General features: G+C 44.3%; 48 protein-coding genes and 2 pseudogenes (1 of these 50 running past the window's edge). 15 read left to right on the top strand and 35 right to left on the bottom strand.

Annotated elements, in window-relative coordinates; all coding sequences use genetic code 11:
- Positions 1-29, top strand: the final stretch of a protein-coding gene (locus tag ACWXW9_RS25000) for an MFS transporter (RefSeq protein ID WP_494931621.1). It extends 1,492 nt beyond the left edge of the window; only the last 29 of its 1,521 coding nucleotides appear in the window; its start codon lies off the left edge, out of view; the stop codon is at positions 27-29.
- Between the two features lie 223 nt (positions 30-252).
- Positions 253-699, top strand: coding sequence for a hypothetical protein (locus ACWXW9_RS24995; RefSeq protein WP_494931620.1), 447 nt, complete (start codon positions 253-255; stop codon positions 697-699).
- A 103-nt stretch (positions 700-802) separates the two neighbouring features.
- On the opposite strand, the gene padC is transcribed toward ACWXW9_RS24995, so the two are convergent.
- Positions 803-1,294 (bottom strand): phenolic acid decarboxylase, encoded by a 492-nt coding sequence (padC, locus tag ACWXW9_RS24990; RefSeq protein ID WP_494931619.1) that lies wholly within the window; start codon positions 1,292-1,294, stop codon positions 803-805.
- A gap of 167 nt (positions 1,295-1,461) precedes the next feature.
- Between padC and ACWXW9_RS24985 the strand changes: the two genes are divergently transcribed.
- Positions 1,462-2,010 carry a PadR family transcriptional regulator gene (locus tag ACWXW9_RS24985; protein WP_494931618.1) on the top strand — a complete coding sequence of 183 codons (549 nt, stop codon included), beginning with the start codon at positions 1,462-1,464 and terminating at the stop codon, positions 2,008-2,010.
- Between the two features lie 96 nt (positions 2,011-2,106).
- Here ACWXW9_RS24985 and ACWXW9_RS24980 read toward each other — a convergent pair whose 3' ends face one another.
- Genes ACWXW9_RS24980 through ACWXW9_RS24970 form a run of 3 tightly spaced genes read right to left on the bottom strand, consistent with a single transcriptional unit; the run spans position 2,107 to position 6,134 of the window.
- Entirely contained in the window at positions 2,107-3,309 is a 1,203-nt protein-coding gene (locus ACWXW9_RS24980; RefSeq protein ID WP_494931617.1) for a Ger(x)C family spore germination protein, read from the bottom strand.
- Complete coding sequence (locus ACWXW9_RS24975) at positions 3,306-4,394, bottom strand: GerAB/ArcD/ProY family transporter (RefSeq protein WP_494931616.1); 1,089 nt, start codon at positions 4,392-4,394, stop codon at positions 3,306-3,308. Before ACWXW9_RS24975 ends, ACWXW9_RS24980 begins: the two co-directional genes overlap by 4 nt.
- A gap of 30 nt (positions 4,395-4,424) precedes the next feature.
- On the bottom strand, positions 4,425-6,134 hold the full coding sequence (locus tag ACWXW9_RS24970; protein WP_494931615.1) for a spore germination protein: 1,710 nt from the start codon (positions 6,132-6,134) through the stop codon (positions 4,425-4,427).
- 313 nt (positions 6,135-6,447) lie between these two features.
- On the opposite strand from ACWXW9_RS24970, the gene ACWXW9_RS24965 reads away from it, so the two are divergent.
- Both ACWXW9_RS24965 and ACWXW9_RS24960 read left to right on the top strand, forming a co-directional pair.
- Positions 6,448-6,789 carry a phage tail protein gene (locus tag ACWXW9_RS24965; protein WP_494931614.1) on the top strand — a complete coding sequence of 114 codons (342 nt, stop codon included), beginning with the start codon at positions 6,448-6,450 and terminating at the stop codon, positions 6,787-6,789.
- A 47-nt stretch (positions 6,790-6,836) separates the two neighbouring features.
- Positions 6,837-10,736, top strand: a complete 3,900-nt coding sequence (locus ACWXW9_RS24960) for an immunoglobulin-like domain-containing protein (RefSeq protein WP_494931613.1) — start codon at positions 6,837-6,839, stop codon at positions 10,734-10,736.
- Positions 10,737-10,859: 123 nt separating this feature from the next.
- Here ACWXW9_RS24960 and ACWXW9_RS24955 read toward each other — a convergent pair whose 3' ends face one another.
- On the bottom strand, positions 10,860-11,168 hold the full coding sequence (locus ACWXW9_RS24955) for a hypothetical protein (protein ID WP_494931612.1): 309 nt from the start codon (positions 11,166-11,168) through the stop codon (positions 10,860-10,862).
- A gap of 47 nt (positions 11,169-11,215) precedes the next feature.
- Between ACWXW9_RS24955 and ACWXW9_RS24950 the strand changes: the two genes are divergently transcribed.
- Positions 11,216-12,523 (top strand): exosporium glycoprotein BclB-related protein, encoded by a 1,308-nt coding sequence (locus ACWXW9_RS24950; protein WP_494931611.1) that lies wholly within the window; start codon positions 11,216-11,218, stop codon positions 12,521-12,523.
- Positions 12,524-12,580: 57 nt separating this feature from the next.
- On the opposite strand, the gene nirD is transcribed toward ACWXW9_RS24950, so the two are convergent.
- On the bottom strand, positions 12,581-12,901 hold the full coding sequence (nirD, locus tag ACWXW9_RS24945) for a nitrite reductase small subunit NirD (RefSeq protein WP_404581175.1): 321 nt from the start codon (positions 12,899-12,901) through the stop codon (positions 12,581-12,583).
- Positions 12,902-12,942: 41 nt separating this feature from the next.
- The gene (gene nirB, locus ACWXW9_RS24940) at positions 12,943-15,372 is read right to left on the bottom strand and encodes a nitrite reductase large subunit NirB (protein ID WP_494931610.1); all 2,430 of its coding nucleotides are present in this window, start codon (positions 15,370-15,372) and stop codon (positions 12,943-12,945) included.
- A 303-nt stretch (positions 15,373-15,675) separates the two neighbouring features.
- Here nirB and ACWXW9_RS24935 point away from each other — a divergent pair, with 303 nt between their 5' ends.
- Entirely contained in the window at positions 15,676-16,536 is an 861-nt protein-coding gene (locus ACWXW9_RS24935; RefSeq protein ID WP_494931609.1) for a Gfo/Idh/MocA family oxidoreductase, read from the top strand.
- Positions 16,537-16,556: 20 nt separating this feature from the next.
- The gene (locus tag ACWXW9_RS24930) at positions 16,557-17,540 is read left to right on the top strand and encodes a Gfo/Idh/MocA family protein (protein WP_494931608.1); all 984 of its coding nucleotides are present in this window, start codon (positions 16,557-16,559) and stop codon (positions 17,538-17,540) included.
- An 8-nt stretch (positions 17,541-17,548) separates the two neighbouring features.
- Here the strand turns inward: ACWXW9_RS24930 and ACWXW9_RS24925 are convergent, their stop codons facing one another.
- The 6 genes from ACWXW9_RS24925 to rpe all read right to left on the bottom strand — a co-directional run bounded on the left by ACWXW9_RS24925 (position 17,549) and on the right by rpe (position 23,297).
- Positions 17,549-18,334 (bottom strand): MurR/RpiR family transcriptional regulator, encoded by a 786-nt coding sequence (locus ACWXW9_RS24925; protein ID WP_494931607.1) that lies wholly within the window; start codon positions 18,332-18,334, stop codon positions 17,549-17,551.
- A 165-nt stretch (positions 18,335-18,499) separates the two neighbouring features.
- Entirely contained in the window at positions 18,500-19,171 is a 672-nt protein-coding gene (locus ACWXW9_RS24920; RefSeq protein WP_494931606.1) for a DUF4867 family protein, read from the bottom strand.
- Complete coding sequence (locus tag ACWXW9_RS24915; protein WP_494931605.1) at positions 19,168-21,027, bottom strand: beta-glucoside-specific PTS transporter subunit IIABC; 1,860 nt, start codon at positions 21,025-21,027, stop codon at positions 19,168-19,170. The genes ACWXW9_RS24920 and ACWXW9_RS24915 overlap by 4 nt, the downstream gene beginning before the upstream one ends.
- Before the next feature lie 139 nt (positions 21,028-21,166).
- Entirely contained in the window at positions 21,167-22,126 is a 960-nt protein-coding gene (locus tag ACWXW9_RS24910) for a DUF7916 family protein (RefSeq protein ID WP_494931604.1), read from the bottom strand.
- Positions 22,127-22,171: 45 nt separating this feature from the next.
- Positions 22,172-22,621 carry a ribose 5-phosphate isomerase B gene (gene rpiB, locus ACWXW9_RS24905; RefSeq protein WP_494931603.1) on the bottom strand — a complete coding sequence of 150 codons (450 nt, stop codon included), beginning with the start codon at positions 22,619-22,621 and terminating at the stop codon, positions 22,172-22,174.
- 19 nt (positions 22,622-22,640) lie between these two features.
- On the bottom strand, positions 22,641-23,297 hold the full coding sequence (gene rpe / locus ACWXW9_RS24900; protein ID WP_494931602.1) for a ribulose-phosphate 3-epimerase: 657 nt from the start codon (positions 23,295-23,297) through the stop codon (positions 22,641-22,643).
- Between the two features lie 363 nt (positions 23,298-23,660).
- On the opposite strand from rpe, the gene ACWXW9_RS24895 reads away from it, so the two are divergent.
- From ACWXW9_RS24895 to ACWXW9_RS24880, 4 genes and pseudogenes are all read left to right on the top strand, one after another.
- The gene (locus ACWXW9_RS24895; RefSeq protein ID WP_494931601.1) at positions 23,661-25,331 is read left to right on the top strand and encodes a spore germination protein; all 1,671 of its coding nucleotides are present in this window, start codon (positions 23,661-23,663) and stop codon (positions 25,329-25,331) included.
- 24 nt (positions 25,332-25,355) lie between these two features.
- Complete coding sequence (locus ACWXW9_RS24890; RefSeq protein WP_494931600.1) at positions 25,356-26,459, top strand: GerAB/ArcD/ProY family transporter; 1,104 nt, start codon at positions 25,356-25,358, stop codon at positions 26,457-26,459.
- Positions 26,452-27,645 (top strand): Ger(x)C family spore germination protein, encoded by a 1,194-nt coding sequence (locus tag ACWXW9_RS24885; RefSeq protein WP_494931599.1) that lies wholly within the window; start codon positions 26,452-26,454, stop codon positions 27,643-27,645. The genes ACWXW9_RS24890 and ACWXW9_RS24885 overlap by 8 nt, the downstream gene beginning before the upstream one ends.
- A gap of 43 nt (positions 27,646-27,688) precedes the next feature.
- Positions 27,689-27,903, top strand: a pseudogene (locus ACWXW9_RS24880) (glycoside hydrolase family 5 protein); the annotation flags it as partial.
- Between the two features lie 65 nt (positions 27,904-27,968).
- Here ACWXW9_RS24880 and ACWXW9_RS24875 read toward each other — a convergent pair.
- The 3 genes from ACWXW9_RS24875 to ACWXW9_RS24865 form a co-directional block, all read right to left on the bottom strand.
- Positions 27,969-30,323, bottom strand: coding sequence for a glycoside hydrolase family 2 TIM barrel-domain containing protein (locus ACWXW9_RS24875; RefSeq protein ID WP_494931648.1), 2,355 nt, complete (start codon positions 30,321-30,323; stop codon positions 27,969-27,971).
- Positions 30,324-30,403: 80 nt separating this feature from the next.
- Entirely contained in the window at positions 30,404-31,198 is a 795-nt protein-coding gene (locus ACWXW9_RS24870; RefSeq protein WP_494931598.1) for a Nif3-like dinuclear metal center hexameric protein, read from the bottom strand.
- 126 nt (positions 31,199-31,324) lie between these two features.
- On the bottom strand, positions 31,325-31,888 hold the full coding sequence (locus tag ACWXW9_RS24865; RefSeq protein WP_483872634.1) for a 5' nucleotidase, NT5C type: 564 nt from the start codon (positions 31,886-31,888) through the stop codon (positions 31,325-31,327).
- A gap of 436 nt (positions 31,889-32,324) precedes the next feature.
- Here ACWXW9_RS24865 and ACWXW9_RS24860 point away from each other — a divergent pair, with 436 nt between their 5' ends.
- Positions 32,325-33,308 (top strand): glycoside hydrolase family 5 protein, encoded by a 984-nt coding sequence (locus ACWXW9_RS24860; protein ID WP_494931597.1) that lies wholly within the window; start codon positions 32,325-32,327, stop codon positions 33,306-33,308.
- Between the two features lie 113 nt (positions 33,309-33,421).
- Here the strand turns inward: ACWXW9_RS24860 and ACWXW9_RS24855 are convergent, their stop codons facing one another.
- Genes ACWXW9_RS24855 through ACWXW9_RS24845 form a run of 3 tightly spaced genes read right to left on the bottom strand, consistent with a single transcriptional unit; the run spans position 33,422 to position 40,430 of the window.
- On the bottom strand, positions 33,422-35,779 hold the full coding sequence (locus ACWXW9_RS24855; RefSeq protein ID WP_494931596.1) for a beta-galactosidase: 2,358 nt from the start codon (positions 35,777-35,779) through the stop codon (positions 33,422-33,424).
- Between the two features lie 21 nt (positions 35,780-35,800).
- On the bottom strand, positions 35,801-37,087 hold the full coding sequence (locus ACWXW9_RS24850) for a cellulase-like family protein (RefSeq protein ID WP_494931595.1): 1,287 nt from the start codon (positions 37,085-37,087) through the stop codon (positions 35,801-35,803).
- Entirely contained in the window at positions 37,080-40,430 is a 3,351-nt protein-coding gene (locus ACWXW9_RS24845; protein WP_494931594.1) for a DUF5107 domain-containing protein, read from the bottom strand. The genes ACWXW9_RS24850 and ACWXW9_RS24845 overlap by 8 nt, the downstream gene beginning before the upstream one ends.
- A gap of 136 nt (positions 40,431-40,566) precedes the next feature.
- Here ACWXW9_RS24845 and ACWXW9_RS24840 point away from each other — a divergent pair, with 136 nt between their 5' ends.
- Entirely contained in the window at positions 40,567-41,448 is an 882-nt protein-coding gene (locus ACWXW9_RS24840; RefSeq protein WP_494931593.1) for a helix-turn-helix domain-containing protein, read from the top strand.
- Between the two features lie 223 nt (positions 41,449-41,671).
- Here the strand turns inward: ACWXW9_RS24840 and ACWXW9_RS24835 are convergent, their stop codons facing one another.
- Both ACWXW9_RS24835 and ACWXW9_RS24830 read right to left on the bottom strand, forming a co-directional pair.
- The gene (locus ACWXW9_RS24835; RefSeq protein WP_494931592.1) at positions 41,672-43,258 is read right to left on the bottom strand and encodes a sensor domain-containing diguanylate cyclase; all 1,587 of its coding nucleotides are present in this window, start codon (positions 43,256-43,258) and stop codon (positions 41,672-41,674) included.
- Positions 43,259-43,734: 476 nt separating this feature from the next.
- A complete protein-coding gene (locus tag ACWXW9_RS24830) occupies positions 43,735-45,168 on the bottom strand; it encodes a glycoside hydrolase family 1 protein (RefSeq protein ID WP_494931591.1) in 1,434 nt (477 codons plus the stop codon).
- A gap of 113 nt (positions 45,169-45,281) precedes the next feature.
- Here ACWXW9_RS24830 and ACWXW9_RS24825 point away from each other — a divergent pair, with 113 nt between their 5' ends.
- Positions 45,282-46,181 carry a helix-turn-helix transcriptional regulator gene (locus tag ACWXW9_RS24825; protein WP_494931590.1) on the top strand — a complete coding sequence of 300 codons (900 nt, stop codon included), beginning with the start codon at positions 45,282-45,284 and terminating at the stop codon, positions 46,179-46,181.
- A gap of 247 nt (positions 46,182-46,428) precedes the next feature.
- Here ACWXW9_RS24825 and ACWXW9_RS24820 read toward each other — a convergent pair whose 3' ends face one another.
- The 14 genes and pseudogenes from ACWXW9_RS24820 to ACWXW9_RS24755 all read right to left on the bottom strand — a co-directional run.
- On the bottom strand, positions 46,429-46,614 hold the full coding sequence (locus tag ACWXW9_RS24820) for a hypothetical protein (RefSeq protein WP_494931589.1): 186 nt from the start codon (positions 46,612-46,614) through the stop codon (positions 46,429-46,431).
- 18 nt (positions 46,615-46,632) lie between these two features.
- On the bottom strand, positions 46,633-47,673 hold the full coding sequence (locus ACWXW9_RS24815) for an NADH:flavin oxidoreductase (RefSeq protein ID WP_494931588.1): 1,041 nt from the start codon (positions 47,671-47,673) through the stop codon (positions 46,633-46,635).
- A gap of 210 nt (positions 47,674-47,883) precedes the next feature.
- Positions 47,884-48,459 (bottom strand): TetR/AcrR family transcriptional regulator, encoded by a 576-nt coding sequence (locus ACWXW9_RS24810; protein WP_494931587.1) that lies wholly within the window; start codon positions 48,457-48,459, stop codon positions 47,884-47,886.
- A gap of 364 nt (positions 48,460-48,823) precedes the next feature.
- On the bottom strand, positions 48,824-49,402 hold the full coding sequence (locus tag ACWXW9_RS24805; protein WP_494931586.1) for a TetR/AcrR family transcriptional regulator: 579 nt from the start codon (positions 49,400-49,402) through the stop codon (positions 48,824-48,826).
- A gap of 129 nt (positions 49,403-49,531) precedes the next feature.
- Positions 49,532-50,530, bottom strand: coding sequence for an NADP-dependent oxidoreductase (locus ACWXW9_RS24800; protein WP_494931585.1), 999 nt, complete (start codon positions 50,528-50,530; stop codon positions 49,532-49,534).
- Positions 50,531-50,717: 187 nt separating this feature from the next.
- Positions 50,718-51,779 (bottom strand): alkene reductase, encoded by a 1,062-nt coding sequence (locus tag ACWXW9_RS24795; protein WP_494931584.1) that lies wholly within the window; start codon positions 51,777-51,779, stop codon positions 50,718-50,720.
- Between the two features lie 49 nt (positions 51,780-51,828).
- On the bottom strand, positions 51,829-52,581 hold the full coding sequence (locus ACWXW9_RS24790; RefSeq protein WP_494931583.1) for an SDR family NAD(P)-dependent oxidoreductase: 753 nt from the start codon (positions 52,579-52,581) through the stop codon (positions 51,829-51,831).
- Positions 52,582-52,884: 303 nt separating this feature from the next.
- Positions 52,885-53,457 (bottom strand): TetR/AcrR family transcriptional regulator, encoded by a 573-nt coding sequence (locus ACWXW9_RS24785; RefSeq protein WP_494931582.1) that lies wholly within the window; start codon positions 53,455-53,457, stop codon positions 52,885-52,887.
- 141 nt (positions 53,458-53,598) lie between these two features.
- Complete coding sequence (locus ACWXW9_RS24780) at positions 53,599-54,636, bottom strand: aldo/keto reductase (protein ID WP_494931581.1); 1,038 nt, start codon at positions 54,634-54,636, stop codon at positions 53,599-53,601.
- A gap of 244 nt (positions 54,637-54,880) precedes the next feature.
- Positions 54,881-55,591 carry an SDR family oxidoreductase gene (locus ACWXW9_RS24775; protein ID WP_494931580.1) on the bottom strand — a complete coding sequence of 237 codons (711 nt, stop codon included), beginning with the start codon at positions 55,589-55,591 and terminating at the stop codon, positions 54,881-54,883.
- Between the two features lie 192 nt (positions 55,592-55,783).
- Entirely contained in the window at positions 55,784-55,963 is a 180-nt protein-coding gene (locus ACWXW9_RS24770) for a hypothetical protein (protein WP_494931579.1), read from the bottom strand.
- Between the two features lie 31 nt (positions 55,964-55,994).
- Positions 55,995-56,123 (bottom strand): hypothetical protein, encoded by a 129-nt coding sequence (locus tag ACWXW9_RS24765; RefSeq protein ID WP_494931578.1) that lies wholly within the window; start codon positions 56,121-56,123, stop codon positions 55,995-55,997.
- A pseudogene (locus tag ACWXW9_RS24760) lies at positions 56,113-56,902 on the bottom strand (ArsB/NhaD family transporter); the annotation flags it as partial. The gene ACWXW9_RS24765 and the pseudogene ACWXW9_RS24760, both read right to left, overlap by 11 nt.
- Before the next feature lie 519 nt (positions 56,903-57,421).
- The coding region (locus ACWXW9_RS24755; protein WP_494931577.1) for an IS3 family transposase at positions 57,422-57,671 on the bottom strand (250 nt) is incomplete at its 5' end.

The following is a 57,671-nucleotide window of genomic DNA, read 5'->3' as shown; positions in this document are numbered from 1 at the left end:
TTATGATTTTTAGACCTAAGAGAGCATAAAGACAATCCCGGGGATATCCGGGGTTCTCTTTTTTTCAATATAAAGGACTATCGGCAAGATAATAAAAGAAACGGATGCAAGTATCCGCTTTCATGAGTATTAAAAGTCGGTTTTCGTTACTCATCCTCATTTTAAGCCCTTGTTTGTGATTTACATTACATCCGCTGTGACGTATGATTCTCCCATCCCTATTTACGGTGAATCGAAGGAGGCCATTCTAGCATGAGCATGATGCTCGCCCAGCCCAAAACGTCCAAAGCAACCCAATTACGCATTGGTTCCATGGCAATCATTCAGTACGATTATCGGCAGTTTCCAGACTCTAAACATGATCAACACCGCTGCTGTGGCTTGCTCACCATGTCGTGTAACGATGCTCAAGGCCGGGCAGAATATGAGCTGCCTGAAATCAAAGGAAGCTTCGACCTCGTCCGATGGGCTTCCGTGTTCACCTTGCTCAAGGATCTATCCTTTACCGAGGCTCACCAATATATTCAGCACCACGCTGACAACTGGGGACATGTCAAAGCAGAGCTGGCTCTGTCCGCCTTATCCGACCTGACCACCCACGTGAACCTGCAAAGTCTCTCTCCTGCAACGCCCATCGTAAAACCACGGATTAGCCGTTCTTATCTGATCGAGCATGGTCTGGTCTACTATTCATTCTAAATCCCGCTCACAGTTTAATCCCTACCCTCTCTCCAATCAGCACAAAAAAGCCTGAGACTGCTTATCACAGACCCAGGCTTTACAACCATCAGCAAATGTTTGATTATGCTTGCAGCTTACCTGCACGAATATCGTCTGTCATACCTGCGTATGGCGCTTGAGAAATCAATTTTTCGTTGTTTACACCCGCATTTTCAATGAATGTAATATCTGCAAATTCAGGGACAACATATTTAGGATAGGTTTCATATTTTTCACGTGATTCTTCCATCAGCGGAATAAAATCGTTCTGATAGCGTACAGTGATTTCGGGATGCTCATGAACCCATTTAGGGAAGAAAATAATGCCGTGCATCCGTTTTTCCTCTGGCATAAAGTTCAGGGAAACGTCCGTACCTGTCGGTTCAGTCCACGATACTTTGTACACATTCTGCACCAGCTTCACCAGGTTAACCTTCTGGTCACGAACCCAACGTCCGCCTACCATGCCGCTATGAATGCGATAGTCGATGGTATCTTTATTTTTAATATATATTTCGTATTCCCAACCATTCTCGTAGGTGTAGATCATGTGACTGCCGATAAACTTGTCCATCTTGCATCCTTCTTTCTGTATTATGAGTTTTCATGAATTTGAACATCATGCTGAAAATAATAAGTATTGAATTTTAAACATGTAAACTTAAACATGTTTTTGATTACATATAAATTGTAGCACTGTGGTATACTAATGTCAAATACCGCATTGCGAGGAGAGCTACGTTGAAACGTACATTAAAATATGCCATTCTGGGCCTAATTCACAAAGAAGAAATGAGCGGCTACGACATTACGAGTCAATTCAAGAAGGAGATCGGGCAATTTTGGAGCGCCAAGCACAGTCAGATTTATCCTGAGCTCAAAAGGCTGACCGAAGAGGAGCTAATCGAATATCGCACCTCCATTACAGGAGCCAAGCTGGAAAAGAAGCTGTACTGCATCACGCCCAAGGGTACCCGGGAGCTGACCGAATGGCTACTGAGTCCCAAAGATTTACCAGAAACGGAAAAGGATGAGTTTATGCTTATGCTGTATTTTTCAGCAGCCATCTCCAAGGAAGAGAACAAGCGATTGTTCGAGGATCAGATTGCCAAACGTAAAGAAAAGCTGGAGTATTTATACGAAAGTAAGACCGCACTCCGACTGCTGGACGAAAACCTTCAATCTCCCGGCTCTGAACAATTCGGACATTATCTGGTGCTGAGTCGTGCTATCAATCGGGAGGAAAGCTATGTTTCGTGGCTGGAATATACGCTGTTGCTGTTTGATTAGGCTTCAATATGAAAAAGTGATATGAAATATAAAAAAACCTTCAACACCACGTAGATGGTGTTGAAGGTTTTTTGGTAACCATTCCAAATGATGCTTTTAGTCTGCCGTAGTATTGGAAGACGCGTAATCCTCAATTTCGATATCTGTGCTGAAGCGTACTGGAATGGCACTAAAGGTCTTGTCCCAATCTTTTTTGATCTTGCGCCACGCTTCGGGATGCTGAATCCGCAGTGCTTCTCCGAAGTTTCCAACATCCACCTGTAACTTTTGCATTTTCGCCAACGTTTTTTCGGCTATTGTATTGGCTTCTTCCTGCAAGATGTTCTCTTCTCGTGAGAGTAGATTTTTTTTTGAAAAATCCTGACCCGGATTGAGGTTTTCCGAAATACGCCCTGTCGCTCTCATGTGAACGTGAAAAGAGATGTCGTTGCCATGAACCGTAGCCTTGGTATGGCTTTTGACAGAATCGATCTCATACACGATACTTTTCCCGGTTTTAGGGTCCTTGCTTTTCAGGGTACCTCCATCCACTTCACCTTTCAACCACATCAGACCTTCTACCTCAGACTCGTTTAGAAGACCGATGTATTTTTGCGTCTTCCCCTGAATGACTCCCGCACCTGCAAGCTTGACTTCTTTCTCCCCGGTAATCACATTGGGCAATAAAAAACTGCTGTGGGCTTTCATCGGCCCAATGACTTTAACCAGAGACACGGGCTTGATCATACGTGCATTCCGTTTACGGTTGACAAAGACATCTTTCAATATAAAGGCGGGTGTCTCTCCGGGGACTTTTTCCTCAAGCGCATCACCTGCTTTTTCTGTACTAATTAGCAGTTGAACGCTCGGCCTAATATCATTATCCCCCGCAAAAAAGTCCAGCAGCTCGTACATAGGAAGCTTTTGTAGCAGACTGGAACTGATAATGATCGTCTTCAAGTGAAACCCGATGGCAGGACGATTGGAACGTAATGAAACTTCACGCAGCATTTCAAGCAGAGAATCCCCCGTTTCAGTCATGTTGTAAAAGGTTTTATTTTGTGCAGGGGCACCTCCAGAGCCTTTACCTCTTTCAGGGAGCAGAAATTGAAAGGTTGCTTTAATGGAATTTTTCTTCGGATAGTATCCTCCTTTCCGTTCAATATACGTTTCCTGCGGAGATATTTGTCCTACATCCAGTGCAATGCCCGTCTCCAGATTCAGATCCTCCACAGGTCTACTGCTCCAACACCCCGTCAGCATACAGCATGTCAGAAGGATTGCTATTCCGAAAAAAACGATGCGGAAATTCTTCATCATCGGAGTCTCCTCCAGCGTGAAATAAGCAGTAGCAGCAAGGGTAACAATCCATATAAAAGGATAGCCGCGTCACCGATCATCGTGCCTAACGAAAACACCTCGTTAATATTTTTGGGAATTCGGGAGATGACGTAAACAATCGGGAGTACAATAAACAGTATTTTGGTATACGATGTATTAAAAATTTGTGAGAGGCCAAGCGCACCACAGTACAAGCCAATGCTGAACGTAGCAAAAATCTGCATGATCCAGATGGACAGTAACAGGGACTCAAAGCGTTCAAATACGAGATAATCCACTTCAAAGCTGCGAGCCAAGTCCAGAAATGGCCACGTCCGAGTTACCACACCTTCCACCGAAAAAGCACCGATACACATGACCACAGCCGTCGTATAAAACAGCACCGTGATCCCGAATCCCCAACCAATCACCTTGATTGCTTTCTTAGGCTTTTCCATACAACAAATAATGATGAGCAGGCACTCACTACCTGTAAACGTCAGACTTGTAGACTTTATGGCTTTGATGACAGGCATGACCCCCTCCGACAATACGGGGCGCAAATTGTTCAGTTCAAAAATATTTAAGCTCAGCAGGCAGATGATCAAAAAGATAAACGCTGTAATGGGTAAAATAATCTGGCACACTTTACCTATCGCTCCTATACGGCCCATGCACAGATATAGCGACACCCACATAAACGGTGCTGAAATAGCCCATGCGGGCGTTCCCTCAAGCAGAAAAAACGATGTTACTTCTTCCACAGAGCGAATTTCAAATGCACACAAGGCTACAAAATAAATCACGACTAGCATACCGATAGTTTTGCCGATCGCTTTCCCCGTAATCTGCTGTACATACTGGTAAAAGGTTTTTTGGGGAAAGGTCTGACTTAACTTCACGATAATCCAGCCAGCCAGAAAAGCTATGCATCCTCCCAAGATCACGGAGATCCATGCATCAGGAGTCTTGGAAGCCTTAACTGCCACCCGAGGAAGCGTAAGCAGACCTGCTGCCATGGTAAAGCCGACAAGAATCCCTGTCGTCTGTAACGTTGTAAGTTTATCCTCCCCCAGTTTTTTCATATCGTTGTGGCTCCCTCCTTTCCTACATAACTAGCCTTTCCGCTTGGGTTGTTTGGGATTTAGCAGACGGGGTCTGCGTTTCATAAAATGTAACGGCGCCCGAATCATGTAATCCTTCCAGTCCCTCAACGAACGCGGAGATGTCAAACTAAGATAAGACAATCCAAAGCTTTTTAACTTAGCCATATGGATAACCAACAGCAGGAAAAACAGAATTACGCCATACAAACCGAAAATGGCTGCAACAAACATCCCCGCAAAGCGAAGCATACGCATCGAAATCCCGGAACTGTACACAGGTGTGGCAAACGAAGAAATCGCCGTAACTGCCACAACAATGACTAAAATGGGACTTACAATTCCGGCATTAACCGCAGCCTGTCCAATAATCAAACCGCCGACAATACCCATAGCAGGCCCAATAGGTTTGGGCAGACGCAATCCTGCTTCACGCAGAATTTCAATGGAGGTTTCCATAATCAGCGCCTCGATCAATGTAGAGAAGGGTACACCTTGTCTTGCGCTGACGATAGAAATGACCAGCATGGTGGGAATAAGCCCGGGATGAAACGAGATAAAGGAAATATAGAGAGCAGGCGCGAACAGGGAGATAGCAGTTGCCATAAAACGCAGCAACCGAATCAGGGAACCCGATAGCCATCGCTCATAGTAATCCTCAGGCGACTGGAGCATCATATCGTAGGTTACAGGCATTAGAAGGGCGAAAGGAGTACCATCCAGCAGCACAGCTACACGTCCCTCCAACAGAGCAGCCATCACCCTGTCAGGTCTCTCCGTATTTTGAATTTGCATAAAAGGACTGAGAAAATTGTCCTCAATGAGCTGCTCTACATAGCCTGACTCCATGACTTCATCCACATCAATGGTTTTGATCCGTCGTTTGACCTCCTCTACCAGCTCAGAATTAGCAATGTCCCTGAAATAGACAACCATGAGCTGCTTTTGCACCCTCTTGCCGACTTTGAAGGAATGCATGGCCAGTTCGGTACTTTCTCCGTGTCTGCGCAATAAGGCTGTATTATCGCTGAGTACCTCTGTGAAGCCAATCCGTGGACCTCGCAATACCGATTCTGATAATGGTTCCTCCACTCCGCGAGTTTTACCCTTGGATGAACCCAGAATAAGTACACCTGAAGTACCCTCGATCAAGAGTACGATAGAGCCGAACAAAACCTTCTGCAAAGAATATTTCACATCCTGCGTATGCTCTGTCTCTACTACAAGCATAACTTGACGGATAACCATATCCCGGAATGCATCGCCTTGCGGTATTTCTTCCTCTTGGTCTGAGCTTCCCCAATCCAGCAGTGGCTTGATTATATTTTGGTCCATGCTGGTCTTGTCCGTTAAGCCATCTACACAAAACAGACTTACCCTGGCCTGTAAATGATCCAGAAAAATAGACTTTTCATTAACATCCGCCATATCCGTTATGGCTTGTCTCATCTTCGTTACATTCGCCTCATAATCCTCAGAATAGCTTTCGTCCTCATTCTTACTAACATTCGGACCTTTGCTTTCAGAAGGATCGCGAGCATCTTCCTCTGTACGGTCGCGTTCTTCAAGCAGCTCTATTCGTTCCTTGCGTCTGCTTTCTCTGCCGTCGACCGTTTTAATTTGTCGAACCGCCAACAAGATGAGTAAAGGTACAAGGGACAAAAAGAAAGCCTGTACTAACACTGTCCATTTGGGCATATGAGTTACAATTGCCTGCCACATGTCCCTTCCCCCTTCGCCTACATACGATTTATATATATATTTACCGGGATTAGAAAAAAAATGCATGGGCATTGATCCGCTTTCCCACCATCAGATGCACATTCGAGACATAACAAGGGATATTCCCTTCAAGGAATACTTACTTGGTGGAATAAAATTCTTGCCTAATAAAAGGAATAAAATGGTATGTTTGATAGATGTCTAGCGATGTAAAAAGCCCAAATTCATGATAATATCATTTCATTCCATGACTAATGTCACGAATTTGTTGAATTCGTTGTCTATTATTCGAATTTGAAAAGGGGTTGTAGGTATGAAGAATCATCTTTGGAAGAAAACCGCTGTATTGAGTTTGTTAGCGGTCATTTTGGTAGGAGGAACGGCGGTAAGTCCCAAGCAGGCACAAGCAGCAGATATGCCTTACCTCGGAGAAATTACGATGTATCCTTACACTTTCGCTCCCAGGGGATGGTTAAAATGCGAAGGTCAGATTTTGAGTATTCAGCAGAATACAGCGTTATTCTCTCTGCTAGGCACTAATTTCGGTGGCGATGGAGTAAGCACCTTTGCTTTACCTGACCTGCGCGGGGCTTCTCCAATGCCGAACGTGAACTACTACATGGCAACTCAGGGTATATACCCAGCTCGCGAATAATAAGTGCGCAAAACGCTATGCTATTTTTCCGAAGAAGAGGTGATGGCGTGCTCGAAGGCAATAACTTCACACGCAACAAAATAAAACCCTATCGTTTGCTGATTCCACTGCTGCCCATTATCGGCGGTGCGGTTCTGCTTATAGGGACGGATGAAGCCCGTGCTGCTGGTACGGAAAATGTAGTGCTTAACAAACCCGTAACATCAAGCGGCTACAGCCAGCCCTATGAACCCGCCAGAGCAGTGGACGGCTCCTATGAGCCGACAAGCCGCTGGTATCAAGCCAGCAACGGTGAAAAATGGATTCAGGTAAATCTGGGAGACTGGTATATCGTGGATCGCTACGGTGTAGCAGGTATGGGGATCATGAATGGATGGCAGGATCAGCGCGACCCTTACAGTTTCCGACTGCAAACGAGCAGTGATGGAACAAATTGGGTTACTTCCGATACTGTTCAAAATAACGCTAACGCTCATTTTAGCCGAAGTATTTCCCCGGTGACTGCACGATACTTGCGTCTGTATATTGATCAAGGAAATGCGAGAAACAACCAATGGGCTTCAGTCATGGAATTTGAAGCTTATGGGGAGCGCTTACCCGTTCCACAGGCTCCGAGTCATTTTACAGGAACCCAAAAAGGAAATGCGGTGGAATTGAGCTGGGACGCCGTTCCTTACGCAACTTCATACAAGATCATCCGAAATGGTGTCACCCTGTATACAGGACCCTTAACCCAATTCACAGATTCTTCGCCATTACCTCCCGGTGCAGCTCTTTACAGCCTTCAGGCTGTGAATGTTAAGGGCGAAAGTGCTCCCGTAGAGGTCACGGTGAATATTCTGACCGATGCCGATTATGTTGCACAGGCTAAAACTGCACTGGCTCCTGGCTTTGCATCAGGAGATTCGGCTGCTACGGTATCCCAACGGCTGACACTGCCGCTGACCGGATTGAACGATACAACGGTAAGCTGGAGTTCGGATACCCCTGATGTCATCACCAATGAGGGGGCTGTCACACGCCCGCGCTACGATTCGGGTGATCGGAAAGTAAAGCTGACCGCGACGATTACAAAGGGAACCGCTTCGGATACCCAAACTTTTGAGGTTACCGTATTGAAGGTAGCTGCACAAGATACACTGGATCAGGCAGCAGATAGCCTGTCACTGGGCGATTTGTCTGCGGTGAAAGAAAATTTGTCTCTTCCTCTGTCCGGCTATGGTGGTGTCCAGATCGAATGGTCCTCTGCCAATCCACTTGTTATCGCACCAGATGGAACACTTAGCAGACCCTCCTATATTGATGGAAATACAGATGTTACCCTGACGGCTGTCCTGCATCTCGAAGGCTTAACGAAAACAAAGAATTTCACTGCACATGTGCTCAGTCTGCCGATGAACGATATTGAAGCCGTAAACGCAGCTTACGCGGCACTTGATGTACCTGTAACCACCGTAACCGGGGACGTATATTTGCCGAAAGAAGGCTTGAACGGCGTTCAGGTATCGTGGACCTCAAATCACCCCGAGTTCCTGGATCACAACGGTCAGGTCACGTTCCCGAGCTATGTACAGGGCGATCAAACCATTACACTGGAAGCTGTTCTGACAAGAGGCGGAGTTGAACTTCGAAAAACATTCAGCCTGCTCGTGCCCGCACTGCCCGTAAGTGCTGATGAAGCAGTGAATTGGGCAGCAAATACCCTGAAACTGGATTACCCGCAGGGGATTAAGGATTCCATCACTCTGCCGGATGCAGGAGCATTTGACACACGTATTGATTGGTCCTCGGATCAACCGGACGTTCTCAGCAGTACGGGTCAAGTAAATCGGCCGAAGTTTATAGACGGTGATGTGAATGTACAATTAAAGGCCACTATATCCAAAGGTTCAGCCTCCGTACAAAGATCATTCATGATCACGGTATTAAAGGCGTTGCCGAATACACCCTATGTACGTTTGAACGGCAACAACCCGATCATTCTGGAAGCTGGCAGCAGCTTCACCGATCCGGGAGCCAGCGTGCTGGACAGCGTGTACGGTAATGTTCTGGTACCTGAACTAACAGGTATCGGCAACGTGGATACGAATACGCCCGGTGTATACGTATTGAACTATGCTTATAGTGATAATTCAAGTTGGTCTGCTGAGCCAGCCGAACGCCACATAAACGTGCTGCCCCGTGCTATTGAAGCCGCAGCAGGCAATGACGCTACCGCCTCGGTGATCGTTACAGGCGCTTGGCCGGGCGCACGGCTTGAGCTGTACAATGCCCAGCAGGAGCTGATTGCGCAAGGAACCGCTTCTGGAGAAGGGAAATATGTATTTACACCTGTTCCTGAAGGAGTCGGCTACTACGTGCTACAGATCGTGAATGGTATGGAAAGTGCTCCCTCCAGATTAGTGTATGCACAGGGAATAACCGCCCAACGTGTAGCCGATTCCATCACAAGCCTGGCAGCACCTGCCGCCAGTGATACCCTGCTCAAGCTGCCTGCTGTGCCCGAGGGCTTCCGCCTGACCATCAGCAGCACTAGCCAGCCGGATATAATTCGCACAGATGGAGCTATCTTCCCGGCAGCAACCCAAACGGCGGTTACTGTGATACTGGAGGTCACCAAGGTAAGCGATGGTTCTCATGCCTTGACACAGCAAATCGAAGTAACCGTTCCCGCAAAGGTCATTGTGGACACAGGCAATTCTAATAAAAAAGACGAGAACCATAACAACGCTGTTATACAAAAGGAGCCTGGATTTTCTGAACAAGGAAAAGCAGTCATCATCCATATTCCTTCTACTGCATTTCTGGACGGACAAATCAGTCAGGCCCGTTTGGAAGGCAAGGCTTACGCGGATATTCATCTGGAGCAGGAAAAGAATATTAGTCAGGTTATTCTTCCCCTTTCTTCGCTGAATAAATGGGATACCATCGGAGCCTCGGTCATATCCCAATACGGAACACTGATGCTATCCAGTCATACCTTAACCGGCATGGCCTCGGGTCAGCAGGACGTTACGTTGTCATTCCAGCAGGCAGATGCACAACATGCACAGCAAATACGCGATTGGGCCGGACAACAATCCAATCTGAAGCTGATCGGTGCGTCTGTGGAAATCAAGGCTAACGTTACAGGCACATCGCATATCGTTCTGCCACTGGATGCCGAATCCATCCGTGAATTGCAGGGCAAGGAACCCCAGTTTTCTATTCTCGTTATTCATGACAATGGAGAGCATGAGATTCTGAAAGGTACGGCAGTGAGGGATTCCAAAGGAAATCTGTCGGCTGTGGGTTTCGATACGACCCGGTTTAGTACCTTTGCGATTGCTGTCTCTACTGATACAAAATCTCCATCCGATAATACAAACGCGCAGGACAGCACAACAAATTCAGCGGATTCGCAAGGCACAGCTCCGGTATGGCCGGATGTCCAAGGCCATTGGGCGGCGAAGTCCCTGCAATCGCTGGCAGCCAAAGGCTGGATACAAGGCTACAAAGATGGCAACATGCGTCCAGAGCGTGCGGTAAGCCGCGCAGAATTTGTGTCCATACTGACCAGAGCGTTGGGAACCACTGTACATGAGAGTGTGTCTACCTCATTTACAGATATGAATGGGCACTGGGCTGCATCAGCCGTGGATGCCGCTCATCGTCAGGGATGGATCGAAGGGTTAAATGCTCAGACGTTCGGCCCCGATGAACGTCTTACCCGTGAACAGGCGATGGTGATCCTGTCACATGCGATAGCGGATAAGGCATCGGCTTCAGGCACGGCCAAATTGCAATCCTATAAGGATGAACAGCAGATTGCTACATGGGCTTCCTCAGCCTTCGAAAAGGCTGTTTCCTCCGGTTGGATCAGCGGATACCCTGATGGAACGCTCAAACCAAAGGCAGCCATTAGCAGAGGCGAGATGGCTGAACTACTGGTACGTATTTTCAAATAAGACTGATTAAGTACCCAATGGATTTAGATATATTAGTGGAGTATAAGCAAAACAGCGCGGTTTCCGAGTTATTCGGAGACCGCGCTTTGTTTATGAATGATATGGACTAACCTTGCGTATCAATTAGATTTTAGATTGACGCTTGTCTGAAATTAAAAGCTCCAAACCATCCTCTACGATACGATTCAGCGTTATTTTTTGAGTAATGACCTTCTTAATATCCAGTCTGCCTGCCGCAATCATAGCAATGACTTCAGGGAAGATATGCCGATAGGCGGGCCCCAGCACCAGTGGAAGCCCGGTTTGGAAATACAGAAAATCGATATTAAAGCTTATGTACAAGCCTCCAATAATAATTTTTGTGTGGTGATTCACCCTTTTCGCTTCAGTAAATATATTGTTAATATCTGCGAAACGGGGGCGATGATCCACTTGTCACCTCTACAGTAGGGAGAAATGTGAGGAGGAGATATTTGAACATGAAACACAGAAAACCGTTCAGGTTCAGTGGTGCTTCAAAAAAAGAAGAGGATTGCAAACCACCTAAAGTTAGCAGAGAAACGGAAGAACTTCTCAAGCTGATTCAGGAATTAATCGCGATCATCCCGCTTGTTTTCGCTAATCCCTCTGCGGCTAATGTATCTTCATTGCAACAGATTTTACGCCGGTTATTAGCTCTGGCGAATACCTTAAAACTTAAAGGCCCCGTTAAAGCAGATTTACTGGCGGCGTTGGAACTGGCTATCGTAGCGTCGGAAGCCACCCCTTTCTCTCCGATCGGCGTTGGAACCACATTGCAACAACTACTGGATATCTTGTTGTCTATTATTTTGCAGGAAACCATTGACCCTGCCCTTAAAGACAGTTTGATCAGTGCTATCAGAAGTGCCGGGACGGCTATCAGTATTGCATTGGGAGGCACGTCAGGCACACCCGGGCCACGAGGGCCTGCCGGACCTGTTGGACCGGGCGGTGCACCAGGTCCTGTCGGTGGACCAGGACCTGTGGGTGCGGCAGGACCACAAGGTCCAGTTGGCCCTGCTGGTCCTGTTGGGGCTGCCGGGCCTGTTGGGGCTGCCGGACCTGTTGGAGCCGCCGGGCCTATCGGCGCCGCTGGGCCAGTAGGAGCCGCCGGGGCTGCTGGAGCCACCGGGGCTACAGGGGCTACAGGAGCTACAGGAGCTACAGGCGCGGCAGGACCTGCCGGGGGTGCTACCGGGGCCACGGGCGCTGTTGGAGCCACAGGCGCCACTGGAGCCACGGGTTCGGGAGCGATCATTCCGTTTGCTTCTGGCGGACCTGCGATTTTGACAACCATTGCTGGCGGCTTGGTGGGTACTACCAGTCTAATCGGCTTCGGAAGCTCGGCAACAGGCATTAGCCTTGTGGGTGGAACCATAGACCTGACAGGTACGCTTGTCGGTCCACTGATCAACTTTGCTTTCTCCGTTCCACGGGATGGCGTCATAACATCGATTGCCGGTTATTTTAGTACAACGGCTGCGCTTACTCTAATAGGTTCATCCTCAACGATTACTGCCCAGTTGTTCAGTTCGCCTACACCTAACAATACCTTTACAGCGGTTCCCGGAGCTATCGTTACGTTAGCACCACCACTCACAGGTATCGTTACCCTGGGTACAATTTCCAGTGGTATCACAACAGGATTAGCAATACCGGTAACTGCACAAACTCGTCTGCTCCTGGTCTTCTCCGCGACTGCTACGGGGGTTTCTCTTGTGAATACCGTTGTGGGTTATGCAAGCGCAGGCATTACCATTACCTGATCCAAGACGAAAAGGGCTCAGCAGGACTTGTTCCTGCCGAGCCTTTTTTTATTTGCATTAAAGTGATATTTTCACTTCTTCTCCATCTTCCCGAATAGTGAATGTTTTAATTTGTCCGTGATCAGGCTCTTGAACGATCCCTGTCTCCAAATCAATCTTCCAATCACATAGCGGATCATAAATGTAATGACCGGATACCATCGCTTCGGTAAGCGGCCCTCCTTTGGGATGCGGGCTGGAATTTTCAACAGCATAAAGCTTGTTCTCTGAAGTGCGAAAAACTGCAATTTCGTTATCATCCAACCGGATCGTCCGCCCAATTCTATTTGGAAAATCCTTACTGTGACCGACGATAAGCCACTCAGCATGCTTGATCATTCGCTTGATTGCTCCCTTCTTAAGGCATATTTAAAAAGCATTCACACAACAGACGGTGTAACTACTTCAAATAAATTTTTGCGTGAATCGGCATCGTTGATGATCTTTTTCCAGGGATCTTCAACCTGCTGCAGTGCAAATTCGATCCGTTCTATTAAAGCTTTGCGGTGATCTACATCGTGAACGACAGCCTTCCGTATCTCTTCAAGGCCGGTCCGTTCGACCCATTCCGAAGTACGTTCCAGATATTGGCCTGTTTCCCGGTACAGTTGCATCACGCTTCCCACAATATCAATCAATTCATCGTCCGTCTTCACTTTACAGAGCGAATCAGCCAACCGCGCTTTTATACCGCCGTTTCCACCGATAAAGATCTCCCAGCCTCCATCATTGCCTACAATCCCGATATCCTTCGTACACGATTCCGCACAGTTGCGGGGACACCCGTTGACCGCTAATTTAAATTTTGCCGGAAAATCCAATCTTTCAAATTTCCGTTCCAGCAACTCTCCCATTCCCATGGAATCCTGTGTGCCAAAACGGCAAAATTGCGATCCAACACAGGTTTTAACTGTACGAAGAGATTTCGCGTAGGCATATCCCGACGGCATATCGAGTTCTTCCCATACTTTAGGCAAATCCTCTTTACGGACACCAATCAAATCTAGCCGCTGTCCTCCTGTTACTTTAACAACTTTAACGTTGTATTTAAGAGAAACATCAGCTATTTTCTTCAAATCCTCTGGAGTTGTTACACCGCCGTACATTCTTGGAACAACTGTAAACGTTCCATCTTTTTGAATGTTAGCGTGCAACCGCTCGTTGACGAAACGGGAATCTTCCTCATTTTCATAGGTATCCGGGTTCATCATACCCAAGTAATAATTCAGCGCCGGGCGGCATTTAGAGCATCCTTCATCATTATGCCAACCAAGCACATTCATGACTTCACGCGTCGTTGTAAGACCCTTGGTTTTAATAGCCGTTACAATCTCGTCCCGGTTCAATGTTGTGCAGCCACATATTCCTTGCTTGGCTGTCGTCTTGAAGCTGTCTCCAAGAACATACTGGAGAATTTGTTCAACGACCGGCTTACATCCTCCACAGGAACGTGTGGCACCGGTACATGCCTTAATTTCGTCGACTGTGGTCAGTCCATTTTCATTGATCGCATCGACAATTGCCTTTTTGGTCACACCGTTGCAGCCGCAGACAATTTCATCATCTGCCATGGTTTCGGCAGATAAGGTCTTAGCCCCGTCTTTACTGCATCCGGTACCCATGATCTGTCCATATATCTCATCCGTCATCAACGTTTGCTGCCGCACATATTTCTGAAGACTAGCAGATTCGCTCACATCTCCGAACAGTACAGTTCCGACAATCCTGTTTTCACGAAGCAGCACTTTTTTGTATGTGCGCTTCCACTCATCCTTTGCTACAATCACCGTATGTTCAGGGTGAGTTATGAATTCGCCAGCCGAGAAAACATCAACTCCTGAAATTTTGAGCTTGGTAGAAACCACCGATCCCGTATAACCTTCGGTATCCGCACCTGCCAAATGTTTTGCAATTACACTTCCCTGTTCAAAAAGCGGCGCAACCAGACCGTAACAGATCCCGCGGTGTTCGACACACTCCCCTACAGCATAAACATCCGGCATTGAAGTCCTCATCATATCATCGACCACAATTCCACGGTTCGTTTCCATACCACTTTGTACAGCAACCTGAATATTAGGCTTGATCCCGACGGCCATAACGACCAAATCCGCTTCCAGTTCGCTTCCGTCCGAAAACCGCAGCCCCTGTACCCGATCTTGACCATACACCTCTGCAGTTTGCATTTGCATAGCAAATTTGATTTCCTGACGTTCCAATTCTGCCCTCAGCATTGTAGAGGCTTCCCGGTCCAACTGACGTTCCATCAGATCCTCCATTAAATGAACGACAGTAACGTCCATGCCGAGATTGACCAAACCTTTAGCCGCTTCCAGCCCCAATAGTCCTCCGCCAATGACAGCTGCCTTTTTATAGGTTTTCGCCGCGTCAAGCATTGCCGAGCAATCGGCGATATCGCGAAAACCAACGACCCCCGGTAGATCTTTTCCCGGAATAGGCAAAATAAACGATTGTGAGCCGGTGGCTACCAAAGCTACATCGTAATCCATTTCAAGTCCGTCTTCAGTGTGAATCGTCTTTCTTTCCCCGTCGATGCTCCGCACCGTTTTCCCTGTATATAAAGAAATCCCTTGATCCTCGTACCATTGTAAATCGTTCAATATGATATCCTCAATGGTTTTACTACCTTCCAGAACATAAGAAAGCATGATCCTGTTATAGTTCGGATGTGGCTCATTTCCAAGAACCGTAATTTCATATTTATCCGTTAATTTTAAAATTTGCTCGACCGTATTGATGCCGGCCATACCGTTTCCAATAACAACAAGCTTTTGTTTACCGTTTGTCATGTACCGGTCCTCCATTCATTCGACAAGATTTCCTACGTTCTTATGAACATTGCTTATGCTTCTATTCTAATGCAGCAGGTTGAGCTATATGTGATTACAGTCACAATACAGTTCAAATTATAAATGTTTAGGGATTTCCCTATTCAAATTCAAGGGATAAAAGTAAGAGCCTGAAATCAAATTTCATAAATGATAATTCCTTAACCTTTTTACGAAAGCGTTTGCCAATATCCATCTACACCGTTCTCCAAGCTGGTCCTCAGTGCTACGATATCTCTAAGATAAGAACAGGAGTGAACCTTTATGATATCCGCTGCAATGATTGGATTTGGAAACAGTGTAGTTAATTATCACTTGCCTTATCTGGAAAGACAGAGCCATGTCAAGGTCAAAACGATTTACCGCAGGGAAGAAGACCGGATAGGAGATACCGAGAGAGAAGGCTATTATCCTGCCATAGGCTTTACAACGAATCTTCAAGAGATTTGGGAGGATAATGAAATTGAATTAGTCGTTATATGCACCCACGTAGACAGTCATTATGATTATGCCAAGCTTGCGCTTGAACACAACAAGCATGTGCTTGTCGAGAAGCCTTTCGCTTCAAGCCCTGAGGAAGCGCAAGAAATATTCAATCTGGCAAAAGATAAAAATCTTATTGCTATGGCTAATCAGAACAGAAGATACGACGGTGATTTTCTCACTTTAAAAAAAGTTATTGAAAGCGGAAAACTAGGAAATATTATCGAAATTCAGTCCCACTATGATTATTTTCGCCCGCAAGCCATACAAAAAGGATTTGGGTTATTACACGGTTTAGCCGTTCATACCATTGACCAGCTTATCTCCTTGTACGGCAAAGCAGATCAAGTACACTATGATGTGAGGAGCATTTATTATCCTGGGGAAAATGAGCAAGGACCCACCCTTGTATCCTTCGAACCGGAGGCCGAGGACAATTGGGGCGTGCTTTCTTACGTGGACGAGGAGGGTACAGAACATACGGAACGCGTGCCTTCGGAGGTGACTGATTACGGCATTTTATATGAAGAGTTGTATCAAGCGATTAAATATAACAAAGAAAAGCCTATTAAAGACGAGGAAGTGCTGTACGTGCTCGGCGTTCTAAATCTTGGAGTAGCTACTGCCAAAAGTACAAAATAAAAACAAAGAGGTGTATTCATATGAAGATTGCAACCATAGGCACTGGCTCAATTGTCGATGCTTTCTTATCAGCGGTAAATCAGATTGAGGACGTTACATGTGTTGCCATGTATTCCCGTAAAGAAGAAACGGCTAAGCCCTTGGCCGAAAAACACAATATTCCTTCCATTTATACGGACCTTGAAGCTTTATTCGCTGACCCGAATGTTGTTTTTGTATATGTCGCCTCCCCTAACAGCTTACATTTCGATCATGCTTATCGTGCGCTTCAGCATGGCAAGCATGTGATCTGTGAGAAACCATTTACTTCAACGCTGCACGAGGCAGAATCTCTGATTGCACTTGCACAGCAAAACAAATTGATGTTATTCGAAGCCATTACGACAATCCATCTGCCAAATTATCAATTGCTTAAAGATCAATTGTCCAAGCTGGGAACCATCAAATTCATCCAATGCAATTACAGCCAGTACTCCAGAAAGTACAATCAGTTATTGAGCGGTGAAACGCCCAATGTGTTCAATCCTGAATTTTCAGGCGGCGCACTGACGGACATTAATATTTATAACCTGCATTTTGTGATGAATATATTTGGCTCGCCTCAATCCGTAAGCTATACAGCCAACAAGCATGCTAACGGAATCGATACTTCAGGAATTCTAGTACTGAAATATCCCGGATTTATTGCCGAATGCGTGGGATGCAAAGACACGAACAGCATGAATTTTGTACTGATTCAAGGAGAGAAGGGCTACCTGCATGTCGTCAATGGGGCTAACGGCTGCCGCCAGATTCTACTGTATACTGGAGAGACAGAGCAAGAGCTGAACCTCCAGACCAACCGCAATCTTCTTTATTATGAGCTTGAGGCCTTTAATATCCTGTATAAAAATAACGATTTTAAACGCTGCTACGAGCTGCTTGACTACAGTCGCTCCGTGATCCAGACCGTGGTAGAGGCACGGAAAGACGCCAATATTGTATTTGGAGCAGATCTTTCGTAGTCTATCGCCTATCTCTCTTCAGGAATCGTACTCATATACAACACGTCAAAAATGTACAGCACCGAAACCATCGTGGCCAGCTTGGACAGACGCATTCGTTCATCGTAACCGTAGGTGAGAATCGTTTCATCACAGAACTTCGTTAGGGCAGAATTGTTGTTGCTGGTAACAGCCACAATTCTCATGTGCTTGTTCCTCAATATTTTGGCTACTTCTATCATGGTTCGGTTTTGCCCTGTATGGGAGATGACAAAGGACATAGGCGGCACATTGGGACTGATGCTATTTAAGTAATGAAAATTGGCACTGTTATGCGCTACCGCATTGATACCTATTTCGTTCCATTTGGCACTGGCCTGCTGTGCCAGATAATAATTATTATCACTTCCGTAAATATCAATTCTCTCAGAGCTTTTCAACCACTGTACTATCTTTATCAGGCTATCTTCTCGCAACATTTGGCGTGTCTTGCTCAGTGCTTGTTCATACAGATATGGTAAAGCTTCAATTGCAGCTGGCAGATTACCTTGCTCAATCGCCGATTCTCCTTCCGGCTCGTTTCTCTGAGGATTCGGCTGGTATTCAAGTGCCAGTTGCAACTGAAAGTCTGGATATCCTTTGGTGCCAAGCTTTTTGCATAAACGAACAATAGTAGAAGAACTGGTAAAGGTCATTCTGGCCAGCTCATGGGCCGTCGCTTTGAATACAATTTCGGGATGATCCAAAATGTACTCCATAATATGTCTTTCTTGCGTGGTCAGGTTTTGTGCATATTTTAATTTCTGAATGAGCATGATCATCTGATTCCTTTCTGCAAAACAACCTAATTGCTATGCTCTTCCTCATTATAAATTTTATAGATTATTTCCTAAAAAAGAAACCGTCCTCTGGAAGAATGGAAATACCATTCAACATACTCCAGAAGCGGTTTCTTTGTTTTATGAATTATTGCGTTAGACTCAAACAGGTAAAATATTCATCAGCTTGCCGTGCAGTCCGGGGTGAACCCCGGCTGCAATTTTTTCCGTCTGTGTACTATGAACCATAAGAAATTTATTTTTCTTTGTAAGCAATGGGTTTCCCCTGCTACCTTCTCCCGTTTCAAGCGGCATATTTGTTCCTGCCGGGAGGATCACTATCGTCAAATACCCTTCACTGTCAACCTTGCAAGGAGCATAATGAAGTGTCGTTGAATATAGCTCAACTACTGTGTTTTTAGGCTGGAAAAAAGCCTGAACATTTTCGCTATCATAGGTATTATTTTCAATGTTCTGTACTTTGCCGACAAGGTGGATACAGTCCGTCGCGGCAATCACCACCTCGCTGCCCTGATGATATTCCAGCCCTGTTAGTCCTGTATTCTGCCCTGCACAAAAGCCAGCCTGAATCGGAAGTTGCCCATACACCTCATCTTGAATCCGATGAATTACACCAAAGGCTTCGAGTTCTGCAACTGAGGGTACATAATGATTTCCCTGATTGGGGACGCTAGTGGTTTCTTTTGCATACTTGATAAGCTCTGTCGTATTGAAATGAGTCAGCAGCCTCCCATACGGGCGGAACGCTTCACTCATTACCTCATGAATGACCAGAGGTCCATTGACTTGATTTAGTCTTTTCATAGTATTCATAGCTTGACCTCCAGCAATGAATCTCCCGTGTGCACTCGGTTGTTTCCCAGCACCTTAACATCAGAGTATTCGGCTGTATTGGTCACAATAATCGGTGTAGTCATGTCATAGCCCAGCGCTTTAATCTCCTCAATATCGAACTCGACTAGCAGTTGACCTTTGGTAACCCGATCCCCTTCTGAGATATGCGTTTTAAAATGCTGTCCTTTCAATTTGACGGTGTCCATACCGATGTGGACCAGGATCTCCGTTCCTCTATCCGATACAATGCCAATCGCATGGCCTGTACGGAAGGCATTAGCTATTGTTCCGTTGAATGGCGAGAGCAGCTTGCCGTCCTCAGGCACAATAGCAACGCCTTTACCCATGGCTCCAGTAGAGAACACTTCATCAGATATCTTGGATAACGGTTTGACAACACCCGTCAGCGGGCTGGAAATGTTCTCGTTCGTCAGAGCAGGAACCGGGGTATCGGCTTCTTTCTTCTCTTCATGGACTGCAATCATCTCTTTTTCCATGGAATCATTAAATCCAAAGAAATACGTGGTAATAGCTGTGAATACATAAGCTACTGTAATGGCAATTACGAATCCGGCGAATCCTGTGCCGAAGAAAATCGGCAGGGATGCCAAGCCCGGTATACCTGGAGCAATGGCCACGGAACCCGAAGCACCCGTGATCGCCCCGGCGATAGCACCCCCGATAATAGCCCATACGAACGGTTTTTTGTAGCGGATACTAATCCCGTAGATGATCGGTTCCGTGATGCCAAACAAACCAGTTATCGCCGCAGGCCCTGCAATCGCTCTCACTTTTGGATTTTTAGTTTTAAGGAATACACCCAGTGCCGCACCTGCTTGTGCAAAGTTAGAAGGTGCCATTAATGGTTTCATGGTATCATAACCGTATACCGCGATGTTATTGTACATAATAGGAATAAACGCCCAGTGCAGCCCCATAACTACCAGCAGCTGCCACCCAGCACCCAAAATGACCCCTGCTACAATCGGACTCAAATTATATAAGAAAGTGTAGCCCTTAGCCATTCCCAAGCTCGCATATATTCCAATCGGTCCAACCGCAATCAGAGTCAAGGGAACAATGACCATAAGACAGATAAGTGGCGTTATAAAGTTTTTCACGCTATCATGAATGACTCTGTTCAGGAATTTCTCCAGAATCGATAGCAACCAAACCGCGATAATCACTGGAATAACCGAAGAAGTATAACTCATAAGAACAACAGGAATATTGAAGAACGTAATATCCGCTTTATCGTTATACAAAGTAATAATATTCGGGTATACCAGAGCTCCCGCTACTGCAAGCGCTACAAACGTATTCGCTCCAAACTTTCTCGAAGAAGTGACTGCAATCGCCAGCGGCAGGAAATAAAAGATACTGTCTGCGGCAGCGAACCAGATCGAATAGACACCACCTGTTTTGGTGAGCCATCCTAACGAGACAAGCATTAATAAAAGCCCTTTCAAAATCCCGGAAGCTGCCAGTGCACCCAAAAATGGTGTGAAGATACCTGAAATAATGTCCACCGTTTTGTTGAACCAGTTGCCATCAGAAGCAGCGGATGCATTCAATTTGTCGTCATCTCCAAGGCTACTGATCTTTAAAATGTCTTTATATACGTCCCCTACCTTATTTCCAATGACCACTTGATATTGTCCGCCGTTTTCAACAACTGTAATAACTCCGGGAATATTTTGTGTTTGGTTCTTGTCGGCCTGATCCCTGTTTTTTAATTTAAATCTCAACCGAGTGGCACAATGCACCAAGCTAGAGACATTTCCTTCTCCGCCAACGGACGCCAATATATCTTTTGCCAGCTGTTCATTTGACATGCTGCTCGCTCCTTTAATCTCTTTTGGCATATTTCTACGAAAGTAAACGTTTACATGAATGGTAGTAATCCAAAGACTCTACACGCACTCCAAGGAGTACAAAAAGAATATAGAGTCTTTAAATTACACGGGTCAATCGTTACCGGCTTCTGCCTACCATTCTTTTAATCGTATGTCTGCGTCCCTTAATGGATAGTGCAAGCTGGTAAACGTTCTCAGGAAGAGGTGTTCCGGCATAGCCACCATCTCCAATAGCATGAATATCCGCCCCCGTCTGCTTCATCATGAGTGCGATCCAGGCAATCGTTTGAATATCAGCACCTTCAACCGAGCTGTTCAGGAAAGAAAGAGCAAGAGTTCCGGGCTTATACGAATGGACAAATTCTACACATTGTCTGACATGCTCTACGGTAATGCCATGTCTGGAGCCAGGTGCGGGCAACGTAATAACGTCAGCACCAGAATCGATCAGGTCCTTAATAATTTCATTGGAAGGTCTCTCGCTCAGCGGATCACCCAGCACCTTCTCAATCGTTCCGTCTTCCCATTTTCCGGCACAGATCAGGATTTTGTTTCCCAGTGTTTCTTTTGCCAGCTTGGTTGCTTCAATGATCCGTTCAAAGGTTGTACCTGCGGAGGGATTTCCTCCAAGTACGATAAAGTCAGCTCCAATCTCCAAGGCACGCAGGAAGTTCTCTCTGGAAGCTACTCTTCCTTCTTTGGCCTCCACGTACTGCTCTCCCGCTACCTGAGCATCAGGGCTTGGACATTCAAAATAAATGCCGAGCGGAACTCCAGCCCATTCTTTGACTTGCTTGAGACTATACGGCTTCTCGGCCATCTTGCCGTGCTTCATTTCACGCAATCCAATATTGGATTCTTCCTTGATCATATCAAAGCCGTTCAGCATAACCATATCTGCGCCGTAGGCAGCCTGGATTTCCGCATTGGTAACACCATCCACCAAACCGGTGTTTATCATTACAAGATGTTGTCCCATAATGACGCGTCCTTCAGAAGCCAGGATAGACTCTTTCAAATCTGCTGCGCTAAATTTCAAAATATCGCTTTTGGTGCTGGCGATTAATCTTTTTACCAATGTAATCTCCCCCATATTCATTAATGTTTTATAAGTGGCTGGTTATCAGCACAAATGTTGTTCCTCGATGTCGGATATCATCTTGATGCGGTCGCCATGACGACCTCCTTTAAACTCAGCCTCCAGCCACGCTTTCACAATCATTTTTGCCAATTCGCTTCCAACGACACGCGCACCAAACGCGAGAATATTCGTGTTGTTATGCTGCTTGGACAACTGCGCCGAATAAGGCTCACTGCATACTACCGCGCGAATTCCCTTTACTTTGTTGGCCGAGATGGATATGCCCACGCCTGTGCCGCAAATGAGAATACCTGCATCAGCCTGCTGCCCGGCAACAGCCTCTGCAACGATTTTTCCATACTTCGGATAATCGGTTCTTTCTGAACTTTCCGGTCCATAGTCTATGACCTCATGACCCAACTCACGAACGTAAGCTGAAATAATCGCTTTCAGTTCTACAGCCACATGGTCACTCCCGATGGCAATTTTCATGGCTCTATTCCTCCCCAAATTAGATATTTTTTAATCTGTTAATGATGGTTCTGTAGGATTCTCCTTTACCAAACAAAGTGGATGTCCCCAAAACGAATCCTTCAACGCCGTAGTGTGTCAATTCGTTGATCTTCTCTTCGGAGATAGCTCCATCTACCACGATTGTATAATTCAATCCCTTTTCATGTTTAAATGCTTGCAGTGCTTGAATCTTGTCATTCACAAAAGGTAAATATTTCTGACCTGCAAAACCCGGATTTACAGTCATGACCAGCACATAGTCGACCATGCCAAGCAAAGGTTCCACCGCAGCAATAGCCGTTCCCGGATTAAGGGCAATTCCTGCTTTTACCCCTCTTCCAACAATTTGACCAATTGTGCGCGTCGGATGCATATCGGACTCCGGATGGAAGTAAACGATATCTGCACCCTTATCGGCAAATAAATCAATATAGACAGAAGGGTTGTCAATCATCAGATGGACATCCACTGTTTTTTGGGTTTGTTTGCGGATGTACTCCAAATCCTGAAGCCCCATTCCAAAGTTGGGGACAAATTTACCGTCCATAATATCGATATGATAAATATCCACATTTGCTTCATCCAGAGCGTTTACTTCATGCTCCAAGGATCTGAAATTGGCGCACATCATAGAAGGACATAATAGCATACTCATTAAAAATCACCCTTTCCCAAAATCAAGGTAAACGATTACTCAAATGACGTAATTAATGTTTGAGATAACGATTACTCACTTAAAAAATAAGAATGAATTCGTGATTTGAATTTCATCAGATTAACTATTCATCTCGTTAATCATTAATATCGAGAATTAGTTGGGTAAACGTTTACCTTTTCGCTATTAAATTATCATTTTCCGATACCTTTGTCAAACGTTTTTTAGTCACATCGCCACTTCATTGGCCTTTGAATCCCCGTTTCATATTTAATGTGTAAATAGAACCACAATAAGGAATACTTTATGGACAACTTGTAATCTCACAGGGAAATGAATTTAAACGTTAGGAGGGTCCTCATCATGTGGTCTAAAATAATTCCTTATATTCCGAATTGGAGCACACTCTTTCAAGCAGGCGTCGCGTTGATTGTTCCGTTAGGGATTTACTATATAAATACCTCAATTTATTCGTTAGTTGGCAGTAAAGGAGCGAAATCCAAACAATCTTCTGATCGTCCGTTTTCTGATGAGAACAATGAAGACCACGCTAAACAGGAGCATGAACCAAGCTCCAAAATCACAGGGAATTATGATTCCGATTTAAAGTCGATCCAAGAGGCTATAGGCGAGAATAGTGATGTGCATTTTCGTGAGTTTATGGTGAAGAAATTTCAGGCGCGGTCCGTGCTAATCTTCATAGAAGGTATGCAGGATGAAGAGCTTATAAACAAGCAGGTACTGCAGGTCTTGATGTTTGACGACCAACATGAACAGCCGGATCATATAAAAAGTTCCTTTATCAAAGAGAGCTTGATGCCACTTACGCAAATCAGTGAAGCTGTAGATATGGAACATCTGCACGAATTCATCCTTTTAGGTTATACAGCATTATTAATTGATGGAATGAATGAAGCCCTGTTAGTGGGATCCCCTAACGGCTCCATCCGGGCTGTGACTGAACCAACTTCTGAAGCACTACTTCGGGGTCCTAGAATCGGTTTTACGGAGGTATTAAGTGAAAATACTTCGATGCTTCGACGCCAAGGATTAAACAAAAGTCTGGAAATGAAGAAATTCCAGGTTGGAAGCAGAATCAAAAAAGATCTGGTTATCGCGTACATCAAGGACATTGTAAATCCGGATCTTCTTCAGGAAGTGAAGAACAGAATTTCAAAAATAGACTTGGATTTTTTACCTGAATCGGGTTATGTGGAGCAACTTATTGAAGACAATTATTTAAGTCCGTTCCAGCAGGCTCACAACACTGAGCGCCCCGACCGTGTCATGAGTGCTTTATTGGAAGGAAGAGTAGCGATTCTGCTGGATGGTACTCCCTTTGCACTTATTGTTCCGGTGACCTTCAGTATGCTGCTCCAATCTCCCGAGGACTATTATGAACGCTGGATTCCAGGGACACTTTTACGTGTGTTGCGGTTTTGCGGAGCTTTTATAGCGCTTATGGGTCCTGCTTTATATATCTCTTTTATATCGTTTCATCCCGGCTTGATTCCAACCAAGCTGATCGTTAGCATCATCGAGACCCGTCAAGGCGTCCCTTTTCCATCTGTCATCGAAGTTATGATTCTGGAAATCTCTATCGAAATCCTGCGGGAAGCCGGCATACGATTGCCCAAACCTATTGGTCCTGCCATGGGCATTGTGGGAGGCTTGGTCATCGGCGACGCTGCTGTCAATGCGGGCATTGTTAGCCCTTTCCTTGTGATTGTTGTTTCGGTTACTGCCATTTCATCGTTTTCGATACCGTCATACAGCGCGGGCATTACCCTGCGTCTCTTGCGTTTCGCCGGAATGCTCTTTGCAGCCCTTCTGGGCATGTTCGGTACTGTTTTGTTCTTTCTGATCATTTGTATCCATCTGACGAAGTTGAAGAGCTTTGGCGTACCGTATGTGACTCCCTTCTCCCCTATGCGCCCAAGCGACTGGAAGGATACGTATATCCGTGCTCCTTTGTCTCTGATGAAACGAAGACCCGTTATGATGAAAACTCAGCAAAGCAAGCGCAAATCATAACACCCGGAGGAAGGAGGAATGATTGTGTTTAGACGTTCTGATGATAAGATCACATCCAAACAGGCAGCAGTATTCCTGACCAATACTGTATTGGGCGCAGGGATTTTGACACTCCCGAGAAGTGTAAGTGAGACGGTAAAGACTCCTGATGCGTGGCTTTCTGTCCTTCTCGGCGGATGTATTGTCATATTCGTGGTCTTGCTCATGGTAAAATTAAGCCAACAATTTCCCGGAAACACTGTGTATCAATACTCCAGAAGAATCGTGGGCATCATTCCGGGAGGATTTTTAAGTCTGTTATTAATCATATACTTTATCATCATCGCTGGCTTTGAGATTCGCGTTTTAGCTGAAGTGACGATATATTTTTTGCTTGAAGGGACACCCATCTGGGCGATTGTGATTCCATTTATTTGGGTGGGAAGTTATCTGGTTTTTGGAGGCATTAATCCCATCGCGCGGTTATACCAAATTGTACTCCCGATCAGTCTCTTCTTTCTGCTCATCTGTTTTGTCCTTAGCCTAAGGGTCTTTGAAATTGACCATCTTCGTCCTGTATTGAGTAGCGGTATTCTTCCAGTAGTTAAGGGGCTAAAGTCGACTGTCCTTGTTTTCACTGGATTTGAAGTGATCATGACACTGGTCGCTTTCTTGCAGTACCCTGAAAAAGCCGTTAAGGCCATGGTAGTAGGAATCAGCATCCCTTGGGTATTATACTTTTTGACAGTAGTTATGGTAGTTGGCGGGTTATCGGTGGACTCCACTGTGACAAGTACCTGGCCCACCATTAATTTAATGCGCAGCTTTGAAATCCCGGGGTTTCTTTTTGAACGTCTTGAGTTTCCGCTGCTGGTAATCTGGATGATGCAAATGTTTTGTAATTTCTGCAGTTTTTTCTTCAATGCATCCTTAGGTGTCTCACAGGTGTTTGGCCTTCAATATCGCTATGCTGTATTTGGCTTAATCCCGCTTATTTTCATCTCCACTATGGTTCCTGTACGTATGACTGAGGTGTTTAGTTTGGGCGATGCGATCGGATACATGGGAATCATTTTATTTTTTCTGGTCCCGGTACTTCTTTCCATCATTTTTATAATCAGGAGGAAGGGAATGAAGCAAAATGTATAGGCGACAAATCCTATCTTTGCTGCTTGCCTTCATTCTTCTGGTAACTCAAGCCGGTTGCTGGAGCAGCAGAGAAATAGAGGAGCTAAGCATGTATACAGGACTGTCACTGGATAAGGGTGAGCCCAGCACAGTGGAACAGGACCTGGAAAAGGAAGGTAGCCGTTACTTCAAGAAAAATAAAATTACTGCCACTGTGCAAATCGTCCCCAAAAAGTCTCTTGGAAACGTGGCGAAACAAGCCGGTGGACAAGGGCCAAACTATATCAATATAGCTGGCACCGGGGATTCTTTACTTGAAATCTTCCGGCAATTATCCCTCCGTTTGGATCGCCCGATTATTGGTCACCATCTAAAGGTCATCGTGGTTTCTACCGAACTGGCGAAACAACAGACGATGCAGCAATTGATGGATTTTGTGCTTCGTGATAATGATATTCGTCCTAGTTGTTTTGTTTTCTTAAGTAAGGAACGAGCAGCTGACACCTTAGTTACCAAATATAAGGACGAGGTCCCTTCCTTCCATATATTGTATATGATTCGTAACCATTTCAGAACCAGCAAGTTAATGAGAGGGATCAATTTGTCTGAATTGGATGGGTTGATGCATTCCAAAAAAAGCTATATCCTGCAAAACATTATTGAAGCCGAAGGAGAATTTGAATTTTCAGGTGCCAGCATTATTAAGGGAGACACCGGTCACTGGATCGGTAGCTTGGAACAACAAGACGTGGAAAGTATTAGTTGGATTAAAGATGATGTTGAGGGCGGAGCTATCAAAACATATGATGATCGGAATCAGCCTATAACCTATGAGATCAAATCGGTAAAAAGCAAAATAACGACTACGGTGACTAAGGGAAACGACATCTCCTTTCATGTCAAGATTGAATCCAAAGGACGTTTAATCGAAAACTGGGATGAGAAAGTGAACCCGACTGAGACACGAAACATGAAAGAGGCTGAGAAAAAATTTGAAAAAGAAGTGACAAAAAGGCTTAAAACTCTTATGCACAAGCTACAATCGCAATATAAAGTCGATGTTGCCGGTTTTGGCGAACACTTATATATTGAAAAACCTCAAGCGTGGAAAAAAGTAAAGGATGATTGGGATTATAAATTCAGTCAAATACCCGTTACTTTCGATGTCAAGCTATCCATTACGGATTTAGGTTCATCTGCTGAATGAAGTCCTCCCTTGATGAGTCTGTAAAATAAATTGTGTAAACAGTTACCATCAGGAAGCGGATGTCGATGAGACAGATCATGAGATACAGCCAATCCAAAGGAATAGGTTGGTTAGCCATCCTGGTATGGTAACAATTCCGACCTTTCCTATCTTGATCTTGTAACAGGACCTAATGGCAGTCTGACTGATTGGGGTAAAGCTGTAGTTAACGGAGCCAATGGGATCAAAGAAGCCTCGAAAAAAGCGGGTATCTTCTAAAATAATAATAGCCGCTCCTGAATTTTTTCAGAAGCGGCTACACTGCCATCACTGTTATTGAATTGTCATTTGTTTTCATGTTCAATTTTCAGTCTGGTTGCTCCCTGCAACCCTCCATCTGCTGATACTTGAAGCAACAGCTCACCCGTCAGATACCCGGATTGTACAATAACGAGACACCTTCCTCTGTGTGTTCGTCTCCGGTTCCCCTTGAAGGGTTCATCACTGGTGAGGTCGCCGTTGTCTATTCCAAGGATACGACCATCTCCATGTAGTTTAAAGCTTAAATCAAATTCCTGATTAGGTACAATGATTCCATCTTGGTCTATGACGGTTACTTCCACATGGGATATCTCATGCCCATCGGCAGGTAGAACCGTCCGATCGGCCTCCAACTTTAGAGCATAAGGAAGCCCGGCAGAGGTTAATTCATGCTCACAAACTTTTTGATTTCCATTGCTGCCAATAGCCCGGATTTTGCCAGGTGTATAGGGAAGCTCCCATATGATTAAATGATCAGGGTAATCGGCCAGCTTCCTCACACCGTATGATTCATCGTTCACGATCAATTCCACGCTCTCACAATTGGTGAAGGTAACCAACCGTATCAATTTCCCACCGTATTCAGGAAATGTCCAATGATCTTCCATGGGCGGGGATTTCCAGTGCATCGTCCATGACGGATTGTATTCCGGCTTCATATGTTCGTGAAATACGGCTATGTGCACAACAGGCTGATCTGACCATAAACTTTGTTGGAGATAGGACACAGGTTTGCGGAACCCGCAAGTATCGATCAGGCCCGAGGACCACCCTTTGGAGGGATAGCTTGTTTCTCCCAGATAGTCAATTCCACTCCAAACAAATTGACCGATCACATAATCGTGATTAGCGACATCAAACCAAGGATTCAGGGGCAAATAACCTTTAACCCGATTATCTTTACCACGGTAGTATGGAAAAGTCTCCGTTCCAAGGATAAGAGTATCTGGCATGGCCCCCCTATAGTGCTCATACCACTGCTCCTGATAGTTCAACCCCAGAACATCCACTCGTTGTGCCAGCAGCTTGGTATGCTCTACCTTGGCTTGAATCGAACCATCACGCAGGCTGATCGGTGTATTATGCGGCTCAAGCGCACAGGTAACAGGCCGGGTGGGGTCTTTTACATGGCAAAAGGCAACAAGCTGCTCCAGCATCCTGAGCATGGACGGCTGCCCCTGGTTCTCTACTTCATTCCCCACACTCCACATGAAAACGCTGGGATGGTTCCTGTCTCTTACAAGCATCGCTTCCAGGTCCTTTTCCCACCATTCATCATATAAATGCTCATAAGAAAGAGATTTCCATTTGTCAAAAGCTTCATTAATTACCAAAAAACCCATCTGATCACAAAGATCCAACAATTCAGGCGCCATCGGATTATGGGCAAAACGAATCGAGTTACACCCCATTTCCTTCAGCTTCTGTAACCTTCTCTTCATGGCCGTATCATGGTAAGCAGCTCCTAGACAGCCTAAATCATGGTGAATGCAAACTCCCTTCAACTTCAAGCTGCTTCCATTCAGAAATAAACCCTTTTGGGCATCAAGGATCACTTCTCTTATACCAAAAGGGGTACGATAACGATCCACCTCTTTATTTTCACAATAGATAGTCGTTTGGGCTTCATAAAGCACCGGGTTGTCCGGTGACCATAATTCCGGTTCTAAAACACGCGTTTTTTGCTCCATTTCGCCCGTCTCGAAGCCCGAAAGAGTCACTCGATTTTCAATTTTCCCTTTTATTTGTCCCTGTGAGTCCAGAATTTCAGTCACCATATTACACTCTACGGCATGCTCATGATGATTAGTAACCTGAATTTTGGCACTCACCTTGGCCTCATCTGGCGAAATTTCAGGTGTGGTGATGTAAGTCCCCCATTCGGTTATGTGAATATAATCCGTGCAAATCAGCCAGACATGACGATAAATACCGGCCCCTGAATACCATCTGTCAGGCGGAAGAGTCGTATTGTCCACTTTGACGGCAATCACGTTATCCTCATCCCACCGAATATATGGAGTCAAATCATATTGAAAGCTAACATATCCATAAGGCCGCTTGCCCACAAAATGCCCATTAATCCAAACCTCACTGTTATTGTGAATACCACCAAATTGTATGTATACGTACTGTGTTGGAGAGGAGGGCTTCATATTAAAATGCTTTCTGTACCATCCGACAGACCATCTGGGCAAATAAGCTTGATTGCCACCATACAGCATATGTGGATCAAAGGACTTTTCAATGCTCCAGTCATGAGGGATATGAAGGTCCCGCCAATGCTCATCGTTATAATCCATCTTCTCGGCACCTGTGTAATTTCCTTCTATAAATTTCCAGTCTGTGTTGAGTGGCATAATCACTCTGCTTCCCATCATCTTGCCTCCATTTCATAAAACTGATGGACGGATATAACAACAGTGCGGGATGATCATCACAATAGATGTGTTCTCAATTACAATATTTGAAACACCGGGCGATCTTCAACAAAGTGTACGGGGATCATTGGAAATTGGGCGGAAAGTACATCAGCAAGATATTTCATACCAGGCGCTTCACTTTCCGCATGTCCGAGCATGATAAGTGCTTTACTTTGGCCTTGATAGACAGCGTCTTTCACATATTCTGGCGTTTCCCATTCTGGTCCTTCACCAGCAATGACCAAATCCACATTTTCATTTTGAAATAATGGAATGGCTAGTTCACCCCCCCCCCTGTATCCTACTAAGATTCCCACTCGTTCACATGGCATGGAAAGCTCGCCAGCTCCCCGTACATAACGAATATGAAGTTTGGCTTTGATATATTCAGCGACCTCCTTAACTTCCATAGCTGGAATAGTCAAAATGGCGGCCGTCGCCTGCTGTTTCACAACGTAGGTGTGCCAATCAAGTGCCTGAAGAAGCCCAATCATCACTCCATCCGGTTGATAATGGTGTATGGTGTCATGAAAACGATAAATGCCTACACCTGAATCAGCAATCAGACGGGATTTTTGCAAAAAAACGGAATCATGTAGTAAACAATCCTGCATCCCCCGATGGCTATAAAAAATGCCTTCATGCGTTATGATAAAATTTGCGCCTAGAGAAATAGCTTGTTCTATCACATACTGCGACGCACAGAAAGCGGTTACAATTGCTTGTACCTCAGTATCCCCAAGCTCTGGGTTAAGCAAATCCACGGTCGTGTTGGGTGTGCTTATTCCCTTTGTCAGATGCTTCACAATCTGACCCATAGTTATGGTCATACACGTATTCCTCCTCATGGAAAATGTATATAAATTATACCATTTTATCTCAATCATGAGTGCTATCATTTCTAGCAAAACAGCCAGCTCCAAGGGGGCCAGCTATTTTACGAATGTATCTATTATTTATTTCAGAACTCCTAAAATGGAGTCGATTCGTTCTTTTGCTCCTTGCCAAGATGTCATGACCGGGAACTCATATTGCTCTCTTGCTCTTAGATTCCATGGATGAGGAATACAAAGCACCTTTTTCCCCTCCTCTAGCGCAGGCACTAAATTATGAGGACCATCATCAATCAGGAGATCATAGTTAATCAGGTTCTTTCGTTTACATGGGAAAAAGTTCTCGATCGGAATGAATGGCATATGCCTTTGAAGCCAGTTCCATTTCTCCACGACGGTCTTGGGTTCTGCCGCTGTCACAATAATGACATCAAAAGCATTGCAAAGTTTCTCCATTTCTTCTACAACATACTCGTCAAACAGTTCAAGCTCCTCAAACAAACCCGGTCGCCCATAAAATACATCAAGCGTGCTTTTCGGATGACGTAGATGATCGGTGTTCCAATCTAACATTTCTTCATAACGAAGCGGATGAGTGGGAAATTCACTATTGTTATGGTATATGGCTCGTTTGACGAGATGACAGATAGTATCGTCCATATCGACTGCAATGATTGGTTTTCTCATCAGCTTGCCCCTATCCATTCTGGTAAAAGTTTTCACAAGAGTATCATACTATAATTTAATATCTTGGTGAAGCTTAGGTATGAGTTGTCCCATTGGACTCTCACATTTTTCAAGATAATCAGCCAAGTAGAACGTTAGGTTTCTCTACATAAAGTAGGTACATGAAGCAAAACTAGTTAGGTTAATTTTATTATAATAAACAAACTTTAAAACAAATTCCTAAGGTAAACCACCTTATCAGGAGCAATAAAGCAATAAAAACATAGAAAAAACAAATTGAATAACAAAAACACAAGTGATAGAATAACAAAAAAATAACTTCACCAAATTGAAAGCGCTTAATTTTGTGTTTAGCTTACTGCTATTTACACACTTACATACATAATCCACCTCTATATAGCAGGAAGTTGAATAATATATTTAGGGAGGAATAAAAATGAAGGTGTTGTTAAGAAAAACATTATTATCTGCATTAGCCGGCCTACTCATCATGATAGGCTTAGGAGGGTTTTTCTCAAAGGCACAAGCTGCTTCGGGATTTTATGTAAGCGGAACCAAATTGTACGATTCTACTGGTAAGCCATTTGTTATGAGAGGCGTCAATCATGCCCACACTTGGTACAAAGACGATCTTTATACAGCAATCCCGGCAATTGCCCAGACAGGTGCTAACACAGTCCGGGTTGTCCTTTCTGACGGAAACCAATACACCAAGGATGACATTAATTCCGTGAAAAATATGATCTCCCTAGTCACAAGTTATAAAATGATTCCTGTACTTGAAGTTCATGACGCTACAGGCAAAGACGACTACGCATCTTTGGATGCAGCTGTGAATTACTGGATTAGCATAAAAGATGCTCTGATCGGCAAGGAAGACCGGGTTATCGTAAACATTGCGAACGAATGGTATGGATCCTGGAATGGAAACGGTTGGGCTGATGGATACAAACAAGCGATTCCCAAGCTCAGAAATGCGGGAATCAAAAATACGCTCATCGTCGATTGTGCCGGTTGGGGACAATATCCTCAGTCTATCAATGATTTTGGAAAATCTGTATTTGAAGCGGATCAATTGAGAAATACGGTTTTCTCCATCCATATGTATGAATATGCTGGTAAAGATGCTCAAACTGTTCGAACCAATATCGATAACGTTCTGAATCAAGGACTTCCATTGATTATTGGTGAATTCGGTGGTTACCATCAGGGAGCAGATGTCGACGAGACAGAAATCATGAGATACGGCCAATCCAAAGGTGTTGGTTGGTTAGCCTGGTCCTGGTATGGTAATAGCTCCCATCTTTCCTATCTTGATCTTGCAACAAAAGCTAATGGTAATCTGACTGATTGGGGCCGAACTGTAGTTGAGGGAAGTAATGGGATCAAAGAAACATCGCAAAAAGCTGGTATCTACTAAAAGCACAATAAGAAAATAAAAAAGGCTCATGGAGAATCACACCATGAGCTATTGATATTTTAATACCCCTAAAAGTGTTCACTGGGCTCCACTGCTTTTACCCTTCCTGTAAGTTATATGGTGATTTTGATTTCATACACAGGTACAATGCTGACCGAGCCGATGTCCACGATTCGTTCCTCTGTCGTCTCTTTCCAGCCAGCCATGGTCGTATTGCTGTTGAGAACCTTACCTTTTCGAATGGGGGAAACATACACATACATTCCTTGCTCGATAAGCCGATGTTCAAATGGTTTCAAACCCATTTCCCAGGTCGTATGGTTGCAGAAGTTATCGTGAATCAACTCGCCATCAATGAAAGCATAACCGATGTCTCCAGTATAATGAATACGCAGTAGAGCTTCCTTGATCCCGTTAAAGGCATTTATTTCGAAATCAAGCGCAAATTTATCGTTATTAACCCTTTTCAAATTGAAGTGTATTTCTTTCTTGGGAGCCTTTAAACGATACGTTTTAAATAATTCACTTTCTGCTATTTCAAGTAGCTCTCCGCCGGAAATGGATGTGATTGAGGCGTCAAAATCCGGGAATACACTCAGGCTTACCATTTCCTGGTCCGTTAACTCCAGCCTGAACTCAGCCCCTGATACAAGTACATTGGCACTTGTCAAAATGACCCTGTCCCGGCCTTGCAGGCTTACCTTCCAAAATGTAAGACTTTGTTCATCAGTCATCGTGTAGATGGTAACTTTTTTGCCACTTTTAGATACCAGGTGGATGAGACTATCTTCCTCTTCAGCAACCTTAATGATCGTGTTCCCGTCCAATTGCTCTATCGAACCTTTGTCGATGGTGGCACTGATCATATCTTTTGACTCCATTGCATAGGTTCCTTTCATGCCCTCCGGTACAAAGAAAAAATAATATACTTCTCCAGCCTCTTCTATCCTTGTTACCAGCTGTGCCGTTGCATATTTGAGCTTTATTCCATCCAGATTGAAATTAAATGGCAATATGGCGGAGCTATCACGTCCTAACGTCAGCTCCCCTTGACTAGGGATTACAATCGTTTCCTCGGGTAGCTCAATGCTTACGTTAAAATCCTGCAGGTCAACATTTTCGACATGGTCTTGAAAATTATTTAGAAACAGGTACCCCGATCCGGCACTGGAGCGCACTGCATATCGCAAGGTATCCACATCGTAAGGATCCATCTGGGACGTATCCCTTGGCAGAATAGTCTTCGTCAGGGAGAATTGCTTTTGGAACGTTGAAAAAAAATAATGCTGCAGCTTTGTTCTTTTGTATGATTCCCTTACTTGGCCGAATTCGCCGATCATGGCATTGAAATCATAAGATATTTTAGGTGTCGCTAAATCGTTTGTGAACGGGTTAACCTCACCACGAGGATTCGAACCCCCATGATACATGTAGTATCCGATCAGATTACAGCCTTCTGCAACCTTCATGACAGTCATCGCTGGAACACTACGATAGGGAAAGGCAAACCGGTATTTATAAAACTGAACCATGCCGCCACCCATCTCGCAGCAAGCGTACGGATAATCTTCCGGGGCGTATAGGGGCTCGAAATTGTAGCTCTTTGGAATCTTGTTATTATGCTTGTCTCGGAAAATGTATTCCGGTGTCGCAGGATGCTCGTCCATCCCCTCCATCCGTCCCTCTTCGTAGTAAATCCATGGCCAGTAGGCATATCCGCCCCATAGGGGCAGCATATCAGGTACAGGAGTTGTTGCTCCTCCCCATCCTGTGCACGTATAGATCGGAGTATCAATTCCTGCTTCCAGAGCTATTTCTTTAAGTTTTAACATATGCGAGTTACCGTCACTTCCGCTGTTTAACCACATATCATTAATTCCTACAGTCAAGGCCCACTGGGCAGATGAATGATTATGCTCGTTTTCGATTTGGGTACCGATGATCGGTCCCCCCTCCTTATATAACAACCCTTTAACCTGGGTACCGATTTCGTTATACATTCTTCTCGTATAGGACAGATACCCCTCATCATTAGAACGAACCTCAAATGGCCGACCGAATAACCAATCCGGCATACCGCCGTTTCGTATTTCACCATGATTGAAGGGTCCGATCCGAATCATGACGTATAGCTGATGTTTCCCGCACAACTCTATGAAACGGCGAAGATTTTTGTTCCCACTCCAATTAAAAACACCTTCAACTTCTTCATGTAGGTTCCAAAAAATATAAGTTGCAATGATGTTTACGCCGCCCATTTTTATTTTAATAATTTCATCTTCCCAATAGCGTTCATCATAACGGGCATAATGGAATTCACCACAAATGCCGAAAAAGGGCTCTCCGTCCTTTTCCATAAAATAGTTGGTGAATCCAATCTCCTCTCCTATTGGATGGGTGCCGCCGAGTTTGATATGTCCTTTAACAATATGCTTTTGATCGTCTTTGACCGTAATTTTATAGTTTCTCATGAAGTTCACTCCCCTCGCGCGTTAATCTGAATTCAGGATAAATTGATTCCACTTGCGCTGCCAAGCTACATCATTCCAGAACGGATGATGCGGAGCACAGTTGGAGCAGAGGGTCATGCCCCAGAATCCAAGTGCCATTCCTTTTCGCAGCACATATTCAGCGATAAATTTACCGACTGGGCCTTCTTCAAATTGGGCATACAGCGGCGTGTAGCCTACATAGCCTTCTCCTATAACAATTGGAATGCCGGAATGACGGGTCCATTCATGAATTTCTTCCAATCGGGAGTCCGCCTTCTGCAACATGGCCATTTTATGGTCTCCATACCGATCGTACAAAAACAAATCCCATTGATCGGGATCTACCCAGTCGTACAAATAAATAAGCCTCATGCCAACTGGATTGCCTTCCATCCGCCAATTCTGCTCCGGAGGCAGGGTCCACTCTGCAAATGGAGGAGCGTCTTCTCTTAATAGGGATTGTACAAATGGATTGGGGAACGGCGACAACTCATCATCAAGCCCGGCCGCTTCCATAAGCTCATTGAGCACCCCTTTAATATAAAGATGAAAATGGGCAACCTGCATATTGCGCGCAACGTAAGCTTTAGGGTAGGCTTCATTTAACGTATAGCTGGCCGTCATCATAATATCGGGATGACATTGGCGAAGATATCCAACAGCTTCCTCTACGTAGGGCTGCATGGCTTCAATAAGCGCTGGTACATTCGTTTCTGCTATACCTTCAGACGTTCCAACAGCGTTTAACTGCCCAAACTCCACTTCGTTATGCAACTCTGTATAGATAATCTGGTTCCTATAGCCTTCCGCTGTAGCGAAACGAATCAACTGATCCATCGACCTTGCGATGGCCATAAATCTTTCCTTTGGAGGAATTGCAGCTAATTCATCTCTAAGCTCAGCATGAGCCAGGAAGCTGGGACTCTGCTGATATTCCCAAGAGGATAACATAATGTAACAGTTATGAGCCTTTGCTTGTCTAAACAGTTCAAGTAAATGAGCATGCCCATCCAGCACTGCACCACCGCGACAGTTATACCAGCGCGTACGCTGACCTACTTCCCCAAGGTTCGCAAACTTCAAGGGTCCGGGGCGTTTGCCATCCGCCGTAAACAACATGAACGGCATAGCACATATTCGGATCGTATTGTAGCCTCTTTCGACCGCTTCTTTAAAACGGGCTTCAAGATCGCTGTAGGGCTCACCTTCCTGTGTCATTGTATACCAAGAGAAGTCCCACATGGTGATCGTCAATTTGCGCGGTACATTTCTCAAGAAATTACTCATTTGAGCTCCCCTCCCAGTCCATATGATTCAATGCTCCTTGGTGGTTAGCTTCCAGCTTAAGCACAGATTCAAAATGCAGGATAGCTTCGTCCTGTCGCCCTAATCCAAGCAAGCCAAGTGCTTTCATATAAGTACAATGGATCTGATTACGAATATTCAAATCATCTTCAAAAATGAGAAAGTCGGGTAATGAAACCGCGAAGTAATCCATTTTCACGGGTTCGAACAAGTTTCTTTCAGCGTAATCAATTAGCTTGTTGAATCGACGAGTGCCTTCCTTCACATGACCAAGTTTCTTCCAGGCTAATCCTTGGTAAAATATCATATCTGGCTGTTGATCGTTGTAATACATGGCGTTGATGGGTTCCTCCAGTCCTTGAGAGGCCGTGGAAAAGGCCAGCGTTGCCTCATCTGTTAATTTCAATAGCTCATACGCGCAGCCCAAATAATAATAGATATCGTTATCCTGGGAACCCTTTAGCTTACCTTCCCCAAGATTCTCTGGATAAACTAAAGCCTCCCGCAGCCCTTTTACAGCCTGTTCAATCCGTCCAGACCTCAGGTCGGACTTGGCAAGCTCTACTTTGGCCAGCCTATACTGTCCGGTTACCTTCCCCTCTCCGCCTTCCCATGGGTGAAATGTTCTCCCCGCCAGCAAGGACAACGCTATCTTATGCTGCTTCATCGTATTGTGAACGGTTACATATTCCAAAAACAGATCATCGCGAAGCTTTATGATTCCCGGATAATTCTCCATTAGGTTCAATCTGTCGTTGGGCTTGATGTTCAGCTTCTTATAAAGCTGGTCAAGCTCATAAAGAACACGCGCGTCTGATGTATTGCATGCATAGGCCTGCTCTAACGAATGGCGAGCCTTCTCTACTTGGCCTTGTTTGTTAAAATATCCAAGAGCAAGATTACGGTGAACGACGGGGAAGGTATCATCAATGGAACGAGATATTTCCCAGCTAACAATGGCATCCAAATGCCGTTTCTTATCATAGAGTAAATTGCCTAAGTAATAATGGGCCTTTCCATCCCCCGGTTTCGTTCGAATTGCAAATTGCAACACGTCTAACTCAAACAAACTGTTAGGAAAGCAGTAATCGGGTACTGCATCGGCTGCCTGCGCGAGAGTCCTGCTCGCCTGCTCAAGCTTGCCGATTTTAGCATAGCAGAAGGCCTGAACGTAATGCAGCATAGGGTAGGTTTGCGCCTGCTCTGGAGCTCCTTCCAGCACGAGTGCCGCATCCTCATAGAGTCCTGCTGCCGCATAGTCCGATGCTATGGCTATATAGTTGTGTACATTTCCACGCATCCATTTTTTCAACTCTTCGAAGACCGTTTTAGCATCAGATCGTAAACCGAGAGCCTCTAATGATAATGCTTGCTCACGGTAAGCTCCAAAATCGGCGATATCGAGCATGATCGTTTCCTTGGAAAAAGCTATTGCCGCTTCGTAGTTGCCCAGCTTACGAATAATAGCCGACTTAAGGTCGCGTGCTTTGTAGTTGCGAGCATTTCGGATGATCGAACGCTCCACCAGCTCCAGTGCTTCTTCATAGTTCCCTTTTTCTGTCGCAATCTGCGCAAGTGAGAAATACCCGCTGTCTTGCCATGCCGCACTCCATACGGATTTATAAAATGCAGAGAACGCTTCATCCATCCGTCCTTGGTGTTTTAGTGACAAACCAAGCTGATAGTAGGCCTCACCGTCATATGGGTTAGCGTTGCGCCAGGTTACCCGCGAAACGGCTTTACGGAAGCACTCTTCGCTTGCTGAATACAAGCCTCTACGAAGAAGCAACGTACCATACGCCACATTTATGCGGCTGTCTTTCTCATCTCTTTTCAGACCCTCAAGATAATACGCCTCGGGTTCGAAGGTGGCATGACGGTATTGCTCCAAGTGTTGTCCTGCTAAATACAACTCTTCGTTCGTTCTTAATTCCTCCGGTTCCGGCAGGGGGGCTGCCGCAGCAGGCATCTGTTCAACTTCCTTTTTCTTCGGCTGGTAGCTAATCAGCTTCCTCCCTGTCGCGTCTTTGACGGTTAAGCATAGTTCATCATCATCATCCTCAGCCAAGAGATCGATTTTCTGTACAAAGGCCATACTAGGTTCCAGATCTACAGATTCTTTAATATAGATTCTCCGACGGCTGCTTAATTCCACGACGGCTTTACGAAATAGAGAAGTCACATAGACTCCAATCTGTGCTATCCCTTCGCTGCGATCAGTGTCCAAACTTACAGCTGCATCAATTGAAGCATTTTGGACCATACCAATATGTTTATAAGGCATAAAATACTGCGAGAATGATTTTTCTTCGTACGGCTGAAGCCAAGTAAAATCTGGTTGGTTATCGGTATATACACCCGTCATCAACTCGATGTAGGGCCCGTCTTCATCAGTTAGATTCCGATCCCATGCCTGGCCGAATTCGCCATTTCCCCATGTCCATTGCTTTTTTCCGGGAGAGATATGATGGTTGGCCACATGCAAAAGCCCGGCTTGCTTCCTATGGTCGTAACCACCTATGAAATTGTAGTCCGATTTATAGGCCATATATGAAGTGGGGACAGGAATATTTTTGTATCGGGAGATATCTACGCCTTCAGAATAATCCATTTTATAATAAGTGCCTGTAGCGATCGGGAAACAGGATACATCTCGCTTTCCATGGTCGAACACAGCCGATACGTCCGGAGGAAAAACAGATTGAGTGTGATCATGTACCGCTACGGCTGGATTTGCCCACCACAGAAACGTTTGTGGCTCGGCAGTCCGATTGTATAGCTGGACCCCAATTTTAAGGTATGCTTTATCCGGTTGAAGTGTAAAACCAGCGGTTACTTTAGTGCCGAACATGCGGTCAATTTCGCTCACCCATACCGTTGCACTTCCGTCCTCATGTTCTTCCAACTTGTATTCAACAGGTCCGTAAGTGTTGGGACGGTGATGCTGGGGCCAGTTGAACTCAATGCCTCCAGATATCCACGGCCCCAACAAGCCAACAAGCGCTGGTTTGATGACCCTGTTATAATAAACAAAATCGTAACCGTTGGTCTTGTCGACCGCACGATAAATGCGGCCTCCAAGCTCTGGCATGATCTCAATACGCAAGTATTTATTTTCCAGAAAAACCAACTGATAATTTTCGAGCTTTTTATCATCCTCAATTTTATCAATTACCGGATGCGGATACACTCGACCGGAACTTCCTTGGTAGACACGTTTCTCCAGAAACATTGGATTTTTGTCGGGTTTGCCAATGCCGTACGTAGGGATCTGCACGGTTTCCTCCCACACGCCCGCCTTAGCGTCGAAGATGCTCAAATCCATCACTCCTTTGTAGTCGCTCTTATATTCAGAGCTTACAAGTAAGCAACATTACAGACAATTGACAATCCACTGTTTATGATGGACTATATACGTATTTCATCATTAGAGCCGCCTAAGGCTAGGAGATGGATAGATTATGAATAAGAAAGCTGATGGATTTGAGGGTGAAAGGTTATATGTCCTTCCACCCTATATATTGAATAAATTAAAATTGAATCCGCTTACAAACAATCTATATATTACGGATATAGGCTGCTTTAGCTATGCCCGCCATCATTTTCGTGAAAGAACGCATGGCTGTGACTCTTATATATTCATTTACTGTGCCCGCGGAAAAGGTTGGGTACGAACGGAGGATAACATAACCATTTGCATGACGGAGCGAAGCTTTGCTTACATTCCCAGGGACATACCGCATGCTTATGGGGCTGACGATGAAGATCCTTGGACGATTTACTGGTTTCATCTTCAAGGGGACCAAATTGACGATTTTATGGTATTGTTTGAGCCTTTTAAAACGTATGTTTCGATGGCCGCCAGTGATGAAGTCAAACTACTGGAGCTATTTCATCAGTGTTACGACCTTTTATTGAACAAATCATACTCCATTATACATTTAGTTCAAGTGTCGCAAACTATCCGTTATCTGCTGAGTTTTGTTTTATCCGTTGCATTTCGTAAGGAAGACAATACTCACCAGAGCTATGTTGATAAGGCAACACGTTATATGAGCGAACAATTGGAATCCACCGTTTCATTGGAGGAGCTTAGCCGGCATGTTCAGGTATCCAAGCAGCATTTGAACCTGATATTCAAGCAATCAACCGGCTACTCTCCTGTCGATTACTATTTAAGAATGAAGATACAGAGGGCCGGTCAGCTTTTGGACTTAACGAATGCTTCTATTAAAGAAATTAGCATACAACTCGGTTTTAGGGACCCTTATTACTTCTCCAGACTGTTCAAAAAAATAATGGGCTGCTCACCTTTGGAATACCGAAATAATCTGAAGGGTTGACCCATAGATGAGCCCCCCGTTCACTGCATGCACCATTCTCATGGATGATCCCTTAACGACCGGCAGCATACCTAATTAAAAGATGGTAATTGGTTGGTCCACCAACCAATTAATTTATTATCAATAAAATTATAACAAGAAGAAGCGGCGGCTGAGAGGTCAGAAATAGATTACAGTCCATTCCCCGCAAATTTGCTGGTTGTAAGCATTTTGAGGAGTTACTTTAACCCTCAGAGACTATCGTTCTGTTTCTCCCTCTGCTCTTGGCCAGGTACAATGCCTGATCCGCCTTCTCTATCAGCTCCTCCCGCTCTGACGCATGCAAAGGATAATGGGCGATGCCCAGAGAGACCGTAACTCGTGTCGGAATGGGAGCCCTACTTTGTTCCAAAGCCCGACGGACTCTTTCCGCTACGTTGAAGGCTTCCTCAGGTCGGTTCAGCAGAATGACGAACTCTTCGCCGCCGTAGCGATAGCAGACATCATCCGGGCGAAGCGAGGTAACTATAACTTCGGCAACATGTTTCAGAACTTCGTCACCGATGAGATGGCCGTAGGTGTCGTTTACGAATTTAAATTTGTCTACATCCAGCATAATGAGCGAAAACGGCAGACCAGAGGCCATCCATTGACTCATCGCATATTCAAGCGATCTTCGGTTCATTAATCCGGTCAGAACATCCGTCACAGCTTCCTGCGTCAATTGATCCGTCTGCTTCTGAATATTCAACATGGCAAGCAATACGGCCTTGGTGAGCAAATCAGCCTCCTGGCTCCAATGTGGCTTCGCTTCCGGCATAACAATCTTTTCCTTGCCCATCTTGCTCACCAGATTTGCCAAATGGACAAAAGGCCGGGCCAACCTGTACGCTACAAGCATGACTCCTATCAGCAGTATGATGAACGGAAACAACGAATACCAAAGAATTGTCCGAATGTGGCCCATCAGTTGATGATGGATTAGACCAATCGGCGAAACGACCACAATTCCCCATCCGTTGGCCGGGACACTGGAGTACCCGGCAAGCATCTCGACGCCACTGGTGTTGCGAACTTGCTGTTCCCCGCTTTCCCCCTTCATCAACTTCTGCACTACCTTGTTGCTGCTGACATCCTCCCCGAGGAGCTGCTTGTCCGGGTGATACAGCAGGCGTCCGTTGGAATCCACAATATAATAATAAGAACCCGAATCGTCCACATTACTGTTGCCAAAAATATCAGACAGGATATTGTTCTCCTGAAGATAAAGCGTGCCGCTCAAAATACCGAGATATTTATCGGAGCTGCTGAAAATCGGTTGACTCATAAATACGATGAGTCTCTTAGTGTTTGGAGTCATGTAAGGGGAAGAAATATACGGTTTTTGGAGTGCCAAAGCTTCCAGACTGGCCTTAGACGTGATATGCTGACCTGCCGTTCCCACTCTAGCCGGCGCTACATTGCGAATCAGACCGTTGGCTTCGACCACTGTGATGGAATTGAAGAAATTGCTGCTGTTGCGCATCAGATCTAAATAATCGTCCACTTGCTTCGAAGTCATGGCATCAACATCGGAAAGTTTATCGGCACTGTATTCCAAGCTGCCGCGCATGGATCTAAATAAAGAATCCATCGTCTTGGAAATGCGATCAGCGTTGGAGTAATTCAGATGGAGCGTCGTCTCCGTCAATGATTTCTTTTGGGACTCATAAGAACCAACCAGAAGAATGCTTGAGGTTAGCAGAACCACCAGCGTCACCAAGCCCGTAAGCAACGATATGAGACTTAGCTTTTTACTTTGACGATGTTCGGCTCTTCTCGGTGTAGACAAACTATGACCCTCCCTGGTTCCTGAAAACTTGTTAAATCCATAATACATCAAATTCTGAGGTTATTCGACAATTAGTCGGTGAACTCCATCTTCTCATAATATAAATGAGGAAGACTGGCAAAATGCAAGTGCTTCGGGAACTCGAACATGTTTCACTCGGGCACTTCAGGCAACATGATATCTAGCAAGTCATTTCCATCAACTTGGCAATGAAAAGGTCATCTTGGGCATCTCCGCGAACACGCTGTATCGTTGTAGCCGAACACAACCAAGATGGAAAACAGGCCTTTCTCATGAGAACCTTTTAAAACCAGCAGTTTGTTGCGGGGCCCCAAACGAGGTTCTGTTTATTCTCCTTTTGCAGCTAGCCATAAAAATTGTTGTCTGAACACCCCCTATAGAGAAAACAAAAAAAACCGCAATTATCACGGTTTCTTAAGCATGCTATTCTTGTGCTTGGGCAAAAACAAATTTGGCTACAGTTCTTCGCCATTGGATTCAATGACTTTTTTGTACCAGTAGAAGCTCTTCTTCGGCGTTCTGCTCAGATCACCATTGCCATCGTTGTTTTTGTTGACATGGATGAAGCCGTAGCGTTTTTTCATTTCGCCTGTTGAAGCACTAACCAGGTCGATACAACCCCACATCGTATAAGCAATGAGCTCCACGCCGTCTGCTACCGCTTCCTTCATTTGTTCAATGTGACCTCTCAAATATTGAATGCGATAATCATCCTGAATTGAACCATCTTCCTCCACCACATCTACAGCACCCAGGCCGTTCTCTACCACCATCAGTGGAATCTGGTAACGGTCATACAGGTGATTCAGCGTGTAACGCAAACCTTTTGGATCGATCTGCCATCCCCAATCGGACGACTCCAGATATGGATTTTTGATGCCGCCCAGCAGATTACCGCCTGTTTTCTCCAGCGAATCATCCGCACTTTCGACCATGGACATGTAATAGCTGAAGGAGTAGAAATCCACGCATCCTTCCCGCAATGTCTGTTCATCTTCCGGTTGCATCTCGATACGGATTCCCTGCTCGGCAAAGAAACGTTTGGCAAACCCGGGATACGCCCCTCTGACCTGCACATCACCACAGATCATATTCGAAATTTGGTCCTTTTTCTGTGCAAGCAAAATATCGTCCGGATTGCATGTGTTCGGGTACGTTGTCATGAAAGCGACCATACAGCCGATTTGGAAATCGGGGTTGATCTCATGCCCTAGCTTGACCGCCTTCGCACTTGCCACAAATTGATGGTGCAGCGCCTGGAAGCGGGTCTGCGGATCATCGACCCCATCTGTCAGCGTCTCTTTGCCTTCGAACAGAATACCTGCGGCCATATAAGCCCCCAGCGGCATCGTCAGACAGTTGATCTCGTTGAAGGTCAGCCAGTATTTAACCTGATCCTTGTATCTGTTGAAGAGGGTTGTACAATATCGGATGTAACAATCGATAACTTCCCGTGATGCCCAGCCGTTATACTTCTCGGTCAGACCGAATGGCGTTTCATAATGGGAAATGGTCACCAGCGGCTCAATGTTGTACTTTTTCAACTCGGCAAAAACGTTATCATAGAACTGCAATCCCTCTTCGTTCGGCTCCAGATCGTAACCGTTCGGATAGATTCTTGACCAGTTGATCGACATGCGGAACATTTTGAATCCCATTTGGGCCATCAAGGCAATATCCTCTTTGTAATGTCCATAAAAATCAACCGCTTCATGGCTCGGATAATACGTTCCCTCTTCAAGTACAGGCGTGATTCGCCGCGGTGTCGTGTGGGTTCCGCCTGTCATCATATCGGAAGTGCTTGGGCCTTTGCCGCCCATGTTCCATCCACCTTCAAATTGATTGGCAGCCGTTGCTCCACCCCAGAAAAATCCATCTTTCATTGTCATAACCAGTTCCTCCTCCAATGTCTCATCAAGACTTCAAAACTAGTGTAACATCCATACCCTGACACCTTCTGTCATGGTATAATCATGGCATGGAAAATAACCGATTATTCAGAATGATGCTATTGTTATTGGAGAAAAAGAAAGCGACCGCCCCGGAACTGGCCCGTTTGTTCGAAATATCCGTGCGCACGGTGTACCGTGATATCGACAGGCTGAGTGCAGCAGGCATTCCTGTGTACACCACAACCGGAAAACATGGCGGCATTCATCTTATGGACAACTTTGTCATGGACAAGTCTCTCTTGTCCGAAGACGATCAAAATGAAATTTTGCTTGGACTATACAGCGTCAGTGCCATCCCTCATCTCAACAGTGCCCATATGCTGAAACGGTTGACCGCGATGTTTGATCACAAGCTGGAATGGATCGAATTCGATTTCTCCCCCTGGCGCAGCATTTCACTGCAGGAGAGAGAACTGTTCAATCAGGTGAAGCAGGCCATACTCACGAAACAGCTTATGACGTTTCATTATATCGACTCCAATGGTGAACCAAGTTTAGAGACCGTCGAACCTGTCAAATTAATATTCAAAAATAACACCTGGTACTTCAAAGGTAACGGTCAAAGCACGCCGAGCATTACAGAAGCACAGACTTTCAAGATGAAAAGGGTCTCTGAGCTCAAACTGCTGCCAAAGCCCCTCGATCAGAGCATGACAGCGGGATTAAGGGTCTCCGAAAAACACGTTACCAGTCCTCCAGTTTCCATGAAACTGATATTCTCTAGTACCATTGCGTACAGAGTGCATGATTTTTTTGAACCCTCCCGGATTGAAAAACAACCTGATGGCAGGCTGCACGTCTCTCTGGAAGTACATGAGGGGGAACAATTGTATTCGTTCCTGATGTCATTTGGAGCGGAGTTGACCGTGGTTAAACCTCCCCATATTCGGCAGGAACTGCTCAGACGACATATCGATGCGGTAGAACATTTGCAAATGATCACCTTTTGATTTCATATTGACTATTTCCAGACGGACTTGATTCAGCGCCTATACAAATCTAAAGTCTAACATTTGGATTAACCTTGTACTTAAATCGTCGCTTCCTAGTGTAATTAGGTGATCATCAAAACAGGTATGATACCAAAATTCTCGTCCTCCGACATAGGTAGCGATGTTTCTTACAAACTAACTCTCTTAGAGCAGACTAATTCATAATCGTTATTAATCGACTTATTACTTTTAATCTCAACTACGATTACTTACTGTATCCTTGCTTGAAATTATCGATATATGGAGTGTAGAATTCCTTTCCATGAGGCTTGAAGCCATCACCATCACGAATCATGAAGCCAAAAATAAAATGAAGAGCCTCCGTTGCAGTTTTGGAGCGTTTAACCCCTCCTGCAAGCTCGGCGTTGACTTTGTCGCCAAACCGATCCATAGAGCTATGGTGTATTACTTAAGTAAGTACTTTAGTCGCTTCTGAAGTAAAAGGAATCAGTTCGTCTATACGTCCTTCACGAATTTTCTTAGCCCATGCAGGATCGACCAGTAGCGAACGTCCAACTGCCACCATGTCAAATTCTTCATTCTCAAGTCGTTGAACCAGTCCATCGATACCGACGTTATTGGCTCCTTTTCCTTCGCTGAAAAGACTCGTGAACTCACCGTCAAGGCCAACAGATCCAACCGTAATTGTTGGTTTGCCAGTCAACTTTTTGGTCCATCCGGCAAAGTTCAGATCAGAGCCCTCGAATTCCGGCTCCCAGAAACGTCGTGTGGAACAGTGGAAAATATCGACGCCCGCATTAACAAGTGGCGTCAGGAATTGCTCCAGCAATTCCGGAGTTTCTGCCAATTTAGCTTGGAAATCATCAGTCTTCCATTGCGATAAACGCAGAACAATCGGGAATTCCGGTCCAACTACCTCACGGCAAGCCTCAATAACTTCAACTGCAAAGCGTGTGCGTGCAAGCATATCCCCACCATAACGATCTGTACGCGGATTGGTTTTCTCATAGAAGAATTGATCAATCAGATAGCTGTGCGCACCGTGTAACTCAATACCATCGAACCCAAGACGCTTCGCCTCAGAAGCTGCCTGTGCAAATGCCTGGACGATTTCAGTAATTTCAGCTTCCGAATAATCGCCAACATGACCTTTAGCTCCCATATGCCAGATCTGTGGAATGATCCGTCCACCGGCCTCATGTACCTCTGACACTACATTCGCCCAGCCATTTAGTGCAGCTCCGCCATAAAAGTGCGGCACGTTAACTTGATTGGATGCATCCGGATGATTGATTACCGTTCCTTCTGTCACAATAAGACCCACACCGTTCTCCGCTCTGCGGCGGTAATAGGAAGCGACATTTGTACCTGGTATACCGTCCGGAGAAAATTGACGAGTCATCGGTGCCATCACGATCCGATTGGATAATTTCAAGTTGCCTAATTCTATAGGTTGAAACAGCGGTTCTACTGATTGAGAATAATTCATAATAGCCTCCAAAAATTTAGTTTTTTTATAAGATGCTTAGATCGCTTCACAGGCCATGACCCATGTTAATATCAGCTTGACTTACAGATGAATCGTTGAAAGAACTTTATCGAAAAGCCCCACCTCCTTAAATTTCATTGTTAAACCCTCCTTCACTACAACAATGCATTAGTTCTTGACTATGAAGTCAAGAATGAGACAAAAAAAAGATCAAGGCAACATCATGGCAAAAGACGTACGCAAAACCGCCTCGATCTGTTCACGCGATGAACCGGATTTCTCCATAATTTTTACACCCAGTATGGTGTTATATAGATAAGCTGCAAGCTCTTTGCTAGAAAAACGGTTCGAAATTAACTGCTGTTCCTGACCGCTACGGATGATCTTCTCTAAAACCTTTTGAAACTCTTCTGACATCAGTTCATTTTCTCGCGTGACCTGCTCGTCATCTGTTCCGAATTCCAGTGAGGAATTCACCATTAGACATCCTTGGCAGCCGGATTCGTTGTCTAAAAGTGAATGGCGCAAAGAATCCAGTTTATCAAGCGGAGATGAGGCTTGTGCTTCGATCTCCTTCAATGTCCCTACGCTCTGTTCGCGATAGAGTACTAGCGCTTTGAGGAACAATGAGCGTTTGTCATTAAATACGCAATACAAACTTTGCTTCTTGACCCCTGTCGTACGAGTAAGATCCTCATAAGAGGTTGACTTGAATCCTTGATTCCAGAACACTTCCATAGACTGCTGCAATGCACGATCGACATCAAATTCTCTTGGTCTGCTCATAGGATAAAACTACCACTTTTTGACCGCGTAGTCAAAAATTAATCAATAGTCTAATTATAATGATACATCTATTTGTTATCCGGCTACCATTTACATTAAAGGAAAAAGACGCCAAACGCATGGATTCGTTCTGGTTTTACCAAACGTGAAAAACGCAGTATCAACTGTTTCACCGCTTCTTTGGAGCCAGCGTACAGACTATATGTCTCTAACATTTGGCTATTCACTGAAGTGGAAAAGTTGATGATACGGCTGTTTGGACTTAACTGTTTTGCCACAAGCTGAGAAGAGAAATAGCTCGCTGAAATGCACGGTTTAGAAATAAATAGGAGAACGAACATTCTAGTAATATGAAAAAAAACTGTCATTTTACTATAAGCTGCATGGATAGATTAGCTATACGGCGAAGTTTTTCTTTTGTAATCGAAGTTTTGGCTATCACTCTTAACCCAACCCCTACATTATGCAGATATTCCGCCAATTCCCTTGCGTCGTACTCAGATGTGAATTCACCATCTTGCTGCCCCCACAGAATAATGTCCTTGAATAGTTGCTCTGCAGTCAAAAACACTTCAATTGATTTGTTATTAATATCGGCATCACGCGCCGCCAATTCCACCGTCGAATTCACCATTAAGCAGCCAAAAGCTGGATTCTCTTCTCCGCAGATCAAGAAGCTAACAATAAACTGAAGTGCTTCCTTTGCAGTTTTGGAGCTTTTTACCCCTGCTGCAAGTGCGGTGCTAATTTTATTATCATAAAGCTCTACTGCCTTTAGAAACAGCGTATGTTTGTCGCCAAATGTGTCATACAAGCTTCTGCGATGGATTCCCATATGCTCGACCAGATCGGTCATGGATGTCTTCTCGTAGCCCTGTTCCCAAAAAAGTCTCATCGCTTTATCTAATACAACGGACTCTTCGAACTCTTTGCTTCTGGCCATTTGAATTCCCTCCTGTCAAGAAAAAAGATCATTGAATAAAATGATCTCGTAGTCCCCCTTACTTCGTTTTACAGTATACTTTGTTTATTCTCAGAACACGCGAGCAACACCACTTAAGTTGCTTGTAGTTTAGAAGGTCACAATCACTTTGCCCTGGGAGTGGCCCGTCGACACTTTAACCAACGCCTTATTAATGTCATCAAACGTATAAGTTAAATCTATAGAAGGCTTGATATTTTCTTTTTCAACAAGTTTAGTGATTTCTTGTAATTGACTTCCATTGGCTTGCACAAATAAAAAACGATATTCATTTTGATGTTTACGCGCTAAAGAATCTAAGCGAGCACCCACTAGACCAAACAATGCTTTTTTCCACATTGGAAAATGATTGTCAACCGCAAAGCGATAATTAGGTCCGGCTTTCAATGATACCAATTTCCCTTGTGGTTTTAAAATGCCCAGTTCAGCTTTGATCTCTTTGGTACCCAAGGTGTCGATCACATAATCGATATCGGACAGTATGTCAGCATAGTTCTCTGCCTTATAATTTATGAATTGATCAGCCCCGATCAACAGTGTACGTGATTTGCCTCTTTCACTGCCACTTGTAATAACATATAATCCCATTGATTTGGCAATGGGGATTGCCATAGCGCCGAAGCCTCCGGTTCCTCCAGGAATGAATAGCTTTTTATTTGGCTGGGCATCGAGTACTTCGTGTAACGCTTGATAAGCAGTCAAGGCAGTAAGGGGTACCGCAGCAGCTTCAATGAAAGATAGATTTTCAGGCATGATGGATAAAGCATCTTCATTCACGGCCGCATATTCAGCAAAAGCACCGATTTTAGCAAGTGGCAACCTCGTATACACAGGGTCACCAACCTTAAAATTCAAAACATCATCGCCAACGGCTTCAATAACGCCAGATAGTTCATTTCCTAAAGTTAATGGCAACTTATAGTCAGCAATCATCCGAACGCTGCCATTCAAATTAAGAATGTCCAGTGGATTTACACCTGCAGCTTTTACTTTGACAAGTACCTCGTGGCTATTGATCTGTGGTATGTTAACATCATTCAATTTCACTTGGATTTTTTTTGAATATTTCTGTATTTGTGCTGCTCTCATGATTCATCCTCTTCCTTTGCTAATTTTGGGGTAGCACACTATGAATGCAATCACTAGTTACGAGTGTAGGTGGATCAAAATACATTTTTTATGAAAACATCGAACATTTGTAGATAAATCATGGCGTACAACTTTCAGTTGTACGCCATGATTTACCACATACACTATTGTTACCCCTCTTGGGATTCTAATTTTCCATCGTAGGATAATCCGTGTAACCTTTGCTTCCCAGACCAAAGAATGTTGTCGGATCCGCTTCGTTCAATGGCGCACCTTTTTGAAGTCGTTCCACTAAATCTGGATTGGCTAATGACCACACACCAACAGGCACCAGATCAGCAAGGCCACTATCTATATCCACGCTAAGATCTTCCAGAGCTCGTCCAGCACGATTGACTAACAAAGGATTCGTCCAGATTGAACGAATGTCTTGGAGCAGTTTTTCGTTTCCAAGGTGCATGACATGAAGGTAAGCTAAATCCAATTGAGCTAATTCTTTTACAAGATAACGATAAAGTTCAGGACCTTGTTCACCATCTTGAATCCCACCAAGAGGTGTTCCTGGCGAGATACGGAAGCCTGTTCTTTCTGCTCCAATTTCTTCGACGATGGCTTTCGTTACTTCAATCGCGAAGCGAGCACGATTTTCTATAGATCCCCCATATTCATCCGTCCGTGTATTCGAATTTTCTCCGATAAATTGATTAATCAGATAGCCATTGGCTCCATGAATTTCAACGCCATCCGCACCTGCTTTAATAGCCGCTGCTGCTGCTTTTCGGAAATCTGCAATAGTCGTTTGAATATCCTCTTTGCTTAACTCACGCGGAACGGGGATGTCCTGCATACCTTTAGCAGTAAACATTTCTACACCTGGCGCGATTGCAGATGGCGCAACAGGTTGACGATGATGTGGTGTATTGTCTGGGTGCGACATGCGACCAGCATGCATTAATTGGATATACATATATCCACCTGCTTCATGCACTGCATCTGTAACCTTTTTCCATCCTTCAATATGCTTATCCATATAGATCCCAGGTGTCCATAAGTACCCTTGACCATCATCAGAAGGTTGTGTACCTTCCGTAATAACGAGTCCCATTGACGCTCGTTGAGCATAATAAAGGGAAGTTAGCTCTCCCGGTACACCATCTTCTTGCGATCTACTACGTGTCATTGGTGCCATTGCTAAACGATGTGGTAGTTCCATTATTCCAATGTTCGTTTTACTCCACAACTTCTCCATTCTGATACTCTCCTCTTCAAATGAAATTATATGGATATATGAATTCGATTTAAAATTCTGAAATTATTGGATATATTTCGCCTCTCAGATTGAAATCATAGTTCTGGTCTACAATCCCTACCACCTCGTTGCTATCATAAAGATCTACCATGAAGCCCGCCATTTGTTTGGCAGTGTGGTACTTAGGCATGTTTGCTTTGTAATCAAATTCTTCAGCATCTATGGATTTCTTCACGAATTCCGTTTCCGTTATAGCTGGTGCTAAAACTTTTGCCTTTAGTTTTGCCCCTTTCAGTTCTAGTTCTTTTGCAAGCCCTTCTGTGAAGGCACTAACGTAGTATTTAGATGCAGAATAAGCAACGCTCCCAACAGCAATGGCATATCCGAGTGCGGATGAGACGTTAATTAACTGAGTTCCTTCTACATCAGCATAATCTCGCACATATAGTGTAGAAAGGATCGTCAAGGATTCGATATTAACACGTAACATGGTTTCAACTTTATCTAAATTCTGTTTTGCTACAAATGAAGCTTCACCAAGCCCCGCATTGTTAATCCAGGTCTCAATTTGGTATTCCTTTAAATTGTTATACAGTGTGTAGGCCTGATCTGTAACAGACAGATCACTTGTACGAACAATAATATTTACATTAGGATCAATTTCCTGAATTGTTGATTTAAGCTCTTCTAACTTATCTAATCTTCTAGCTACCAAAATTAAGTTTTTGCCACGTGCAGCAAATGCCAATGCCGTCTCATATCCAATTCCTGAACTTGCTCCTGTGATAACTGTGTACTTCATAATATTCTCTCCTTCATAAAATGCAGATTATTGTACATGAATTTCAAAAACAAATTTAGAACGATCATTCTTATTTAGGTAAAAAAGTTAGATCTAACTTCCTTTAAGTATATCGATTTTAGAACGAACAGTAAAGAATTATTTTCGCGGTAAAAATTTTAATTTTGAGACCGAATTTCTTGTCTTGTTTGGGGCATAAGATACAAGTTCTTTCCTCCGCTAGAGGGACAAGAACTTGTATCGCGGAAACAAAAAACTTCCATTTAGGTGACTCCTTTTGCCCGATAAGTTGTAATTACACTTTTAATCTAATCCGGACAGTGTCATATCAATAATATCCTTTAATTTTTGTTGATCCGCTGTTGTCTTAACCAACGTCCGTAGCCCCAACCAGGCATTCATTAAATAATGGGAAATAACTCTAGGTTCAAAGTTAGCCTTGATCTCACCCGTTTGCTGACCCTCCAGAATAAGGGTAGCCAATAATTCCTCAGTTTGGGTATAACTCTTCTGTACCAGGGATGCAACTTCTGGATCCAACACGCCCAGCTCCACGCCTGAATTCACGAGGAAACATCCTAGAGGTTCTCCTTCATTTCTTAATGTCGACTCGAACATTTCTCGAATTAAGTCCTTGACCGGTTTTTGTCTTTCAACCAGACATTTCATTTTGCTGGTCTGCTTAGTTTCATATCGTTCGAGTGCCTTCATAAATAAGGCATGCTTATCACCAAAAGTATCATAGATACTTCTTCGGTGAATGCCCATAAAATTAACCAATTCTTGCATTGAAGTTTTCTCATATCCTTGTGCCCAGAACAGGCGTATTGCTTTATCTAATACTTCATTAACTTCAAATTCCTTGGATCTTGCCATTGTAATCACCTCGAATCATCATTATACATTGAAGTGAACGATCGGCAAACTGGAAAGAAGAACATGAATAAAATCAAACGATAAGTCGCTTGATTTTATTCTTGGTGTATGGAATACAGGTATGATGCCTATCTTATATATTTAACGCAGGATTCTTCGTTTGTCTGCTTGTAACCAATCGGGTGTCCAACCTTTTTCCAACGCATCCAGGGTTACTCCTGGTGGAACAATGGCATCTATCGCATCCAGTATATCGCTGCTTAATCGGATGTCACTACCCTTTAACGTTTCCCGGAGTTGTTCAATTGTTCTTGCCCCAACAATGGCAGAAGTAATGGACGAATGAGCTTGTGTGAATGCCATAGCAAGATGAGGTAAAGTTAATCCTGCTTCATCTGCAAGTGTTTGGAGTTGGGCTATGGCTTCAAACTTGATGCGGTTTTCTTCTCGATTAGGGTCAACAACAGATTTTAAGCGTCCAGCGAAGGTGGCTGCTCTTGAATCCGGGGCGACAGCTTCTCCTGAACGGTATTTTCCCGTTAATAAGCCACCCGAAAGTGGGCTCCAAACCAAAACACCCATTCCATATTTTGCTGTGGCAGCAAGCAGATCGAATTCGATACTTCGGTTTAAAATGGAATACGGGGCTTGCTCAGAGACAAAACGTGCTACATTTTTGCGTTCGCTAGTCCATTGAGCTTCGGTCACTTGCCATGCCTGAAAATTGGATGTACCAATATAGCGAATCTTCCCTTCACGAACCAGGTCCGTAAGTGCGTCAAGACTCTCTTCAATATCGGTATGGAGATCCGGCTGATGTAGTTGATACAAATCGATATAATCCGTTTGCAACCTTCTCAAGCTACCCTCTACTGCACGCTTAATCCAATATTTCGAGTTACCGGATTGATTAAGTCCACTACCCATGGGCATTCCGCCTTTCGTGGCCAGAATAACATCCTGTCTGCGTTCTTTTAGAATGTGACCCAGAATTTCTTCGGATTGACCACTTGAATAGACATCCGCAGTATCGATCAGGTTAATTCCTCCAGCCAAAGCTTCATCCAACATGACTGCAGCTTCTTTCTCCGTGTTGTTCCCCCAAAAACCAAAAGTACCTGTACCTAATACAAAACTGCTTACTTTAAGGCCTGTATTTCCTAATACACGATATTCCATGTTCAATCCATCCCTTCTCCATCTGTTATAATGAGAATGATCATTCTAATATATTTGCAAAAATTCTCTGTTTTTCTTTTGAACAGATGATCCCAATCAATTCAAAAACTGCGACTGCATCTATCCACCACTACTCTTATGCATTAATGGCTAAGCCATAATTGATATATCTTTCATGTCTCCAGTTCCTCACAATTCATCACATACGATGTGAGTTCACCGACGAGGTCATGATTAAATTTGGTTACCACGGAACTTGAGTGTCCATGTAATAGAATTCACCGGTCGGGCCGTCCTCTGGCAAAGTCGCTAACCGAACTGCTGTAATCGCTCCATCTGCTTCGGACAGCTCTGCATTTTCCCCACCCATTTGCGTTTTGACCAAGCCTGGATGCGTGGAATTGATTTTCAGGTTTGTGTCCTTCCATTTTTGTGACCAATATACCGTAAGCAAATTTAGTGATGCTTTGGATGCCGAATATGCCGGACTGGCCATCGCCTGCACAGATTCGTTGGATAAATTTAACTGAATCGATCCCAAAGCACTGCTTTGATTGACGATTCTTCCCGCATCGCTTTTTAATAACAGTGGCAACAAAGCTTCCGTAATATAATATGGCGCGAAGGTGTTTACTTCGAACGTATCACGCAGGAAATCCCCTTCATATCCCGAATTATCGACCAAGATTCCCGCATTGTTCACCAGTATATCTAGACGGCCATATTCCTTATCAATGAAGTGAACCAATTCAGCAATGTGCTCAGCATTCGTAACTTCGAGCTGTACACCAATAGCTTGAATACCTTCAACCTGCAGTTTGCTTGCAGCCTCGTCGGCCTTCGATTTCGTACGTGCACCAACCAATACTGTTATTCCTTGCTGACCTAATTGTCTGGCAACTTCGAAACCGATTCCTTTATTTGCACCTGTTACAAGTGCGATTTTGTTAGACATTGACCTATTCCTCCTTGTGTGTGTATCTAATAAACATTTAAGAACTATCATTCTAATAAACGTATAAGAACTCCAAGGCAAGATCATATACCACTTCTCATAACTCTTGGCTTCTTACCCGTTTATTCCTCCTACGTCAACAATATAACATATTGAGAACGATCGGTAAATAATAATTATTTATGACCGCAATTAATCGAGCATGTCTTTTGAGTCTTGGCTGCGTCCTACTCTCTCAGGACCTGCGGTCCAAATACCATTAGCGTTAGAAATGGAGAAGAGATAATTCCCTATTGGGTCTGTCATTAAATCTCGAATGCTAAAAATAGCATAATCAATGCTTCTTGAAAGAAAATAAGGACTATCTCCCATAGGAAATAGCCCCTTTACTGTATAGATTTAATTACTTGGATGGGTAAAATCCCTTCAATACATCACGCAATTCTTGCTTGAAGTGGATATCCGGACGTTTTTCTTTAGTCAAAGTTTCCGCCTCTTCCACTGTGGTGGCCAAACCCAGCTCAAGTAACACTCCAGTTGCTACGGTTCCAGTACGTTGCGTCCAGTGTAGGAATCGTTAAAACAATGCCTGTTTTAAAATAAGTTCCCCAAGAAATTTTCACGTCTTTTGAGCTAAGCACATGTAGCCACAACAATGTAGCTAATGAACCAATCGGGGTTATTTTCGGTCCCAAATCCGATCGCGTAAATCAGCGCCTCTTTGATCATAGTGGTTGTATGGGTGGCATCTATAGCAAGCGCATCAATCATGACCATAGGCATGTTATTCATCACCGACGAGATAACAGCCGCGATAAAACCCATGCCCATGGTGCTACAAACATACCTTGATCGGCAGCCGCTTGAATCACATGAGCCAGCAGATCCGTCAAACCGGCATTACGCAGGCCATACACCACAACATACATGCCGATGGAGAAAAATACGATAGCCCATGGAGCGCCCTTCATAACTTCTTTCAACGGTACCGCAGGGCTACTTCTCGCCATCAGCAAGAAAAAGACGGCAATGATATCGGCTACAGCCGAGACAGGAATACTAAAAAATTCACATGCACAGTAGCCAACCAACAGCACCGCGAGAATGATCCAGGACATACGGAGCATTTTTGGATTTTTAATCGCTTCTGTAGGTGTCATTAATTGTGCGGCATCAAACGTTTTTGGTATCCTTTTGCGGAAAAAGAGATACAGTACTACCATACTAGCCAATAAGGAAAATAATCTTCTCATCCAATTTCAGTGCCCGAACCATCGCTAGAACAATCGGTGTCAAAATTAAGGCCGCACCGTAACTTAACTAATGTATATCTATCCATAAATATTCATTTCTCATCAATTGTGAAATTTTTTTCTCATTTGATCTGAAAATATTCTCATTAATTATGACACCACATGTGAGTAATGCTTATAAATGAGACTAAATAAGCACAAAATAGGCTGTTTTTATGGTTACAAATGAGATTAATTATATCGTAACTTGAGACTTTTTGTATTTTATATAATTATGGTTGAGACTTTACGTTTTCTATGACTAACGGTAGATCAAAATATAAAAAATTCAGCTTCTACTAAACTCTGAGTAGACCGATAATACTAAATTCGCCGAATTGTATAGACGTAAGGTAAGCTATGAGTGTAGATAATCGATTTGCAGAACTGTTAACTGTATATTTATTAAATATTTATTAAATAGATGGTTATGAGTAAAAAATAATACCCTAATTGCACTCACTGTTAAAGTTTGATTCTTAATTAAATCAGTAGATCTCTCACACAGTTTCTAATGGTTTGGATTGTCAACATTAAACTAGACAATTTTTTTGTGGTGCCTCTGCTTGAACTCAGCAGGACTCAAGTAATCCAGAGAACCGTGAATCCGAATATGGTTAAACCAGTGCACATAGTCATGTAATTCTGTGGCTAGCTCAGCTAGACTTTCAAAATGACGTTTCTTCACAAACTCCGTTTTGAAAATTTTAAAAGTGGCCTCCGCAACGGCATTGTCATAGGGACAGCCTCTCATACTCAAAGAACGCTCAATCTGAAAAGCCTCCAGC

This window comes from Paenibacillus sp. LT-B23 (assembly GCF_059417685.1).
The sequence above is the reverse complement of the archived record's forward strand: the minus strand, read 5'-3'. Positions and strand labels throughout refer to the sequence as shown.

Coding starts and splice junctions, on each gene's coding strand:
- ACWXW9_RS24810 (WP_494931587.1), bottom strand. CDS start 48,459: ATGAGCAGACCAAGAGAATTTGATGTCGATCGTGCATTGCAGCAGTCT.
- ACWXW9_RS24915 (WP_494931605.1), bottom strand. CDS start 21,027: ATGTCAAATGAACAGCTGGCAAAAGATATATTGGCGTCCGTTGGCGGA.
- padC (WP_494931619.1), bottom strand. CDS start 1,294: ATGGACAAGTTTATCGGCAGTCACATGATCTACACCTACGAGAATGGT.
- ACWXW9_RS24950 (WP_494931611.1), top strand. CDS start 11,216: ATGAAACACAGAAAACCGTTCAGGTTCAGTGGTGCTTCAAAAAAAGAA.
- ACWXW9_RS24995 (WP_494931620.1), top strand. CDS start 253: ATGAGCATGATGCTCGCCCAGCCCAAAACGTCCAAAGCAACCCAATTA.
- ACWXW9_RS24805 (WP_494931586.1), bottom strand. CDS start 49,402: ATGGCCAGAAGCAAAGAGTTCGAAGAGTCCGTTGTATTAGATAAAGCG.
- ACWXW9_RS24830 (WP_494931591.1), bottom strand. CDS start 45,168: ATGACAATGAAAGATGGATTTTTCTGGGGTGGAGCAACGGCTGCCAAT.
- ACWXW9_RS24885 (WP_494931599.1), top strand. CDS start 26,452: ATGTATAGGCGACAAATCCTATCTTTGCTGCTTGCCTTCATTCTTCTG.
- ACWXW9_RS24925 (WP_494931607.1), bottom strand. CDS start 18,334: ATGCTCATTCAGAAATTAAAATATGCACAAAACCTGACCACGCAAGAA.
- ACWXW9_RS24875 (WP_494931648.1), bottom strand. CDS start 30,323: ATGGGAAGCAGAGTGATTATGCCACTCAACACAGACTGGAAATTTATA.
- ACWXW9_RS24895 (WP_494931601.1), top strand. CDS start 23,661: ATGTGGTCTAAAATAATTCCTTATATTCCGAATTGGAGCACACTCTTT.
- ACWXW9_RS24795 (WP_494931584.1), bottom strand. CDS start 51,779: ATGGAGAAGTTGTGGAGTAAAACGAACATTGGAATAATGGAACTACCA.
- ACWXW9_RS24815 (WP_494931588.1), bottom strand. CDS start 47,673: ATGAATTATTCTCAATCAGTAGAACCGCTGTTTCAACCTATAGAATTA.
- ACWXW9_RS24800 (WP_494931585.1), bottom strand. CDS start 50,530: ATGAGAGCAGCACAAATACAGAAATATTCAAAAAAAATCCAAGTGAAA.
- ACWXW9_RS24785 (WP_494931582.1), bottom strand. CDS start 53,457: ATGGCAAGATCCAAGGAATTTGAAGTTAATGAAGTATTAGATAAAGCA.
- nirD (WP_404581175.1), bottom strand. CDS start 12,901: ATGATCAAGCATGCTGAGTGGCTTATCGTCGGTCACAGTAAGGATTTT.
- ACWXW9_RS24975 (WP_494931616.1), bottom strand. CDS start 4,394: ATGAAAAAACTGGGGGAGGATAAACTTACAACGTTACAGACGACAGGG.
- ACWXW9_RS24930 (WP_494931608.1), top strand. CDS start 16,557: ATGAAGATTGCAACCATAGGCACTGGCTCAATTGTCGATGCTTTCTTA.
- rpiB (WP_494931603.1), bottom strand. CDS start 22,621: ATGAAAATTGCCATCGGGAGTGACCATGTGGCTGTAGAACTGAAAGCG.
- ACWXW9_RS24820 (WP_494931589.1), bottom strand. CDS start 46,614: ATGGATCGGTTTGGCGACAAAGTCAACGCCGAGCTTGCAGGAGGGGTT.
- ACWXW9_RS24965 (WP_494931614.1), top strand. CDS start 6,448: ATGAAGAATCATCTTTGGAAGAAAACCGCTGTATTGAGTTTGTTAGCG.
- ACWXW9_RS24790 (WP_494931583.1), bottom strand. CDS start 52,581: ATGAAGTACACAGTTATCACAGGAGCAAGTTCAGGAATTGGATATGAG.
- ACWXW9_RS24840 (WP_494931593.1), top strand. CDS start 40,567: ATGAATAAGAAAGCTGATGGATTTGAGGGTGAAAGGTTATATGTCCTT.
- ACWXW9_RS24920 (WP_494931606.1), bottom strand. CDS start 19,171: ATGAATACTATGAAAAGACTAAATCAAGTCAATGGACCTCTGGTCATT.
- ACWXW9_RS24980 (WP_494931617.1), bottom strand. CDS start 3,309: ATGATGAAGAATTTCCGCATCGTTTTTTTCGGAATAGCAATCCTTCTG.
- ACWXW9_RS24870 (WP_494931598.1), bottom strand. CDS start 31,198: ATGACCATAACTATGGGTCAGATTGTGAAGCATCTGACAAAGGGAATA.
- ACWXW9_RS24845 (WP_494931594.1), bottom strand. CDS start 40,430: ATGGATTTGAGCATCTTCGACGCTAAGGCGGGCGTGTGGGAGGAAACC.
- ACWXW9_RS24825 (WP_494931590.1), top strand. CDS start 45,282: ATGATGCTATTGTTATTGGAGAAAAAGAAAGCGACCGCCCCGGAACTG.
- ACWXW9_RS24775 (WP_494931580.1), bottom strand. CDS start 55,591: ATGTCTAACAAAATCGCACTTGTAACAGGTGCAAATAAAGGAATCGGT.
- ACWXW9_RS24855 (WP_494931596.1), bottom strand. CDS start 35,779: ATGAGAAACTATAAAATTACGGTCAAAGACGATCAAAAGCATATTGTT.
- ACWXW9_RS24770 (WP_494931579.1), bottom strand. CDS start 55,963: ATGGGAGATAGTCCTTATTTTCTTTCAAGAAGCATTGATTATGCTATT.
- ACWXW9_RS24860 (WP_494931597.1), top strand. CDS start 32,325: ATGAAGGTGTTGTTAAGAAAAACATTATTATCTGCATTAGCCGGCCTA.
- nirB (WP_494931610.1), bottom strand. CDS start 15,372: ATGACAAACGGTAAACAAAAGCTTGTTGTTATTGGAAACGGTATGGCC.
- ACWXW9_RS24935 (WP_494931609.1), top strand. CDS start 15,676: ATGATATCCGCTGCAATGATTGGATTTGGAAACAGTGTAGTTAATTAT.
- rpe (WP_494931602.1), bottom strand. CDS start 23,297: ATGAGTATGCTATTATGTCCTTCTATGATGTGCGCCAATTTCAGATCC.
- ACWXW9_RS24970 (WP_494931615.1), bottom strand. CDS start 6,134: ATGTGGCAGGCAATTGTAACTCATATGCCCAAATGGACAGTGTTAGTA.
- ACWXW9_RS24780 (WP_494931581.1), bottom strand. CDS start 54,636: ATGGAATATCGTGTATTAGGAAATACAGGCCTTAAAGTAAGCAGTTTT.
- ACWXW9_RS24850 (WP_494931595.1), bottom strand. CDS start 37,087: ATGAGTAATTTCTTGAGAAATGTACCGCGCAAATTGACGATCACCATG.
- ACWXW9_RS24865 (WP_483872634.1), bottom strand. CDS start 31,888: ATGAGAAAACCAATCATTGCAGTCGATATGGACGATACTATCTGTCAT.